The organism is Kitasatospora sp. NPDC057904 (genome assembly GCF_042887925.1).
In the GTDB taxonomy this organism is placed as follows: Bacteria; Actinomycetota; Actinomycetes; order Streptomycetales; family Streptomycetaceae; genus Kitasatospora.
The window spans coordinates 1-56,722 of record NZ_JBHVOL010000016.1; the positions used below are offsets into that span (position 1 = coordinate 1).

52 protein-coding genes and 3 pseudogenes (1 of these 55 cut by a window edge) are annotated in these 56,722 nt (G+C 71.4%); 37 read left to right on the plus strand and 18 right to left on the minus strand.

Annotated features, from left to right (window positions below; genetic code table 11):
- Positions 1-131: 131 nt before the first annotated feature.
- Positions 132-1,484, minus strand: coding sequence for a transcriptional regulator (locus ACFVSN_RS31855; RefSeq protein ID WP_387957070.1), 1,353 nt, complete (start codon positions 1,482-1,484; stop codon positions 132-134).
- Between the two features lie 174 nt (positions 1,485-1,658).
- On the opposite strand from ACFVSN_RS31855, the gene ACFVSN_RS31860 reads away from it, so the two are divergent.
- The 5 genes from ACFVSN_RS31860 (at position 1,659) to ACFVSN_RS31880 (ending at position 3,780) form a co-directional block, all read left to right on the plus strand.
- Positions 1,659-2,096: an ATP-binding protein gene (locus tag ACFVSN_RS31860; protein ID WP_387957071.1), complete on the plus strand. Its 438-nt coding sequence runs from the start codon at positions 1,659-1,661 to the stop codon at positions 2,094-2,096.
- 151 nt (positions 2,097-2,247) lie between these two features.
- Positions 2,248-2,715: a hypothetical protein gene (locus ACFVSN_RS31865; protein ID WP_387957072.1), complete on the plus strand. Its 468-nt coding sequence runs from the start codon at positions 2,248-2,250 to the stop codon at positions 2,713-2,715.
- Complete coding sequence (locus ACFVSN_RS31870; protein WP_387957073.1) at positions 2,712-3,026, plus strand: hypothetical protein; 315 nt, start codon at positions 2,712-2,714, stop codon at positions 3,024-3,026. Before ACFVSN_RS31865 ends, ACFVSN_RS31870 begins: the two co-directional genes overlap by 4 nt.
- Positions 3,023-3,316 (plus strand): hypothetical protein, encoded by a 294-nt coding sequence (locus ACFVSN_RS31875; protein ID WP_387957074.1) that lies wholly within the window; start codon positions 3,023-3,025, stop codon positions 3,314-3,316. Before ACFVSN_RS31870 ends, ACFVSN_RS31875 begins: the two co-directional genes overlap by 4 nt.
- A 170-nt stretch (positions 3,317-3,486) precedes the next feature.
- Positions 3,487-3,780, plus strand: coding sequence for a hypothetical protein (locus tag ACFVSN_RS31880; protein ID WP_387957075.1), 294 nt, complete (start codon positions 3,487-3,489; stop codon positions 3,778-3,780).
- A gap of 492 nt (positions 3,781-4,272) precedes the next feature.
- Here ACFVSN_RS31880 and ACFVSN_RS31885 read toward each other — a convergent pair whose 3' ends face one another.
- Complete coding sequence (locus tag ACFVSN_RS31885) at positions 4,273-4,776, minus strand: DUF4145 domain-containing protein (RefSeq protein WP_387957076.1); 504 nt, start codon at positions 4,774-4,776, stop codon at positions 4,273-4,275.
- A gap of 638 nt (positions 4,777-5,414) precedes the next feature.
- Positions 5,415-6,203, minus strand: a complete 789-nt coding sequence (locus tag ACFVSN_RS31890) for a GntR family transcriptional regulator (protein WP_387957077.1) — start codon at positions 6,201-6,203, stop codon at positions 5,415-5,417.
- A 250-nt stretch (positions 6,204-6,453) separates the two neighbouring features.
- Between ACFVSN_RS31890 and ACFVSN_RS31895 the strand changes: the two genes are divergently transcribed.
- The 5 genes from ACFVSN_RS31895 (at position 6,454) to ACFVSN_RS31915 (ending at position 10,108) form a co-directional block, all read left to right on the plus strand.
- Positions 6,454-6,801 carry a hypothetical protein gene (locus tag ACFVSN_RS31895; RefSeq protein WP_387957078.1) on the plus strand — a complete coding sequence of 116 codons (348 nt, stop codon included), beginning with the start codon at positions 6,454-6,456 and terminating at the stop codon, positions 6,799-6,801.
- A complete protein-coding gene (locus ACFVSN_RS31900; RefSeq protein ID WP_387957080.1) occupies positions 6,801-7,007 on the plus strand; it encodes a hypothetical protein in 207 nt (68 codons plus the stop codon). The genes ACFVSN_RS31895 and ACFVSN_RS31900 overlap by 1 nt, the downstream gene beginning before the upstream one ends.
- 20 nt (positions 7,008-7,027) lie before the next feature.
- A complete protein-coding gene (locus ACFVSN_RS31905; protein ID WP_387957081.1) occupies positions 7,028-8,308 on the plus strand; it encodes an FtsK/SpoIIIE domain-containing protein in 1,281 nt (426 codons plus the stop codon).
- Positions 8,308-8,508 carry a hypothetical protein gene (locus ACFVSN_RS31910; protein WP_387957082.1) on the plus strand — a complete coding sequence of 67 codons (201 nt, stop codon included), beginning with the start codon at positions 8,308-8,310 and terminating at the stop codon, positions 8,506-8,508. Before ACFVSN_RS31905 ends, ACFVSN_RS31910 begins: the two co-directional genes overlap by 1 nt.
- 157 nt (positions 8,509-8,665) lie before the next feature.
- Positions 8,666-10,108 (plus strand): replication initiator, encoded by a 1,443-nt coding sequence (locus ACFVSN_RS31915; protein WP_387957083.1) that lies wholly within the window; start codon positions 8,666-8,668, stop codon positions 10,106-10,108.
- A gap of 108 nt (positions 10,109-10,216) precedes the next feature.
- Here ACFVSN_RS31915 and ACFVSN_RS31920 read toward each other — a convergent pair whose 3' ends face one another.
- The gene (locus ACFVSN_RS31920; RefSeq protein ID WP_387957084.1) at positions 10,217-11,677 is read right to left on the minus strand and encodes a recombinase family protein; all 1,461 of its coding nucleotides are present in this window, start codon (positions 11,675-11,677) and stop codon (positions 10,217-10,219) included.
- A 52-nt stretch (positions 11,678-11,729) separates the two neighbouring features.
- Between ACFVSN_RS31920 and ACFVSN_RS31925 the strand changes: the two are divergent.
- A pseudogene (locus ACFVSN_RS31925) lies at positions 11,730-11,891 on the plus strand (dicarboxylate/amino acid:cation symporter); the annotation flags it as partial.
- 92 nt (positions 11,892-11,983) lie between these two features.
- Here the strand turns inward: ACFVSN_RS31925 and ACFVSN_RS31930 are convergent.
- Entirely contained in the window at positions 11,984-13,762 is a 1,779-nt protein-coding gene (locus ACFVSN_RS31930; protein ID WP_387957085.1) for a glycoside hydrolase domain-containing protein, read from the minus strand.
- Between the two features lie 465 nt (positions 13,763-14,227).
- Between ACFVSN_RS31930 and ACFVSN_RS31935 the strand changes: the two are divergent.
- Positions 14,228-14,386 (plus strand): annotated as a pseudogene (locus ACFVSN_RS31935) (dicarboxylate/amino acid:cation symporter); the annotation flags it as partial.
- A 202-nt stretch (positions 14,387-14,588) separates the two neighbouring features.
- Here ACFVSN_RS31935 and ACFVSN_RS31940 read toward each other — a convergent pair.
- Positions 14,589-14,792: a cold-shock protein gene (locus tag ACFVSN_RS31940; RefSeq protein WP_030060085.1), complete on the minus strand. Its 204-nt coding sequence runs from the start codon at positions 14,790-14,792 to the stop codon at positions 14,589-14,591.
- 321 nt (positions 14,793-15,113) lie between these two features.
- Between ACFVSN_RS31940 and ACFVSN_RS31945 the strand changes: the two genes are divergently transcribed.
- The 9 genes from ACFVSN_RS31945 to ACFVSN_RS31985 all read left to right on the plus strand — a co-directional run bounded on the left by ACFVSN_RS31945 (position 15,114) and on the right by ACFVSN_RS31985 (position 24,681).
- The gene (locus tag ACFVSN_RS31945) at positions 15,114-16,010 is read left to right on the plus strand and encodes a menaquinone biosynthetic enzyme MqnA/MqnD family protein (protein ID WP_380439979.1); all 897 of its coding nucleotides are present in this window, start codon (positions 15,114-15,116) and stop codon (positions 16,008-16,010) included.
- 125 nt (positions 16,011-16,135) lie between these two features.
- On the plus strand, positions 16,136-17,839 hold the full coding sequence (locus tag ACFVSN_RS31950; RefSeq protein WP_387957087.1) for a protein kinase: 1,704 nt from the start codon (positions 16,136-16,138) through the stop codon (positions 17,837-17,839).
- 185 nt (positions 17,840-18,024) lie between these two features.
- Positions 18,025-19,245, plus strand: a complete 1,221-nt coding sequence (gene mqnC / locus ACFVSN_RS31955; protein WP_387957088.1) for a cyclic dehypoxanthinyl futalosine synthase — start codon at positions 18,025-18,027, stop codon at positions 19,243-19,245.
- Positions 19,246-19,327: 82 nt separating this feature from the next.
- Positions 19,328-19,978: a hypothetical protein gene (locus ACFVSN_RS31960; protein ID WP_387957089.1), complete on the plus strand. Its 651-nt coding sequence runs from the start codon at positions 19,328-19,330 to the stop codon at positions 19,976-19,978.
- A 292-nt stretch (positions 19,979-20,270) separates the two neighbouring features.
- The gene (locus tag ACFVSN_RS31965; RefSeq protein WP_380498092.1) at positions 20,271-20,858 is read left to right on the plus strand and encodes a hypothetical protein; all 588 of its coding nucleotides are present in this window, start codon (positions 20,271-20,273) and stop codon (positions 20,856-20,858) included.
- Positions 20,859-21,009: 151 nt separating this feature from the next.
- Positions 21,010-21,711 carry a demethylmenaquinone methyltransferase gene (locus ACFVSN_RS31970; protein WP_380439990.1) on the plus strand — a complete coding sequence of 234 codons (702 nt, stop codon included), beginning with the start codon at positions 21,010-21,012 and terminating at the stop codon, positions 21,709-21,711.
- 137 nt (positions 21,712-21,848) lie between these two features.
- Positions 21,849-23,159 carry a geranylgeranyl reductase family protein gene (locus ACFVSN_RS31975; RefSeq protein WP_380439992.1) on the plus strand — a complete coding sequence of 437 codons (1,311 nt, stop codon included), beginning with the start codon at positions 21,849-21,851 and terminating at the stop codon, positions 23,157-23,159.
- A gap of 112 nt (positions 23,160-23,271) precedes the next feature.
- Positions 23,272-24,108 carry an LLM class flavin-dependent oxidoreductase gene (locus tag ACFVSN_RS31980; protein WP_387957090.1) on the plus strand — a complete coding sequence of 279 codons (837 nt, stop codon included), beginning with the start codon at positions 23,272-23,274 and terminating at the stop codon, positions 24,106-24,108.
- 27 nt (positions 24,109-24,135) lie between these two features.
- Complete coding sequence (locus ACFVSN_RS31985; RefSeq protein WP_380507544.1) at positions 24,136-24,681, plus strand: nucleoside deaminase; 546 nt, start codon at positions 24,136-24,138, stop codon at positions 24,679-24,681.
- Between the two features lie 145 nt (positions 24,682-24,826).
- Here ACFVSN_RS31985 and ACFVSN_RS31990 read toward each other — a convergent pair whose 3' ends face one another.
- The 11 genes and pseudogenes from ACFVSN_RS31990 to ACFVSN_RS32040 form a co-directional block, all read right to left on the minus strand.
- A complete protein-coding gene (locus ACFVSN_RS31990; RefSeq protein ID WP_380439999.1) occupies positions 24,827-25,282 on the minus strand; it encodes a cupin domain-containing protein in 456 nt (151 codons plus the stop codon).
- Positions 25,283-25,468: 186 nt separating this feature from the next.
- Complete coding sequence (locus tag ACFVSN_RS31995; RefSeq protein WP_380440001.1) at positions 25,469-26,740, minus strand: MFS transporter; 1,272 nt, start codon at positions 26,738-26,740, stop codon at positions 25,469-25,471.
- 8 nt (positions 26,741-26,748) lie between these two features.
- Positions 26,749-28,005 (minus strand): ATP-grasp domain-containing protein, encoded by a 1,257-nt coding sequence (locus tag ACFVSN_RS32000; protein WP_387957092.1) that lies wholly within the window; start codon positions 28,003-28,005, stop codon positions 26,749-26,751.
- A gap of 118 nt (positions 28,006-28,123) precedes the next feature.
- A complete protein-coding gene (locus ACFVSN_RS32005) occupies positions 28,124-29,392 on the minus strand; it encodes an ATP-grasp domain-containing protein (protein ID WP_387957093.1) in 1,269 nt (422 codons plus the stop codon).
- Positions 29,389-30,393, minus strand: a complete 1,005-nt coding sequence (locus ACFVSN_RS32010; RefSeq protein WP_387957217.1) for a PLP-dependent cysteine synthase family protein — start codon at positions 30,391-30,393, stop codon at positions 29,389-29,391. Before ACFVSN_RS32010 ends, ACFVSN_RS32005 begins: the two co-directional genes overlap by 4 nt.
- A 45-nt stretch (positions 30,394-30,438) precedes the next feature.
- Positions 30,439-31,692, minus strand: a pseudogene (locus tag ACFVSN_RS32015) (ATP-grasp domain-containing protein); the annotation flags it as partial.
- Between the two features lie 124 nt (positions 31,693-31,816).
- On the minus strand, positions 31,817-32,416 hold the full coding sequence (gene epsC / locus ACFVSN_RS32020) for a serine O-acetyltransferase EpsC (protein WP_380440007.1): 600 nt from the start codon (positions 32,414-32,416) through the stop codon (positions 31,817-31,819).
- A 192-nt stretch (positions 32,417-32,608) separates the two neighbouring features.
- Positions 32,609-36,664 (minus strand): amino acid adenylation domain-containing protein, encoded by a 4,056-nt coding sequence (locus ACFVSN_RS32025; protein WP_387957094.1) that lies wholly within the window; start codon positions 36,662-36,664, stop codon positions 32,609-32,611.
- 2,217 nt (positions 36,665-38,881) lie between these two features.
- Positions 38,882-39,220 carry a MazG-like family protein gene (locus ACFVSN_RS32030; RefSeq protein ID WP_387957095.1) on the minus strand — a complete coding sequence of 113 codons (339 nt, stop codon included), beginning with the start codon at positions 39,218-39,220 and terminating at the stop codon, positions 38,882-38,884.
- Between the two features lie 86 nt (positions 39,221-39,306).
- On the minus strand, positions 39,307-40,011 hold the full coding sequence (locus ACFVSN_RS32035; protein WP_380440013.1) for a peptidylprolyl isomerase: 705 nt from the start codon (positions 40,009-40,011) through the stop codon (positions 39,307-39,309).
- Between the two features lie 96 nt (positions 40,012-40,107).
- Positions 40,108-40,890, minus strand: a complete 783-nt coding sequence (locus ACFVSN_RS32040) for a TetR/AcrR family transcriptional regulator (protein ID WP_387957096.1) — start codon at positions 40,888-40,890, stop codon at positions 40,108-40,110.
- 94 nt (positions 40,891-40,984) lie between these two features.
- Between ACFVSN_RS32040 and ACFVSN_RS32045 the strand changes: the two genes are divergently transcribed.
- Together ACFVSN_RS32045 and ACFVSN_RS32050 are read left to right on the plus strand one after the other, a co-directional pair.
- On the plus strand, positions 40,985-41,650 hold the full coding sequence (locus ACFVSN_RS32045) for a CatB-related O-acetyltransferase (RefSeq protein WP_380501736.1): 666 nt from the start codon (positions 40,985-40,987) through the stop codon (positions 41,648-41,650).
- 66 nt (positions 41,651-41,716) lie between these two features.
- The gene (locus tag ACFVSN_RS32050; RefSeq protein WP_387957097.1) at positions 41,717-42,214 is read left to right on the plus strand and encodes an EamA family transporter; all 498 of its coding nucleotides are present in this window, start codon (positions 41,717-41,719) and stop codon (positions 42,212-42,214) included.
- Positions 42,215-42,227: 13 nt separating this feature from the next.
- Here the strand turns inward: ACFVSN_RS32050 and ACFVSN_RS32055 are convergent, their stop codons facing one another.
- Positions 42,228-42,803: a hypothetical protein gene (locus tag ACFVSN_RS32055; RefSeq protein ID WP_387957099.1), complete on the minus strand. Its 576-nt coding sequence runs from the start codon at positions 42,801-42,803 to the stop codon at positions 42,228-42,230.
- Positions 42,804-43,005: 202 nt separating this feature from the next.
- On the opposite strand from ACFVSN_RS32055, the gene ACFVSN_RS32060 reads away from it, so the two are divergent.
- From ACFVSN_RS32060 to nuoL, 14 genes are all read left to right on the plus strand, one after another.
- On the plus strand, positions 43,006-44,079 hold the full coding sequence (locus tag ACFVSN_RS32060) for a sensor histidine kinase (RefSeq protein ID WP_387957219.1): 1,074 nt from the start codon (positions 43,006-43,008) through the stop codon (positions 44,077-44,079).
- A 41-nt stretch (positions 44,080-44,120) separates the two neighbouring features.
- On the plus strand, positions 44,121-44,816 hold the full coding sequence (locus ACFVSN_RS32065) for a response regulator (protein WP_380440021.1): 696 nt from the start codon (positions 44,121-44,123) through the stop codon (positions 44,814-44,816).
- Positions 44,817-45,485: 669 nt separating this feature from the next.
- Positions 45,486-45,845 carry an NADH-quinone oxidoreductase subunit A gene (locus ACFVSN_RS32070; RefSeq protein WP_030060100.1) on the plus strand — a complete coding sequence of 120 codons (360 nt, stop codon included), beginning with the start codon at positions 45,486-45,488 and terminating at the stop codon, positions 45,843-45,845.
- Positions 45,846-45,999: 154 nt separating this feature from the next.
- On the plus strand, positions 46,000-46,554 hold the full coding sequence (locus tag ACFVSN_RS32075) for a NuoB/complex I 20 kDa subunit family protein (RefSeq protein WP_380440023.1): 555 nt from the start codon (positions 46,000-46,002) through the stop codon (positions 46,552-46,554).
- Positions 46,551-47,264, plus strand: a complete 714-nt coding sequence (locus ACFVSN_RS32080; protein ID WP_380498568.1) for an NADH-quinone oxidoreductase subunit C — start codon at positions 46,551-46,553, stop codon at positions 47,262-47,264. The genes ACFVSN_RS32075 and ACFVSN_RS32080 overlap by 4 nt, the downstream gene beginning before the upstream one ends.
- The gene (locus ACFVSN_RS32085) at positions 47,264-48,661 is read left to right on the plus strand and encodes an NADH-quinone oxidoreductase subunit D (protein WP_387957102.1); all 1,398 of its coding nucleotides are present in this window, start codon (positions 47,264-47,266) and stop codon (positions 48,659-48,661) included. The genes ACFVSN_RS32080 and ACFVSN_RS32085 overlap by 1 nt, the downstream gene beginning before the upstream one ends.
- On the plus strand, positions 48,658-49,548 hold the full coding sequence (nuoE, locus tag ACFVSN_RS32090) for an NADH-quinone oxidoreductase subunit NuoE (RefSeq protein ID WP_387957104.1): 891 nt from the start codon (positions 48,658-48,660) through the stop codon (positions 49,546-49,548). Before ACFVSN_RS32085 ends, nuoE begins: the two co-directional genes overlap by 4 nt.
- Positions 49,548-50,909: an NADH-quinone oxidoreductase subunit NuoF gene (gene nuoF, locus ACFVSN_RS32095; protein WP_387957105.1), complete on the plus strand. Its 1,362-nt coding sequence runs from the start codon at positions 49,548-49,550 to the stop codon at positions 50,907-50,909. The genes nuoE and nuoF overlap by 1 nt, the downstream gene beginning before the upstream one ends.
- Positions 50,906-53,398 carry an NADH-quinone oxidoreductase subunit G gene (locus tag ACFVSN_RS32100; protein ID WP_387957107.1) on the plus strand — a complete coding sequence of 831 codons (2,493 nt, stop codon included), beginning with the start codon at positions 50,906-50,908 and terminating at the stop codon, positions 53,396-53,398. The genes nuoF and ACFVSN_RS32100 overlap by 4 nt, the downstream gene beginning before the upstream one ends.
- Positions 53,395-54,726 carry an NADH-quinone oxidoreductase subunit NuoH gene (gene nuoH / locus ACFVSN_RS32105; RefSeq protein ID WP_380440033.1) on the plus strand — a complete coding sequence of 444 codons (1,332 nt, stop codon included), beginning with the start codon at positions 53,395-53,397 and terminating at the stop codon, positions 54,724-54,726. The genes ACFVSN_RS32100 and nuoH overlap by 4 nt, the downstream gene beginning before the upstream one ends.
- A 6-nt stretch (positions 54,727-54,732) precedes the next feature.
- Positions 54,733-55,335 (plus strand): NADH-quinone oxidoreductase subunit NuoI, encoded by a 603-nt coding sequence (gene nuoI, locus ACFVSN_RS32110; RefSeq protein WP_380440035.1) that lies wholly within the window; start codon positions 54,733-54,735, stop codon positions 55,333-55,335.
- Positions 55,332-56,216 carry an NADH-quinone oxidoreductase subunit J gene (locus ACFVSN_RS32115; RefSeq protein ID WP_380440037.1) on the plus strand — a complete coding sequence of 295 codons (885 nt, stop codon included), beginning with the start codon at positions 55,332-55,334 and terminating at the stop codon, positions 56,214-56,216. Before nuoI ends, ACFVSN_RS32115 begins: the two co-directional genes overlap by 4 nt.
- Positions 56,213-56,512: an NADH-quinone oxidoreductase subunit NuoK gene (gene nuoK, locus ACFVSN_RS32120; RefSeq protein WP_030060110.1), complete on the plus strand. Its 300-nt coding sequence runs from the start codon at positions 56,213-56,215 to the stop codon at positions 56,510-56,512. The genes ACFVSN_RS32115 and nuoK overlap by 4 nt, the downstream gene beginning before the upstream one ends.
- 13 nt (positions 56,513-56,525) lie before the next feature.
- Positions 56,526-56,722: the start of an NADH-quinone oxidoreductase subunit L gene (nuoL, locus tag ACFVSN_RS32125; RefSeq protein WP_387957109.1), read on the plus strand. 1,699 nt of this gene lie beyond the right edge of the window; only the first 197 of its 1,896 coding nucleotides appear in the window; the start codon lies at positions 56,526-56,528; its stop codon lies off the right edge, out of view.

The following is a 56,722-nucleotide window of genomic DNA, read 5'->3' on the forward strand; positions in this document are numbered from 1 at the left end:
CAACGCCTCGAAGAACCTCGCCTTCAAGCCCTCAAAATCCACGATCCCCGCAACTCCCTGAACTCAGGGTGTTGCGGGGATCGCTAGAGCCCGCCTGGCAGGGAGAGGGCCCGTTGTGTTTCGCGCGTTGATCAGGCTGCGAGCAGCTCTCGGGCTCGGTCGTTGAAGTCGGCCACAAGGGCGTGGCGGCCGAAGGGCACCATCTGCTGCTTGAGGTTCTGGACGGCTTCGACGGCGCGGGACGACTTCACCTGACTGGTGAGTGTGAGGGTCCGAAGGCCGGCGGCGTGTGCGGCTTCGAGGTCCCGACGCTGGAGGTGGGACACGGCGAGCGCTGCCTGAGACATCGCTCCGCGGCGGGCCCGCTTCTGGGCCCTGGCGTGGTCGATCGACAGACGGGCGTACCGCTCGGACTCGGCGGCGTCGCCGATGTCCTGGAACGTGTTGGCGTGCTCGCCGTTGAGGTAGGCCGGGTCGATGAACCGGGCCCACTCGGCCTCGTTGCCGAGTTGGACGTTCTCGTAGGCCCTCTCCGAGGCGACGACGGCGTGAGCCGCCGCGCGCTTCTCGCCGAGCTTGGCAAGCGCGCGGCCTTCGAGTGCCCAGAGGTCGGCGAGGCACGCGTCCGATTCGGGCGTCCGGGACAGCCCGGCGCGTCCGGCCTGGGCGAGCCGTCGGCCCTCGTCGGGGTGCCCGAGCAGTGTGGCTTGATCGGCCATGCCAGCGAGCACGTGGGCGCCTAGCGCCACGTTCCCGGATTCCTCTGCCAGGCGGAGAGACTGGATCAGGTAGCGCTGCGCCGGTCCGTGCTCCCCGTTGTCGTACGCCATCCACCCGAGCAGGTAGGTCTGCTCCGCGGCAGCTTCGCACAGCGCGCGGCGGACGTCTTCGGTGTAGGTCTGCCGCAGCAGCGGGAAGACGTGCTCGTTCATGTAGGCGGCGAGCGCCAGTCGGCCCGAGCCGCCGCCCTGGAAGATGTCCATCTGCTGGAACGCGCCGAACATGTTCTTCACAGCGGTCACGTCTTCCAGCTGGACTCGCCGGCCAGGCTTAGGCGTCTGGTCGAGTGTCTGGAGCAGCCAGTCACGCGACGGCCCGACCGCAGCCGCGACGGCGAATGTTGATCCGGTCAGGAACTTGCGTCGATCCACGTCGGCCCTCCCAAGGTCTGCAACCGCCTCCACCGTAGCGGGGTAGGACTGGTTGTAGACAAGAGCCCTGTCCGCAACGGACGCAGCCTCAAGCCCGAGATCGTAGGCCGTGACCCGGTAGCCGAAGTGCGCCGAGAACACGTCCGACAGGATGTCCGGCACCGGCCAGCGGGGCGTCTGGCCGGCCAGCCATCGCTTGACGCTGGACGGGTCCGAGGAAATCTGGGGGTGACCCCACTCGGCGGCCTTCGCGCGGACACGGCGGGCGAGTTCGCCAAGTGACCAGCCGGTGCGTCCGAACCAGTCGGCGAGTTGAGCGTTCGGTGCGTTCAAGATCGTTCCCCTGTCGGTGGTCTGACGACCATTCACAACGGTTCAACACCCTCTACGACATTACTCCGACCCGTGCCCTCGGTGTTGTCTGAAGTGCAAGGCCGGGATGGCTGCTTCGTGGACCGAGTGAAGTCGGCGAGGGATGGGGCGGATGCGGTGAACAGGACAGGTGCAGTGACGGGAGCTGCGGCGACGACGCCGACGCGAGAGGCGTTCTTCGAGCTCCCGCGCCACCGAGCGTCGGTTCGCTCGGCTCGGTCCCTGCTGCGGGACTTTCTCGACGGCATGCCGGAAGGCGGTGTGCTCGCCGACGCCGGCGCGCTCGTGCTCTCGGAGCTGGTGACCAACGCGGTGCTCCACGCCCGGGTGCCCAAGGGGCGACGGATCGCCGTGGGCTTCGAGGACGTGCACGGCTTCCTGCGGATCGAGGTGCACGACGCCAGCAGCGAGAAGCCGGCGATCCGGCGGTCGACCGGGCCGGATTGCAGCTCGGGGCGGGGGTTGTGCCTGGTGGAGGCCTTGTCCGTGGAGTGGGGCTGCTGCCCTCGGCCGGGAGGTATCGGGAAGTTCGTTTGGGCTCTGGTGGGCCCGGAAGGCGGTGGTGGGCGATGAGGTTCGGGAGGGCGTCCGGGGTTGCGGGGACGCGGTGCTTCTACTGCGGTGCGGGGCTGCGGAAGGCGCTGGCGCGGTTCATCGTCGTGAACGGTCAGGCGGTGGGTGTTCACCGGTGGCACCCGCGTCGGGCGGGGGAGGTGGCGGCGTGATGGCCCTTCCTGTGGCGCCTGGCGCTGGCCGGCCTCGGCCGGCTGATCGGTTTCCGCACCTGGCGTTCAGCCTGGGGCAGTGGCGGGTGGATGAGGCGTACTGGGCCCTGGAGGCGATCAAGGCCGGGGCGCCGCTGAAGGAGATGGGTCACGCAGAGCTGCTGTCCACTGCCCGGGGCTCGCTGCTGCACGTGGAGTCCCTGGTCAAGCTGCTGGAGGCGGTGGAGTGCGCGTTCCCCGTCGACCAGCCGGCGACGCTCGCTGAGGCGATCGAGCCGATCAGTGACTACCTGAGGTGGGCGCTGGACACGGATGCGCCGCTCAGGGGCGGTAAGGCGGCGTTCGTCGGTGAGGTGCGTCGGGTGCGCCAGCCCTCGGTGCGAGTCCGGGTGGAACTGGAAGTGATGGAGCGCAAGCTCACTGGGCTGGGGTTCAAGCGCCGCGCGCGGAGGAAGGGGAGGTCATGACCGGAACCGGGCGCACCGCCCAGTTGAATGCGCCGTACCCGTTCCCGGTGGCAGTGGAGGTCCGCGGGGTCACGGAGACGGCGCGCTTCTCCCGGCTGTCGGACGCGCTGACCGCGCTGCTCGGCTCGCTGCGGGCGCTGCCGCTGGACGCGGAGCAGTGGAGGTACTTCGACGACCTGTTCGGGCCGGACGCGGTGCCTTCGATCGGGCACCGGCTCGCGATGTACGGGCAGGTACGGGCGCTCGCGTTCGTCGGGATCACGCCCTACGTGGTCAAGCTCTACCCGGCCGACCCGGAGGTGCGCCCGTGATCCGGCACGATCCTCGGACCTGGTGGGGCAGGGCCGTGTGGTGGTGGTCGCTGCGCGGTCAGTTCTCCTGGCCGGTGCGGGCCGTCTCCCCGAGCCGGCGTGCGGTCCACCGTGAGGTGGCGGCCTGGTTCGCCGAACTTCGGTCTGCCGACATCTCTCAGGAGCGGCTGGCGCGGCGGATCTGGCAGGAACGCATGGGAGTTGATGATCCGCTGGCCGGACTGGACGAGGCGGAGCTGTTCCGCCGGATCTTCGGCCGCGAACCCGACGAGAACGAGCCTGCGCGGTAGGGCCCTGGCGTGAGCAGGGACAACTGAAGACGTGCCGGACCACCCCGTGACCTTGGCGGGAGATGGGGTGGTCCGGTGGGTCGGAACCCGGTGCCGATGGTATCGGGCTCCTCGGCATGTGTGCGCACGGTTGGCCGGTTCGGTTGTTAACCAGGGGAGTTGAGGGACTGTTGTACGGGGACGACGACTTCAGTGCGGAGTTGGCGGCCGGCCTCGACCCGGACTCGTGGGTGTGGCTGCCGGGGGTGGACTACGCGGCCGGGTGGAGAGTCGCACGGCGGACAGCAGACGAGCTGAACGAGCTGCTGGCTTTGTGCGGCGTGAAGCGTTCCGCCCTCCGGGCGATCGCCGACACCGACGCCCAAGGTGGGCCGGTGGTGCGGCTGGAGGGGATCGCCGAAGGGTGGCTGAGCCTCGAAGAGCTTCTGTGCCTGGCCGCGTACGCGCGGCAGGGGTCCGATTGACAGGTGACCGGTGGCGGAGAGTGAGCGCTCGCACATCTTTGCGACTTGATCGAGAGGATTTGCCCCGTGGTAAGGAAGAGGCCCCGTTGCCATCTATGGCCAACTTGGCGTGTCAGAAGCCGTGTTGGGCCATCAGGGCGATTGGGTGTAATGTGCAGAGCGCGCTACCACTCCCGCAAGGGGGCGGGCTTGGACACACCGCAAAGCGGATTCAACCGAGTTCGTCCCGACTGGCGGAGCGGTTCTACGCCCTTGCTGAAAGGTCGTGCCTCATGGCATCTCCAAACGGTAAGCGTGCGTGGTGCACAGAGGTTGGCCAACAGTTCCTTAAGTCCCTTGTGGGCCGGGTTCTTGTTGAGGCCGTAATCTGGGCAGCGCACCACTGCGGCCACTAGCCGTAGTGTGAGGGCCCCTCAGGGGGCCCTCATTATTTATGCGGTAAAGAAGTTGCGGCGGGGGCACTGGCGTGGCTGGAGCACCGCAATGCTAGCTTTATGCGTCACCAACCGGCTTGGAGTTCGCCGCTGGCGCTTTACCTGAAATTCCGCGTTGCAGGCGACGCTCCTGAAACTTCTCAAACTGTGCCGCGTATACGTAGAGATAGTCAAGTAGCGCATCGCAAAGTGCTAGTGCATCTGCGGCGTCCTCTGGGGAAACCATCTTCCCGGTGTAGTGCGCGCCTTCGTTGCCCAAGACGCGGAGGGCCTGGGCCCAGGCAAGAAGACGTTCGTCGATCTTCCCCAGTTCCTTTAGTTGCTCCAGGCCCTTTACGAGGCCACCGCGGGGGCTCATCACATTATGCTCGGCACATACGCCTTCAAGCGTGCGGCGAACCATCACTACAGCAGCGGTGTAGGCCTTGGATGAGAAGCAGCGACGAGCTTCGTCTTGTTCTTGCCACAGCGCTGGCGGTATCAAGTGGTTTGTAGAGCGCGTCCTGCCCGGCCACACTGCGATGGGCTCCCCATCCCATCCGTCGCCGTAGTCCTCCTCCACTGCCAGAATCCCCCGGCCGCAGCGAGAGCACTGAGCAAGCTGTAGAAGTGAAGGCGGTCCGTGGTCTGGGTTACGGTCAGCAACTACGCCATGCACTTTGGCTATTACGGGTTGATCGCAGTCTCCGCAAGTGACCACGATTGCGCGTCCAGGGCGCTCGCTATCGACCATGACCTCAGGATAGAGACAAACCAGATCCCAAGTCATGGGCTCGCAACAAGGCGCTGGCGGCGGAGCGGTTTTGGCCGGTGTCCTGCCTGGTCTGGGGTCGGGCATGATCGGGGGGCCGTAAGCTGCTGCGACTCGGTCAGGGCTTTTGGGCCTGACCGCAGTTTGGCCGAGTGGCCCCCCGGTCTTGCCCGACTCGGGTCCCGGACCGGGGAGGTGGGTAAAACCGTGGAGCCGCCCATCCCTGGCCATCGCGCGGCAGCGAACGGGCTTGCGCGCCTTCGCTGTTGGTGGCCGTGTCTTCGTGGGCGGGCCAGGCGCCCGGCCGGGACCGGCCGGCAGGCCGCAGCCCGGCCGAGGCGGCAGGCCCGCCCGGCGGCGCTCGGCGCCGCCGCTTGAGTAAGTGAAGGAAAGATGCGACAGCCCCCGCGCCCTGCTCGGACGTGGGGGCTGATCGGTGTGGGCGGCGGCTATCGGCCTGCCTTGGCCGTTCGGGCGGTGCGCTTGGGCTTCGCGGGCTCGATGTCGTAGGTGAGCGCGGTGGTTTCGGCCCCGAGCCTGGTCTCTTCGAGGAGCAGGGGCAGGTTCATGGCCTGGTCGTAGGTGATGCGGTGGGCGACCAGGAGGACGGCGGCCTCGGACAGGTGGAGGGCTTCGCGTTCGTCGGGCTGGGGGATGCGGGCGCTGACCCTCTCGCGCCAGGCGAGTTCGCGGCCGGCGGCGGCAAGCGTCGCGTACGCCTCGGCCGGGGTGGCGTCCGGCTGCTGGGTGAGGGGGGTGTCCTCGATGCGTTCCATCGGGAGTAGGAGGCGGTGGAGGGCGCGGCCGTCGCCGGTGGGGTTGGTGATCAGGCGGTCGACGCCGATCAGTAGCTCGTCGTGCTCCATCTCCAGCAGCGGGGCGGTGATGGCGTCGGTGCGGGTTCGGTAGACGGCCGGTTCCTCGCCGTGGCCGAACCAGGCGTCGGTGGGCGTCTCGTAGGTGCCGCCGCGGTGGGTGACCGTGCGTTCCATGGCGCCGGAGGGGCCGTTGACCGCGGTGCGGACGAAGGTGCCCCGGCCCTGCTTCACGTCCAGCAGGCCCTCGCTGCGGAGGGCGGCGACGGCGAGGCGGACGGTCGGGCGGGAGACGCCGTACTTCTCGGCGAGATCGGTCTCCGTCGGCATCTGGGTTCCGGGGGGCCACTCGCCGGCGGCGATGGACTGTCGCATCGCTGCGGCCACCTGCTTGTGCAGCGGCTCGTTCCGGATGATCGCCATGGTGTTGACCCCTTGGTGCGGGCGCCGGGGAGGGCCCGCTTCGTGTGTGGCGTGTGGTTTTCGAGGGTTCGTGTGTCGTCGTTTGCCCTGGTCGGGCGGCATCTGTAGGTCTGTCGTCAGTCGCTAGGCGTTAAACGTAAGCATGAATCGCTTGCGCCGGGGCGTCAAGGAGGGGCATCGTCGAAGCGCAAAGGTAAGTACGTTTGACGACCGACGTTAAGCGGCCTTTGCTCCATTGGAGCGTGCGCTCATGCAGTCCATTCCCGTGGACGGAACCCGGCTCGGCACGATGACCTGCATCGTCGCCCCGGAGGTGCGGATCGCGAACCGCGAGACCGGTGAGATCAGGAAGGACCGCGAGGGGCAGACCGTGTACACGGTTGGTGTCGCGGTGCGGCAGGACGGCCGGCGGGCCTCGATCATCGAGATCAGCGTGTCCGGCGAGCCGGTCGGCGTCGTGGAGGGCGTGCGGGTGCACGTCACCGGCCTGACCGCGTTTTCCTGGGCGATGGGGGACCGGCACGGCCTGTCCTTCCGCGCTGACGCCATCACCCCCGCCCCCGCGCAGACCACCGGGCGTAAGGGCGGTGAGGCCTGATGAGCACCGTGACCCGCGCCCGCCTGCGGCGTCTGCTCGGTGAGCTCGGAGACCTGGCCGACGAGGTCAACCCCTTCGCCGCCGACAGCAGCGGCGCCCAGCTCTTCGACCACATCGCCACCCTCGCCGCCAAGGCCGCCGGACAGGCCCGCGACCTGGAGACCGAGGCCCACAACACCGCGATGGAGAACGGGGGCCGGCCGTGATCCTCGCCCAACTTCTCTGGGTGGCACTGCTCGCCACGGTGCTCATCCTCCTCGCCACCGCCCCCGGGCTGCGGCGCAACTACCCCTACATCTGGTGGTGCCTGCTCGGCTACCCCGTCACCGTGATCCGGGTCCGGCTGACCTGGCGGCGGCTGACCACGAACCTCGGCCTCGCCGTGGCCAAGCGTCCCGGGCGGGCCCTGCTCGGCGACCTGGTCGTGAGGGGCGATCCCCTCAAGCCGGTCCCGCCCCGCCTGGGCATGCCGAAGCTACGGCGCGGCGGCCTGGACGTGGCGGTGCGGATGCACCCCGGGCAGGTGCCGGACCACTTCCTGTCCGCCGTGGAAGCGCTCACGCACGCCTGGCGAGTCCACGCGGTCCGGCTGTTCTCCGACGAGCGCGGGTTCGTCACCCTCTCCGCGCTGGCCTGGGACCCGCTCCGCGCTCCGATCGTGCCGTACCAGCTGAAACAGCGCGTGCTGCGGGCGGTCGTCGGGCTGCTGGAGGACGGCCGGGCCTGGGTGATCGACTTCCGGCGCGCGCCGCACTGGCTGATCGTCGGCGCCACCCGCTCCGGCAAGTCCACCCTGATCGCCTCCCTGGTGAAGGAACTCGCCCCGCAGCGCGTCGCACTGTTCGGCATCGACCTCAAGGGCGGCATGGAACTCTCGCTGTTCGAAGACAGGTTGTCGGCGCTGGCCTCGACGCGGGCGGAAGCAGCCCGGCTGCTCGGCGAGTTGGTGGCGGAGACGGAAGCGCGGATGCAGCTCTGCCGCTCGGTCGGGGCCCGGTCGATCTGGGACCTGCCCGCCAAGCTCCGGGTGTTGCCCGTCGTCCTGATCGTCGACGAGGTTGCCGAGCTGTACCTGATGGCGACGCGGGAGGACAAGGCGGAGGTCGGGGAGATCTCCACGAACCTCCTGCGGCTGTCCCAGCTCGGCGCGGCCCTCGGGATCCACCTGGTGATCGCCGGTCAGCGGGTCGGCTCCGACCTCGGCCCCGGCGTCACCGCGCTGCGGGCGCAGTTGGCCGGCCGGATCTGTCACCGGGTGAGCGACGCGGGCACGGCGGAGATGGCGTTGGGTGACCTCAACAAGGACGCCCTCGCCGCAGCCCAGCGGATCACGCTCGCGGAACAGGGCGTCGCCATCACCGCCGACACCGACGGCCAGTGGCTCCGGGCCCGCTCGATCCACGTCACCCCCGACCAGGCCCGCCGGGCCGCGAGGAAGTACGCCCGCCTCGCCCCCACCTGGCCCGGTCTGCACGTCGACGAGCCGGCCGAAGGGGTCTACCTCTGATGGGCAACGGCGCCGCTCTCGTCCTGATCGCCTTCCTGGCCCTGGCCACCTTCCTCCTGGTGCGCTCCGGCGAAATCAAAGCCTGGCACGTCGCCCTCGTCGGCGTCCTCGCCATCTACCTCGACCGCATCGGCTGGACCGACCCGATCGTCTACGCCGTGACCTGGATCATCCAGGGCCTTACCCACACCACCACCTGAAAGACGTGACCACCGTGCCAGCCAGCCCAGCCACCTCCGGCGGACCGACCCCGATCCGCCGGGCCCCCTCCACCCGCCCCCACGCCACCCCCGGCCGGACCACACACAGCTTGGCCCGGCCGGGGCCCGGCGAACCCTGGCCCTGGAGACACCCCCCATGACCCGCCCCAGCACCAACCCGTACACCGACCCCACCGCACGCCGCGCCTACCTCTCCCGGGAGGCGCGGCTACGCCAACTACCCTCCATCGAGAGGGACTTGATCCGCCTCGGACAGATGCCGGACCTGGACCGCTGGATCGAACAGATCCGCGCCACCGGCGGCTGCGCGGAACCGGTCTACCTCACCGGGCACACCACGACGTTGGACGGCACGACTGGTGAGGTCCTGCGGCACTACTCGACCGCCACCGAACCCGGCGGCCGGCTCGCCGTCCGCTGCCGCAACCGCCGGGCCACCCGGTGCCCGTCCTGCTCGCGCGAGCACAGCGGCGACACGTTCCACCTGGTCCGCTCCGGCCTCATCGGCGGCAAGGGAGTCCCCGAGGCGGTACGGACGCACCCTCGGCTGTTCGTCACCCTGACCGCTCCCTCCTTCGGCCCGGTCCACCGCGCGGGCGACTGCCACCGGGCCCGGCGCCGACGCTGCGAACACGGCCGCCAGCACGGCTGCGGCCGGACCCACTCCGATACGGACCCGCTCATCGGTCAGCCGCTCTGCGCCGACTGCTACGACTACCCCGGCCACGTCCTGTGGAACGCCATGGCCCCGGCGCTGTGGAAGGCCTTCCGTGACAACCTCTACCACCACGTCGCCACTCGGACCGGCCACGGCCGATCGCAGGTACGCACCCTGCTCCGGGTCTCGACCGCGAAGGTCGCCGAGTACCAGAAGCGCGGCGCTGTCCACTTCCACGCCGTCATCCGCTTCGACGGCCCCGACGGACCCACCTCTCCGCCCCCGCCCTGGGCCACGGCGGATCTCCTGATGGAGACCGTGCGTTCTGCGGCTGCCGCCGTGGCCCTGCCACGCCCCGAATCGGCGGCGTACGGCGACGGACGGCTCAGCTTCGGTACCCAACTCGACGCCCACCCTCTCACCGGCGGGGACGGCGCACGCCTCACCGACGACGCCGTAGCCGCCTACGTCGCCAAGTACACGAGCAAGAGCGCCGAAACCGCCGGCGCCGCCGACCGCCGCATCACGACCCTCGCCGAGATCCGAGCACTGCACGTCACGCCCCACATACGGGCTCTCATCACCACTGCATGGCGCCTCGGCGGCCTGCCCGAACTGGAGCACCTGCGCCTTCGCACGTGGGCCCACATGCTCGGCTACAGGGGCCACTGCCTCACCAAGACCCGCGCCTACTCCACCACCTACGGCCAACTCCGGGCCGCCCGCGCCGAACACGCCCGCACCCTCGCCGGCGCCCCCGCCCTCTACGCCGACTGGGACAACGAGACCACCACCGAATCCGCCTGGCGCTTCGTCGAAACCGGCCACACCCCCGCCGAAGCACTCATCGCAGCGGGAATCGCCGAAGACCTCGCCACGAATCGGGAAATCGCCAGGCAATCGGCGGGTGAGCGGTCATGACTGCTCCGGCGAGTGATCCGGTGGCGGACTGGATCGCGGAGATCCTCTCGCGATGGGTGCCCCCGGAGGACTACGACGCGCAGCTCTCCGGGGTCGTCGCCGGGTACGTCAGTGATCGTCGGCGGGCGCGTGCTCCTCAGTCGGGGGCCGCTGGCCAACCGGAATGACCCTGATCGAGTCGAGCTCCGGCGGCTTCCTCCGGCCGCGCCCGACGCTGTAGACCTCGACCTCCGAGATCACCGTTGCCACGATGGCCCGGCGGCGTTCGAGGTTCTGCATCGTGTCATCGCGCCAGACGGCAAGGGCGTCCACCTCAGTCTGCGACTGTGCGACGGCGGCGGCGGCCTCCTGGGCTCGCAAGGACTGCAACTCCGCGCGGAGGTGACCCAAGGCGTCGAAGTAGTCCTCGTCCTCCAACTTCTGGTCCTTCCAACGGAGGCGCAGCAGCCGGATTCGTTCCTCAAGCCGGGAGATGTCGCCGGTCAGGTCCACGCCGGACTCCGCAGGCGTGATCTTCGGCTGGCGGGCAATCAGCGCCGCTTCCACAACCTCGTTGAGCCGGTCCTCGATCCAGGTGTAGGCCCGGCTGACCTTGCCGCAGCCGGTCCGGCCCTCGGCTCCCGTCCGGCCGGTGTGGCATCGGGTCTGCCGGAAGGTCCGGGTCTTGTCGCTGGTCCACTGGATCGCCATCACGACACGGCAGTCGCCACACTTCAGGAAGCCCGAGTACAGGTGCTTCCGCTTGCCTGACCCTTGAGCCGCCGGGGTCGCTCGGCTGTCGAGGACGGCTTGGACGTTCTCCCACTCCTCCTTGGTGAGCGGGTGCGGGTAGACGCTGTCGCCGAGTACCTGCCCCTTGTAGGTGATGATCCCGCCGACGCGCTCGGACCGGTACACGCGCTTGACCTTGTGGGGCGTCCACATGGTTCCGCTGGCGGATGAACGCGACCCCTTCTCGTTCCACGTGCGGGCCACGTCGCCCGGGGTCTTGCGGTCCATGAGCATCTCGTAGCCGAGCCTGATCAGCTTGACCTCCTCCGGCACGATCCGCTGGAACCCGGAGTCGGCCTCGAAACCGAACACCCGGGGTCCGCCGGCGTGGGGCTTCCCCTTCTCCCGGCGCTGGAGAAGAGCCGAGTTGACCCGCTCCGCCATGCGTTCGGTTTCCTGCTGCGCTACCGCACCCTTGATGGTGAGGATCATGCGCCCGGAGGCGCTGGAGGTGTCCTCGCCCTCGGTGGTGGCGAAGGCGAACCCGTACTCCTTCTGTTCCTCCAGGAAGCTGGTCAGCTCGGTGATTCGCCGGGTGAGCCGGTCGATCGAGTAGACGACGATCGCGTCGATCACTCCGGAGCGGGCGTCTTTCATCATCTCGGTGTAGACCGGCCGGGGCTTCCGGCTGGTGGTGGACGCCGAGACGTCGTTCTCCGCGTAGAGCTTCAGGACCGTCCACCCGAGGCGGTCACACAGTTCCCGGCAGGCCTTCTCTTGGCGCTGGATGCCGAGTTCCTGTCCCTTGCGATCCTTGCTGATGCGGACGTAGATGCCGACCCGCGAAGCCTTGGGCATTGCCACCCCTTGAGCGCAGATGATCACCATGCGTAACGTAGGTGTTCACGGTACAGCGACGAACGTCGCCGGGCAGGCGCTGGTGCCGGTCATCGTGGCGGCGCGGGAGAAGACGCTCGACCTCGTCGCGTACAACAGCCCGGCCGGTGACCTGCTGAACGAGCCGGCCACCATCCCGGCGCAGGCCACAACGAAGGCTGCCGCTGCGGCCTGATGAGTCCAGCGAACGGGCCCTCTCCCGCCTCGGGGAGAGGGCCCGTTCGCTGGGCGTGCGCAGCGTGGCGAGCTGCGTGCGCTACTGGGCGATCAGAACCACCGGCCGGTGACCGGGGTGTCGGTGGTGGCCCCGAAGCGGAGGCTGTAGAGCACCGAGCCGGAGTCGTAGAGTGCGCCGTAGAAGCTCGCCGTGCTGGGCCGGAAGACGCCGACCTTGTCGATCCCGCTCCCGTTCCAGTCGCCCTTGATCGGGACGTCGCCCTGAGCGCCGAACAGGACGGTGTGGTTGATGGCGACCGAGGTGTTGGAGTTGCTCAGGTAGAACGCGCAGTCGCCCGGCCGGTAGATCCCGACGGTGTCCTTGCCCGTGCCGCTCCAGTTCCCGACCATCGGAACGTCCCCGGGGTTGCCCAGCTTGATGGCGAAAGCCACCGTCTGGTTGTCGTTGGTCAGGTAGAACGCGGAGTCGCTCGGCCGGTAGACGCCGATGGTGTCCCGGCCCTGGCCGGTCCAGTCCCCGACCAGGGGGATGTCGCCGGGGCTGCCGAACGGGGCCGCGACGGCGACGGTCGCGTTGTCGTTGGTCAGGTAGAACGCGGAGTCGCTCGGCCGGTAGACGCCGATGGTGTCCCGGCCCGGACCGCTCCAGTGGCCGGTGAGCGGAATGTCGTTCGGTGAGCCGAAGGTGACGGCTGCGGTGACGTTGCCGCTGCTGTCGGCCATCGCGAAGGTCTGGGCGCCCGGACGGTAGATACCCGCCAGGGTCGGCTTGCCGTTGGGCGTGGTGTTGACCTGGACGTCGAGGTAGTCGCGGTCGATGTTGATCGTGGCGCCGCCCCAGGTCTCGGTGACGTTGCCGTCGTACTGGTGGACGCGCTGGTGGTTGGCCCAGGCGGTGCTCGGGATCACCGGTTCGTTGACGTCCGCAGCGCCGTTCCACCGTGCGGTGAACAGCACGTCGGGCATGGTGTAACCCTTGCCGCTGCCACTGTTGTTGACCAGATCCGCGATGCCGGTGGAGGCACTGCTGTAGACACCGGAGTTGTAGCCCTGCGCGTGGAGTTCGGCGCTCCAGGCGGACAGGAACGGCTGAACCGTCGAGGAGTACGTCGCGACGTTGTAGGACTCCATGTCGTAGTACAGGACGCTCCCCGGGCCGAGACCGAGAGCCGCGGCGTTGGCCACGGCATCGTCGGCCGCGGCGGCACCCTGGCCGGCCGGCGCGGTGATCCTGGAGGCCTGGAGACCGACGTACACCGGCAGGAAGCGCCAACCGGCGGAGTACTGCTGCTGCATCCAGGACGCCGTCAGATTGGGCTGGCTGCAGGCTCGGCCGGCGCCCCCGATGTAGATGCCGAGGGCTTGGTAGGGCGAGTTGGCGCGCCAGGTGTTCATCGTGTTGGCGTCGGGTGCCGAACAGGCGTCGAAGCCCTTGCCCGTGTACTTGGTCGCATCGGCCGGCAGCGCGGGCGGGGTCGACGCAGTGGCGGCAGGAGACGATTGGACAGGTGCCGCCGCCGCGAACGACCGCTTGGTGGGCGGGGCGGCGATCGGCTCCTTCGTTGCGCCGGCGGGGAAGCCGGCCGAGGAGAGGACCGACCGGACGAGCGCCTGGTCATCGTCGTAGACTCCGGTGGCCGTGATCCCTGGAGCGGTGGCGTGGACCCTCCGCTCGATCTCCGACACGGTCGTGGCCGACGCGGCGTCATCGGCGCCGGGCTCGACGAGCAGTGCCTCGGTGGTGCCCACCACGTGTGCGGGGCAGTCCTGGCGGGCCCCGGGGGTGCCGAGATAGACGGCGTGCCGGTCGAAACGCACGCAGGCCGTCGGATTGGCCGCGAGATCGATCACCGGCCAGTCGGCGGGCACGTGAAACGAGTGGCCGAGGTAGGAAACATCCTTGGTGGGCGTCGCCGGCGCGCTCGGATCGGCCTGCGCGGATCCCAGGCTGACGACGGACAGCGCCGTCGTCAGCCCGAGTGCGGTGAGTATTCGACGACGGGGACTGGTCAGTGTGGTGATGGGGTTCTCCCGTGGGAAGCGTCCCGGGCGGTGCCCGGTTCGGCGGCCAGGTCCCGCGCCCAGGCCGTGCGGCCGAAAGCGCGTCAGCACAGCATAGAAATCCCGACTGACACGCCAGTAGCCGCTTACCCCTCGGGCGAACGTGGATCGCTGAGTGCCCATCACCCGAATCTCCGGACACTGGGTGACGCCCTGACGGACAGGGCTGTTGCGTGACCCGTCGAACCGGCTCCGGGCCGACGTCCCTCGGGTGCCACGGAGGGAGACGAAGCATGGCCGGCCCAGCGGCGATCCCGGCCCAGGCCCTTCGGGAACGTCGCCGGGCAGGCGCTGGTGCCGGTCATCGTGGCGGCGCGGGAGAAGACGCTCGACCTCGTGGCGTACAACAGCCCGGCCGGCGACCTGCTGGACGCCCGGGACTCCGCCGTGATCCCGGCCCAGGCCGGGGCGAAGGTCGCCGCCGCGGCCTGACGCAGCCGACGGGGCCCGGCCCCCGCGCCCGACCGGCACGGGCGCGGGCCTTCGCGCGTCCGTGGTGCGGGGGTGGGGAAAAGGCAGGGGGCCCGCCGTGTGGCGGGCCCCCTTGGGTGTTGCTCTTGTGCTCATCGTGGCGGCCGTCGGGAGCCGCCTGCGGACCCGTGGGGTCCCGAGCGATCAGATCATCAGAGGATGGTCAGATAGCGGTGACGTTCTCCGCCTGCGGGCCCTTCGGACCCTGGGTGACGTCAAAGCTGACCGCCTGGTTCTCCTCCAGCGAGCGGAAGCCGCTCGCGTTGATGGCGGAGTAGTGGACGAAGACGTCGGGGCCGCCGCCCTCCTGGGCGATGAAGCCGAAGCCCTTCTCAGCGTTGAACCACTTGACGGTTCCCGTGGCCATGCCGTTCTCCTTGCGAGGCGTGTCGGGGGCCACACCGTGTGGCTCCCGGTCCGCTGCGCTGATCGCCCTGCCTCCGGACGAGTCCGAAGTTTTTCGATATTGCTGAAAAACTACAAAAAGCCTGCGGTTACATGCTCCGCAGGCTTCAAGTACTGCAAGGGGAATCAAACTGCAACTGAGGGCAACGCTAGCATGCGGTTGCGGTGACGACCAGGGGTGAACTGCGGTGCGCACGGCGCGTGTCGGGAGGGCGGGTGCGAGCCGTTCACGACACCGGGCATACGCTGCGGGGAGGCGCACGAAGAGCAAGGGAGCGGCGCAGTGGAGCACACCCCGGAGGAACGCACCCCGGTCAGGCCGAGGGTCGGACACATTCAGTTCCTGAACTGCGTACCCCTCTACTGGGGACTCGCCAGGACCGGCAATCTGCTCGACCTCGACCTCACCAAGGACACCCCCGAGAAGCTCAGCGACCAGCTGGTCGACGGCACGCTCGACATCGGCCCGATCACCTGCGTCGAATACCTGCGGCACGCCGACGAACTGCTCGTCCTGCCCGACATCGCGGTCGGCAGCGACGGCCCGGTGATGTCCTGCGTGATCGTCAGCAAGGTGCCGCTCGGCGACCTCGACGGCCGCCGGGTCGCCCTCGGCTCCACCAGCCGCACCTCCGTCCGGCTCGCCCGCCTGCTCCTGGAGGAGCGCGAGGGCGTCCGCCCCGAGTACTTCAGCTGCCCGCCCGACCTCGCCCAGATGCTCGCCGAGGCCGACGCCGCCGTCCTCATCGGCGACCCGGCGCTGCGCGCCCACCTCGGCCAGGCGGCCGACCTCGGGCTCACCGTCCACGACCTCGGCGCGATGTGGAAGGAGTGGACCGGCCTGCCCTTCGTCTTCGCCGTCTGGGCGGTGCGCCGCGACTTCGCCGCGCGCCGGCCCGAACTGACCGCCGCCGTCCACCGGGCCTTCCTGGAGTCCCGCGACCTGTCGCTGGTCGAGGCGGCCAAGGTCGCCGAGCAGGCCGCCCGCTGGGAGGCCTTCGGCGCCGACGTGCTGGAGCGGTACTTCAGCGAGGCGCTCGACTTCTCGCTCGGCGAGCGGCAGCTGGCCGGCGTCGCCGAGTTCGCCCGCCGGGTCGCGCACGACAGCGGCTTCGCGCCGGACGTCGCCGTGCGGCTGCTGGAGCCGGTGGCGGGCCTGGAACCCGCGGTGGTCGGCTGAGATCCTGAGGCACCGACGTCCCGGGAAGCCGGGGCCGGTACGGTCTGCTCCCGGGCGCGCGCGGTGCGGGCGTCCGGGAGCGGCCCGGTGGAGGGCCGTCCGTCGGCGAGGGGAGCGTGCGGGGGATGCAGGCACTGGGGCCGGACGACCCGCGCCAGGTGGGCGCCTACCGGCTGTTGCGCCGGCTCGGCGCCGGCGGCATGGGCCGGGTCTACCTCGGCCGCACGGCCGGCGGGCGCACCGTCGCCGTCAAGCTCGTCCGCGGCGAACTCGCCGACGACGCCGAGTTCCGCGCCCGCTTCCGGCAGGAGGTCGCGGCCGCACGCCGGGTCGGCGGCAGCTGGACCGCGCCCGTCCTGGACGCCGACACCGAGGGCGAACAGCCCTGGGTCGCCACCGGCTACGTCGCCGGGCCCGCGCTCGGCACCGCCGTCCGCGACGGCGGGCCGCTGCCCGAGGCCGCCGTGCGCGCCCTCGGCGTCGGGCTCGCCGAGGCGCTCGCCCACGTCCACGGCCTCGGCCTGGTGCACCGCGACGTGAAGCCGTCCAACGTGCTGCTCACCCTGGACGGCCCGCGGCTGATCGACTTCGGCATCGCCCGCGCCCTGGACGCCGCCGGCGGATTCACCCAGTCGGGTTACGTCGTCGGCTCGCCCGGCTTCATGTCGCCCGAACAGGCGAACGGGCAGGGTGTCGGGCCGGCCGGTGACGTCTTCTCCCTCGGCGCGGTGCTCGCCTACGCGGCCACCGGCGTCCACCCCTTCGGCGAGGGCGTCAGCGCGGCCGTCCTCCTCTACCGCGTGCTGCACGAGCAGCCGGACGTCCCCGGGCTGAGCGGGCCGCTGCGCTCGATCGTCCTCGACTGCCTCGCCAAGGAGCCGTCCGACCGGCCCACTCCGCAGCAGCTCCGCGCCCGGCTCGACCCGGAGGGCACGGCGGCCCTGCGGCTGCGGCAGGGCGGCTGGCTGCCGCCGGCGCTCGCGGCGGGGGTGGGGCGCAGCGCGGTCGAACTGCTGGACCTGGAGGGGGAGTCGGGGAGCGCTCCGGCCGACGTGCCGCCGGCGGCCTGGGGGCCGGCCTCCGGGGCGGCTTCCGGGCCGGCCTCCGGGACGGGTGCCGGGGCGGGTGCCGGGGTGGAGCGGACGCCGACCTACGTGCCGCCGACGCCCGGGGGCGGCTCCCGGCCGCGCCGCGCGGTGCTGGTCGCGGCCCTGGCGGCGGCGCTGGTGGTGCTCGCGGGCGGCGGGTACGGGACGTACCGGTGGCTGGACCCGGCGGCTCCCGCGGTGACGGCCACGAGCAGCGGTTCGCCCACCGGCCCGTCCGGGAGCGGCAGCGCCGTGCCGGAGCCCGCGCCGACGCCGGACGGTCCGACCGCGGTAGCGAGCACCCCGAGCACCCCGGGCACTTCGAGCGGGCCGGGCACGCCGACCGGGCCGAACGCGGTGCCGGCCGCGTTCCTCGGCACCTGGACCGGCGACATGGCCACCGAAAAGGGCGTGCCCGCGGGCACCACCCGGCTCACCATCGGGCCGGCCGCGATCGGGCAGGAGAACACCACCAGCCAGAACGGCATGTCCGGCATCATCTCGATCAGCTGCGACGGCGTCTGGAAGCTGCGGGAGGCGGGCCCGAAGAAGCTCGTGTTCCAGTCCCGGCTGGTCCGCTCCAGCCTGCCCGGCGCGTGCTCCGGCGGCGCGTACACCGAGACGCTCACCCTGCAGGACGACGGGACGATCCGCTTCACCTCCGCCGACCCGGTGGCGGGCAACCCGGCCGGGACGATGCACCGCACGGGCGCGGCCCAGCCCGACGGCACCAGCCGGTGAACACGGGTGAACACGGGTGAACACCGGGGGACAGGAGGCGGGAAGGGGCCGGGCGGCGGGCTGGCGCAGGGGCCGGAATCGGCTGGCGTAGGCTGGTTCGGCCGTACCCGGAAACACCCGCGACCGGGGCCGACGCGCTGAGAACAGCAGTACCCGAGCAGTCCCGAGAGAGAGAAGGCCGCCAGGTGTCCGAGCTCGCAGCGACCACCCTCGATGCGCCCAGCACCGACCTGCAGGCCGTGCTCGACCGCGCCGCCGCCGGTGGCCGGATCACCCCCGAGGAAGCGCTGGAGCTCTACCGCTCCGCGCCCCTGCACGCCCTCGGCTCGGCGGCCGACGCGGTGCGCCGCTGCCGCTACGCCGGCACCGAGCACATCGCGACCTACATCATCGAGCGCAACATCAACTACACGAACGTCTGCGTGACGGCGTGCAAGTTCTGCGCCTTCTACGTGCCGCCCAAGAGCGACAAGGGCTGGTCCCGCGAGCTCGACGAGATCCTGCGCCGCTGCGCCGAGACGGTCGAGCTGGGCGGCACCCAGATCATGTTCCAGGGCGGCCACCACCCGGACTACGGCGTCGAGTACTACGAGCGCGCGTTCTCGGCGATCAAGGCGGACTTCCCGCAGCTGGTGATCCACTCGCTGGGCGCCTCCGAGGTCGAGCACATGTCGCGGATCTCGGGCGTCTCGATCGAGGAGGCCATCACCCGGATCCATCAGGCGGGCCTGGACTCGTTCGCGGGCGCCGGCGCCGAGCTGCTGCCGGAGCGCCCGCGCAAGGCGATCGCGCCGCTGAAGGAGTCCGGCGAGCGCTGGCTGGAGATCATGGAGGCCGCGCACGGCCTCGGCGTGGAGTCCACCTCCACGATGCTGATGGGCACCGGCGAGACCAACGCCGAGCGGATCGAGCACCTGCGGATGATCCGCGACGTGCAGGACCGCACGGGCGGCTTCCGCGCGTTCATCCCCTACACCTACCAGCCGCAGAACAACCATCTGAAGGGCTCGACGCAGGCGACCGTCTTCGAGTACCTGCGGATGATCGCGATCGCGCGCCTCTTCCTCGACAACGTCGCCCACATCCAGGGCTCCTGGCTCACCACCGGCAAGGAGGCGGGCCAGCTGTCGCTGCACTACGGCGCGGACGACCTCGGCTCCGTGATGCTGGAGGAGAACGTCGTCTCGGCGGCCGGGGCCAAGCACCGCTCCAACCTGACCGAGCTGATCCACCTCATCCGGGCCGCCGACCGCGTCCCGGCGCAGCGCTCGACCACCTACGAGCACCTGCGGGTGCTGGACGACCCGGCGAACGACCCGGTCGACCCGCGCGTCGCCTCGCACATCGCCTCCACGGCGATCGAGGGCGGCACCGCGCACCCCGAGCTGAAGATCCTGGACAACTGAGCGCCGCCGCCGTAGTCGCCACGCTCACGCCCACGCCCATGCCCACACCCGCCGCAGCCGTGCCGGGCGCCGTGGTGGCGCCGTGCTGACCCTGCACCGGGCGGGCTTCGTGCTGCCCGATCCGGCCGGGGCCGGCCCCGCGCCCGCCGACAGCGCCGTGCTCGTCGACGGCGCGGTGCTGGTGCGCGGCGAACTCGTCGAGGCGGTGGGCCCGTTCGGCGAGCTCGCGGCGGCGCACCCGGGCGCCCGGGTGCGGGACTGGGGCGCGGCCGTGCTCACACCCGGGCTGCGCAACCCGTACGGGCACGGGCTGTTGGAGCGCGCCTACCACCCGGACCCGCGCGAGGGGACCGGCGCCGAGCCGGTGCCGGGCGGGCTGGACGCGGAGGGCGACGACGTGCGGTGCGGGGCGAGCGCCCGGCGCGGGCTGCAGCGGATGCTGGGGTTCGGGGTGACGGCGGTGGCCGGGCCCTTCGAGCGGGCGTCGGTGCGGACGGCGGTCGCGCGGTCCGGGCTGGCCGCGCTCGCTCCCGGGGGCGGCACGGCTGCCGCCGATGGCCCGTTGGACCCGCTCGCCGTGCTGCCGCTCGCGCAGGCCGCGCACGGGCGGATCGCGGCCGGGGAACGGGCGGACTTCGCGGTGTTCGCGTGCGACGGGGACGTCCCGGCGCCGCTGCCGGGGGGCTGCCTGGCGACCGTGCTCGGCGGCCGGTTGGTGTACCGACGGCGCTGACGGCGCGGCCGGTGCGGGCCCCCGAACCGCTGTTGGCCCGCCGTCGGGCCGCCATCGGCCCGTCGTCGGCCGGCCTTCGGGCCGACTTCCCTGCGGCACAAGGGACTTCCTTCGTGTGCGGCCGAACTCCGGCTCGCGTGGCGCCGGGTGATTGCCCCTTCGCCGTGACCTGAGGGCCCGCCAGCGGATACGATCCCGGACAGCTCACTCCGTACCCCCACCACACCACCGCCCGTGCCCGCGGGAGGCGGGGCCGCGTCCCCGGCCCCGACGCAAGCCAGGACAAGGAACCATGCGATCCGCGACCGTCCCCCCGCCGCGCACCCCGCGGTTGGGCCGTGGCTGGTACCTCGCCGCCGTGCTCAGCGCCGTGCTCGCCGTGGGCATGTGCCTGCTCGGCTGGCGCCAGGCCGACCAGGCCGACCGGATCGAGGCCCACCCGGTGCGGGTCGAGGGCGTCGTCACCCAGCTCCCGACCGGGGGCGGTTCCTACAGCGCCGTCAGCTACCGGGTCGGCGGCCAACCGCACACGGCCGCCGCGCTGCCGCTCGCGGACGGCGCCAAGGTCGGTGACCAGGTCTGCCTGGAGCACGCCGCCGACGACGCGGGCGCGGTGCGGATCTGCGGCGACACCTACCCGCAGCCGGTCGGCGTCGGGCTGGCCCGGTACAGCGTGCCGGTGGCGGTCGCGCTCTTCCTGGTCTGCCTGTGGCGCATCCGCCGGCACCGGCGGGCGGTCGCCGTCCGCACCGGGCAGGGCCGGATCGCGACCACCGTCGCCTTCGCGACCGGGGCCCTGGCCGAGGGGATGCCGGCGATAACGGACGGCAAGCGCTCGCGCCGCAAGCGGCGTGCGGGCGGACGGCGCGCACTGCACTGACGGGGTGCGTCGGGAGGTGCGCCGACGGGCTCCCCGCGAGGTCCGTCGGGGGGCGTGCGGAGGGGCGCCTGTGAGCTCCGAGGGGCGCGGGCCGCGGGCGCTGCGCCGCCCCGTTGCTCCGGGCGCGGGCGCCAGGGTGAACAATGGGGGCGTGACCCGAGCCTCTCTGGACAAGCAGCCGCACGAAGTCGCCGCCATGTTCGACGACGTCGCGGCGAAGTACGACCGCACCAACGACGTGCTCTCCCTCGGCCAGGCCCGCGCCTGGCGCCGGGCGGTGGCCGAGGCGGTGGCCGCCGGACCCGGGGACCTCGTGCTCGACCTCGGAGCCGGCACCGGCACCTCCTCGCTGCCCTTCGCGGAGGCCGGCGCCAGGGTCGTCCCGTGCGACTTCTCCGTCGGCATGCTCGCCGAGGGCAAGCAGCGCCACCCCGAGCTGCCGCTCACCGCCGGCGACGCGACCCGGCTGCCGTTCGCGGACGACACCTTCGACTCGGTGACGATCTCCTTCGCGCTGCGCAACGTCCACGACACGGACGCGGCGCTGCGCGAGATGCACCGGGTCACCAAGCCCGGCGGCAAGCTCGTGCTGTGCGAGTTCTCCACGCCGACCTGGACGCCGTTCCGCACGGTCTACACCGAATACCTGATGCGCGCCCTGCCGCCGGTCGCCACCGCGGTCAGCAGCAACCCCGACGCCTACGTCTACCTCGCCGAGTCGATCCGGGCCTGGCCGGACCAGCCCGCGATGGCGGCCCGGCTGCAGGAGGCCGGCTGGTCGAAGGTGGCCTGGCGGAACCTGACCGGCGGGATCGTCGCGCTGCACCGGGCGTACAAGACCGCCGCCGCGTAGCCGTCGTCCCTCCCCGCCCCCGTGAGCGGACCCGGTAAGCGGACCTAGACTGCCCGAGGCGGCAGCCGTCGTTCCGACCCAGCCGTCGCCGTCGTTCCAGTCGTCGTTCCAGCCGTAGTTCCAGGAGAGTGCCCACCGTGTCCGAGACCGCAGCCGACCCGACGAAGCCGGACAGCACCGTCGAGAGCACGGCGGACGTCATCGTGGTCGGGGCGGGCCCGGCCGGTGCCACCACCGCGTACTACCTCGCGCAGGCCGGCCTGGACGTGCTGCTGCTGGAGAAGACCTCCTTCCCCCGCGAGAAGGTGTGCGGCGACGGCCTCACCCCGCGCGCCACCAAGCAGCTCGTGGACATGGGCATCGACGTCTCCACCGAGAACGGCTGGCTGCACAACAAGGGCCTGCGCATCGTCGGCGGCGGCGTGCGGCTGCAGCTCGACTGGCCCGAGCTGTCCTCCTTCCCCGACTACGGCCTGGTCCGCAAGCGCGCCGACTTCGACGAGCTGCTCGCCCGTCAGGCCGAGAAGGCCGGCGCCCGCCTGTACGAGCGCTGCAACGTCAGCGGCCCCGTGCTGGACGACCGCACCGGACGCATCGTCGGCGTCACCGCCAAGCTCGGCGAGGAGAAGCGGGAGGTGACCTTCCGCGCCCCGCTCGTCGTCGCCGCCGACGGCAACTCCACCCGGCTCTCCCTCGCCATGGGCCTGCACCGGCGCGAGGACCGGCCGATGGGCGTCGCCTACCGGACGTACTTCACCTCGCCGCGCCACGACGACGACTACCTGGAGTCCTGGCTGGAGCTGTGGGACACCCGCGGTGGCCAGCGCCGCCTGCTGCCCGGCTACGGCTGGATCTTCGGCATGGGCGACGGCACCTCCAACGTCGGCCTCGGCATCCTCAACTCCTCGCCCGCGTTCGGCGAGCTGGACTGGCGCGAGGTCCTCAAGGCCTGGTGCGCCGGCATGCCCGAGGAGTGGGGCTACACCCCCGAGAACATGACCGACCCGATCCGCGGCGCCGCACTGCCGATGGCCTTCAACCGGCAGCCGCACTACACCCGCGGGCTGCTGCTCGTCGGCGACGCCGGAGGCATGGTCAACCCGTTCAACGGCGAGGGCATCGCCTACGCGATGGAATCCGGCAAGATCGCCGCCGGCGTCATCGTCCAGGCCAACGCCCGCGTCACCGACGGCGGACGCGAGCGCGCGCTGCAGGCCTACCCGCGCATCCTCAAGGACGTCTACGGCGGCTACTACACGCTCGGCCGCGCCTTCGTGAAGCTCATCGGCAACCCGCAGGTCATGCAGATCGCCACCCAGCGCGGGCTCACCCACCCGATGCTGATGCGCTTCGTCCTCAAGCTCCTCGCCAACCTCACCGACCCCCAGGGCGGCGACGCCATGGACCGCGTCATCAACGGCCTCGCCAGGGTCGCGCCCAACGCCTGACGGACGGCCCCCGCGGGCGGACGGCACACCACCGTCCGCCCGCACCAACAAATTTGATCAAGCATCGCCAAGAACCGCCCGCGAGCGAAGGCCAATTGCTAGCCTGACAGCCATGCGGATAGGCGTGAACGTCCCCAACTTCGGTCCCGGAACGCACCCGGAACACCTCGCCCAATGGGCCAAGACCGTCGAGGGCCTGGGCTTCGACCTCCTGATGGTCTCCGACCACGTCGCGGTCACCCCGGACGTCGCCAAACAGTATCCGGCGCCGTTCTTCGAGCCCTTCACCACGCTCTCCTGGCTCGCCGGCATCACCACCCGGGTCCAGCTGGGCACCACCGTCCTCATCGTGCCCTACCGCCACCCCCTGCTGATGGCCCGGATGGCCGCCAACCTGCAGCAACTCAGCGGCGGACGGCTGATCCTGGGCGTCGGCGTGGGCTGGGCCAAGGAGGAGTTCGCGGCGCTCGGCGTGCCCTTCGAACGCCGCGGCAAGCTGACCGACGAGTACCTGCGCACCATGCGGGCCGCCTGGGACGACGAGGCCGACTACGGCAGCGGGCAGATCCCGGTCTGGGTCGGCGGCAACAGCGACGCCGCGCTGCGCCGGGCCGTGCGCTTCGGCGCGCCCTGGCACCCGCTGCGGTTCACCATGCCGTGGTTCACGGAGGCGGTCGGCCGGCTGAAGACCATCGCCGACGAAGCGGGGCAGCTGGTGCCGGAGCTGGCGCCGCGCATCCTCCTGAAGCTGACCGACCGGCCCGTCGACGGGCCCGACCGCAAGGCCGGCGAGGGCACCATCGAGCAGATCCTCGGCGACATCGAGCAGCTGCGCCTGACCGGCGCCGGCACCGTGCTGCTCGACCCCTACCTCGGCGACCCGGACGAGACGCTGCGGCCCGAGGTGGCGTGGCAGGCCCTGGCCACCGTCGCCGCGCACAGGTCCTGATCACCACCCCCTAGAGACGGAGTACCCGTGGCCAGCAACGCCCACGACCTGCACGAGAGCGACGTCGCCGGCGCCGCCGCCGTCACCGAGTCCGACCTGCCCTACCTGCGCCGCTGCGTGGAGCTGGCGACCGAGGCGGTGGAGGCCGGCGACTACCCGTTCGGCTCCGTGCTCGTCTCGGCGGACGGCAAGATCCTCGCGGAGGACCGCAACCGCGAGTCCAGCACCGGGGACCCGACCCGCCACCCGGAGTTCGAGCTGGCCCGCTGGGGCGCGGTCAACCTGAGCCCCGAGGAGCGGGCGGGGGCGACCGTCTACACCTCCGGCGAGCACTGCCCGATGTGCGCGGCCGCGCACGGCTGGGCGGGCCTCGGCCGGATCGTCTACGTGAGCTCGACGCGGCAGTACCGCGGCTGGCTGGGCGAGTGGGGCGTGAAGATCACCTCGCCGCTGAACCCGCTGTCGGTGCGGGACGTCGTCCCCGGGCTGGAGGTGGCCGGCCCGTCGCTCGAACTGGCCGGTGAGGTCCGCGAGTTGCAGCGCCGCTTCCGCGGCATCGACGCGGCGCTCTGAGCTTTCGCCGTTCTTCTCCGCCGCCACCGGATCCCGGTGGCGGCGGAGGTCTGTTCGGAGCCCGCGGCGGCGGGGCGAAACGGAGCCGGGCCCGACAGCGGATCGCTGTCGGGCCCGGCTCCGTCATCCGGCCGGCTGCCGGGGATCAGACCATCCGCTGGTCGTACTTCGCCATGTGCTCCTGCAGCTCCTCAAGGCTGGGGTTGCGGCCGTTGGCCGTGAGGCGCTCCAGGCCGCGGAAGTAGTCCTCCCGGCTGAAGATCGGGTAGAACATGATCAGCAGGGTGGCGTCCTCCTTGCCCCGGTTGGTGAAGCCGTGCGGCGCACCCTTGGGGACGTAGGCGAAGGCACCGGGCTCGCCGACGACCTTCTCGTCGCCGATGGTGAACTCGATCTCACCCTTGACGACGTAGAACATCTCGGTGGACTGGTCGTGGATGTGCGGCGCGGCGCCGTTGGCCTCCGGGGCCATGTGGTGCTCGAAGAAGCCGAACTCCCCGTTGGACTGCTCGGTGGTCAGCTTGAAGTAGGTCTTCTTGCGGCCGTCGCGGATGCTCGCGAACTCGCCGCCACCGGCCGGAACATACAGGGGGATGGACATGTCTCTCCTCAGTGTGTTTCACAAGGGCCGGCCCGTCGGAAGGGCCGGGTCTTTCGGTGGTCGGTTGCTTCGGTGGTCAGGTGCCGCGGTGGTCAGGTGCCGCGGTGGTCGCGGTGCCGCGGTGGTCGCGGTGGTCGGTGGCCGCGGTGGGTCGGTCGGGTGCCGCGGTGGTCGGTCGCCGCGGGGCTAGCCGGCCTCGGCCAGGGCGGCCTCTTCTTCCTTCGGGGCCCGGGCGTCCGCCTGAGCCTGCGCCCACCGGCCGATCGCCGGCGCGGCGAGGCCGCAGGCGGCGAACAGGGCGGCGAGCACGACCCACCCGACGGCCCCGGTCGTGACGACCAGGCTGACCAGGACCGGTGCGGCGATCTGCTGAACGGCCAGGCCGAGCCAGAAGACCGAGAGGTAGACGCCCTCCTGGCCGGGCACCGCCAGCAGGTAGGAGGCGCCCCAGCCGCCGGCGGACTGCCACAGCTCGCCGCCGGTCAGGGCGACCATGGCCAGGAGCAGCACGCCGATCGCCAGGATGGCCGGGAGTTCGGGCGCCGCGGTCAGCAGCAGGCAGCAGATGGCGAGTGAGAACCCGGCACGGACCAGGGCCTTGGCCGCGCCGCCGATGGTGTCGGTCCCGCGGCTGGCCCGCACCTGGAGGGCGACCGCGAGGACGGTGTTGACCGCCACCAGCGGGGAGATCAGCGCGGACGACACGCCGGTGTGGCCGGTGATCCACATCGGGATGCCGATGCTCAGCAGGGTCATGTGCATCGTCAGCACCGCGTTGATCCCGGTGAACGACAGGAACGACCCGTCCCGCAGCACGCTCATCGAGAACCGCCGCCGCAGGCTCGACGCCGGCGCGTTCAGCACCGGGAGCCGGGAGGCCAGCAGGGCGAGCACCGCGAGCGTCGTGGCGTTCAGCAGCAGGATCCCAGTATACCCCGCCCGGGTATCGATCAACAGTCCGATCCCACCCGCGAGGGCGCCGACGGTGAAGCCGACGTTGCGGATCGACCGCAGGATCGCGATCATCTTGATCCGCTCGTCGCTCGACACCACCTGCCCCACCAGGGCCTGCTCCATCGGCGCGGCGGCCTTGTCCACCAGCCCCAGGACGCAGACCACGGCCAGGAATTCCCAGAGGTTCTGCACGAACGGGTACACCACGAAGCAGGCGCTGCGCCACAGGCTGACCCCGACCAGCACCTTCTTGGGGCCGATCCGGTCGGCGAGGATGCCGATCGGGATCGCCGTGCCGAGGGCGATGGTCGCGGACAGGGTCAGGCCGAGGCCGAGGTCGCCCTCGGACAGGCCCACCGACCTGGTGATGAAGGGCACCGACACGGACAGGAAGGCGCCCGTGCCGACCGCGTTGATCGTCGCCATGACGGCGAGGCGCCAGCCGACCGAGCCGCCCGGCATGGACCCGCGCAGACCGCGGATGCGCTGCCACAGAACAGACATGTCGTTCCTCAGTCGGTTGCGATGCGAATGGCGGCGTCCGCGTCCAGCACGCGCCGGAGCGTGCCGTCCGCGTCCGGCCCGGTCACGATGACGTGCCCGGCGCGGTCCCAGGACGACGCCCACGGGCGGACCTCCTGGCCGACCACGACGTCCACCTCGGCGTCGTGCACGCCGGGCAGCGCCCTGGCCGTCTCCAGACCGGAGATCTCCGTGACGGTGCCCGGCTCGGCCGCCAGGAACCTGATCGCCGACGTCCGCCGGGACGTGTCGGGCAGGCTGACCGGCCGGCCGGCGAGCAGGTCGATCAGGGTCAGCCGGATCTTCGTGTCGTAGGCCAGGTCGACCAGGTCGATCAGGTAGTCGCCCGGGCAGCGGCCCGCGCACTCGACCAGCGTCGGGCCGTCCTCGGTGAGGATCCACTCGGCGTGCAGGATCCCGGTCCGGAAGCCCGTGGACGCGACGAGCTGACGGATCGCCGTGGCGAACGCGGCCTGCGTGTCGTCGTCGAGCGGGGCGGGCAGCAGGTGGCCGAGCTCGACCGGGTGCGGCCCCTCGATCACCGACTTGGCGGTGACGTTCTCGAAGATGACCTCGCCGTCGCGCACCAGCGCCTCGATGCTGAACTCCGGCCCCTCCAGGCGCTCTTCGGCGAGGAAGCGCCAGCGCAGCTCGCGGTCGGGCACCTGCTCGTACTCCGAGGCGGACGAGGTCCGCTCCCAAGCCACCGCCGCACTGGCGGCGTCCACCGAGTCCAGCAGCTGCACGCCGACGCTCGCCTGCCGGTTCGCCGGCTTGACGACCACCGGGCCGTCCCCGGCGAAGTCGAGGATGTCCTCGGGCCCGAACACCTCCCGCCAGCGCGGGTTGCGCACGCCGCCGGCGCCGGACACCTCGCGCAGCCGGGCCTTGTCGCGCAGCGCCTGCGCGGCCTCCTCGGTGGCGCCGGGCAGCCCGAGCTTCTCGGCCAGGGCGGCCGTCGCCGGGACGGCGTACTCCAGGCCGGGCACGACGGCGGCGACCGGACGCTCGGCGGCCAGCTCGACCGCCAGGTCCAGGGCCTCGGTCGACTGCTGGTAGCCGGCCGCGACGATGCGGTCCAGGCAGTCGAAGCGCGAGGCCGCGTCCTGCAGCTCCCGCTTGCGGATGATGTCGGGTTCCTCGATCACCACGACGGACCCGCTCGGGACCTTCCCGTCGATGGCGCGCAGGTACGCCGCGTTGTAGCCGACGAACACCACCTGTGCGTTCGGGTCGGGGGCGGTCATGCCAACCTCCTGGTTGCTGGAGCGGTTGCTGGGTGGGTTGCCGGGATGGTCGGCGGCTCGGCTGCCGGGGCGGAGCACCGACCGGGCACTGCGCGGCGATCCGCGCCGGGGCCGCGGCTCACGCGGGGGCCCCGACCGCGCCGGTGTGGCCGGCCGCGCGCGACGGCACGCCGTCCACGACGACCTCGACGGTGGCGAGCACCTCGGCGAGCCGGGCCCGCGCCTCCTCGGGGGAGGCGCCGGACACCACCACGTGCCCGTGCCGGCTCTTGGAGTCGCGGACCTCGGGAGCGGTGTCCCCGGGCCGCAGGCGGACGTTCAGCTCGTCGACGAAACCGAGCCGCTTCGCCTCCTCCACGCCGCGGACCTCGTCGACCCGGCCGGACGGGAAGGTGAAGAAGTGGACCAGGGCCGTCGCTGTCGGGGCGGGCACCTTGGTCGGCGTGCCCGCCATGCTCGCGAAGACCGCCCGCTCGACGTCCAGGCCGGTGGCCAGCTGGACGAGCCGCGGGATGCGGTCGCCGCCCAGGCGGGCCTGCGACTCCACGATGCGCGGGCCGCGCGCGGTCAGGATCACCTCGGTGTGCGCCGGGCCGAACCGGTAGCCGCAGGCCGTGAGGAAGTCCGTGGTCAGCCGCTCGATCGCCGCGCGGTCGCCGTCGGACAGCGGCGCCGGATGGACGTGCCCGGCCTCCACGAACAGCGGCGGCGGGCCGAGCAGCTTCTCGGTGATGCCGACCACCTGGTGGCGGCCGTCCTCACTCAGCGTCTCGACGCTGAACTCGGGGCCGCGCAGGTACTCCTCGACCAGGAACGGGCCGTCGTAGCCGTACTCGTCGACCAGCGCGGTCCACGCCGCCAGGTCCTCCGGGCCCTGCCACAGGAACACGCCGCGGCTGCCGGCGAGCGCGGAGGGCTTGACCACCACCGGGTGGCCGATCCGCTCGACCGCGCCCGGCACCTCCCGGCGGGTCGGGGCGGCCTCGAAGGCCACGGGGGAGAGGCCGCGCCCGGCCAGCAGGTCGCGCATCGCGTGCTTGTCGGCCAGGTAGCGCACCGCCGACGCCGGGTTGAGCTCCGCCCCCAGCTCCTCGGCCACCTCGTACGCGGTGACCATCGTCTCCTCGCGGCCGATGTGGTACACCACCGAGGCGCCCTGCTCCTTCGCCACCTCGCGGATGGTGCGGCCGAGTTGCTCGTGGTCCTCGAAGTCGGCGAGGACGAAGAAGTCCGCGAGCCCGCGCACGTCGTCCAGGTACCCGGGGGACTCCAGGCGGGCGTCCCAGATCGCACCGACCCAGTAGCCCTCGGCCTGCGCCTTCTGGACGAACTGGCGGTACGGCATCACCATCAGCAGGCGCGGCCTGCCGTCGGTCCCGCTGCTCAACGGGCACCGTCCCCGGCAGCGGTGGCAGCGGTGGCAGCGGTGGCAGCGGTGGCAGCGGTGGCGGCGGGCGCGGCGGGCGTCGACGCGGCCTCGCGGTTGAGCAGGCTCAGGTAGCGCTCGCCGGTGTCGGGCAGCAGGGTGACGATCCGCTTGCCCCGGAACTCCGGACGGCTCGCGACGACGCTGCTCGCGTGCACGACCGCACCGGCCGAGACACCGACCATGAGACCGGCCCGCAGGGCGAGTTCACGGGTGGTGCGCAGCGCGTCCGCGTCCGCGACCGGGATCACCTCGTCGATGAGCTCGCGGTCCGTCGTCGGCGCGATGAACCCGCCGTTGAAGCCGGGGATGCAGTGCGTGCCCGGCTCGCCGCCCGACAGCAGCGGCGAACCCGCCGGCTCCACCGCCACGATCCGCACCGCGGGGTTCTTCTCCCGCAGGTACTTGCCGGTCCCGCTCAGCGTGCCGCCGGTGCCTACGCCGCACACGAACACGTCGACCCGGCCCTCGGTGTCGGCCCAGATCTCCGGACCGGTCGACTCGTAGTGCGCCCGGACGTTGTCCGCGTTGTCGTGCTGGCAGCAGAACCACGAGCCCGGCGTCTGCTCGTGCAGCTCCTGGGCCTTGTCCACCGCCGCCTGGTAGCCGCCGGTGTGCGGGGTGCGCACCACCTCGGCGCCCAGCGACCGCAGCATCGTCACCCGCTCCTGGGTGGCGTTGTCCGGCAGCACGATGACGCAGCGGTAGCCGCGGGCCGCCGCCAGCGCCGCCAGCGAGATGCCGGTGTTGCCCGACGTCGCCTCGATCACGGTGCCGTCGCCCGGGGTCAGCTCCCCGCGCTCCTCGGCGGCCTTGAGCATCGACAGCGCGGCGCGGTCCTTGCTGCTGGACCACGGGTTGAACAGCTCCAGCTTCGCGAGCACCGCCGCCCCGGCCGGGGCGCCGTCCACGATCCGGTCCAGCGGCAGCTCCAGCAGCGGCGTGCCGCCGATCAGGTCCACCAGCGACCGCGCGACCGGGCGCGCCGCGACCGGCTCGGTGCGGATGATGATCTCGCGGGCGGCGGCCTCGGCGGTGCGCGCCGCGAGCTGCGCGCTCTCGGCGATCACCAGGACGTGACCGGCGCGGTCGCCGTTGCGGCGCACCTCGTGCAGGACGTCGCCGGGCTTCGGCTTGACGACGACCTCCTCCACGCCGGGCTGCGCGGCGGCGCGGTCCTGGCCGCCGACGGACACGACCCGGCCGGCCGGGGCGGTCAGGTAGCGGATCGCGGCGCCGCCGACCGGCTTCGCCGGCACGACCTCGGCCGGCAGCGGCTCGCCCAGGTACTGGCGCGACACCAGCTCCAGCGAACGGATGCCGAGGGCGCGGTCGACCAGGTAGGTGATCTTCCCGCCGGCGGGCCGCGGGTTGATCTCCACGAGCTTCGGCCCGGACGGGGTCACCTTGATCTCGACGTGCGCCATGCCGAGGTCGAAGCCGACCGCGCGCAGGGACTCCACCGCGAGGTCGCCGATCGCGGCGACCGTCGCCTCCGGCAGGCTCGACGGGAAGCTGTGGCCCAGCTCGACGAAGTAGCCCTGGCCGGTCACCGACTTGTCGGTCACGCCGAGCACCACGAAGCGGTCGCCCTCGGCCAGCACCTCGACGCTGACCTCGGGGCCGGTGATGAACTCCTCGACCATCAGCTCGTGGTAGCGGCTCTGACCGCGGGTGTTCTCGACCCGTGACCGGATCAGCGCCACGTGCTCGGCCGCCTGCTCCGCCGTCTCCACCAGCCTCACGTCGGCGCTGCTGGTCTCGTCGGCCGGCTTCACCACGCACGGCAGGCCGATCTCGGCGGCGGCCGCGGCGGCCTCCTCCGGGGTCCGCACGGTGCGGAACGCGGGCATCGCCACGCCGAGTTCGGCACAGCGGCGGCGCATCAGCGCCTTGTTGCGGGCCGTCGCGACGCCGTCCACGCTCACCGTCGGCAGCCCGAGCAGGATCGCGACCTCGGCGGCCACGACCACGTCGTACTCGGCCAGCGTCAGGAACGCGTTGAACGGGTACTGCGCCGAGGCCGCGCGCACGTGGGGCATCAGCTCGTCGAGGACGTTCGTCTCGCAGTGCACGATCTCGTCGACGTACTTGTCGAAGTAGGCCGGGCCGCCCGGCACTTCGAGGTACCGGTCCAGGTCGCGGGTGAAGAAGGTCACGCGGCAGTCGAGTTCCTTGAGGATCTGCAGACCCTCGAAGCCGGAACCGGAGAGGTTGCTCTCCAGGACACCTACATGGATCACGTATGCCTCCGTTGGCATGCCGACCTGCGGTCCGGGGACCGGCGGTCGGGCTGACTTGCGGTCGGGCTGACTTGCGATGAATGGGGGGAGGGGAGGGGAGGGCCGGGCGGCCGATGGGGAGCGGGCCGGGCGCTCGGGCGGGCTACCAGTACCCGGACGTCGCCAGGGTGCGCAGCAGCTGGGAGGTCTCCTCGGTGGGCGGCCGCTGCGAGACCTTCGCCGCCGGGGCCATCACCCGCGCACCGGCCGGCACGTCGGCCAGCACGAGGGCGCCGGCACCGATCAGCGCGTCGTCCCCGACCGTGACCGGGCCGAGCACGATCGCGTTCGTGCCGATCACCACCCGGTCGCCGACCACCGGGTGGCGGCGGGCACCGGGCTTGCGCCAGGAGTCCCGCCAGAACCCGACCGCGCCGAGCGTCACCTGGTGGAAGATCGTCACGTCGTCGCCGATCACGGCGGTCTCACCGATCACGACCGCCGCACCGTGGTCGATGAACACCCGCCGGCCCAGCCGGGCCCCCGGGTGGATCTCGATGCCGCCGGTCACGGCGCGCGCCACGTACGCCAGCACGCGCGCCGTCTGCCGGTGCCCCCCGGTGTGGAGGACGTGCGCCGCCCGGTGGGCCCACAGCGCCGGCAGGGCCGGGTGCAGGAGCGCCTCCTTCCGGGTGCGGATCGAAGGGTCCCGCTCGACGATCACGGCGAGGTCCTCCTTCGCCCTGGCGATCGTCCTACGCATGCCGTCCTCCGTCTGTCATGGCCTGCTCCCCGCTGCTCCGTCGGATGTGGTGGCCCGGCCCGGTGTCCGGTGTGACGCCCGGTGTGGTGGACGGGCTCGGTGTCCGAGGTGGTGTCCGGTGTGGTGGCCGGGCCCGGTGTCCGGTGTGACCGGTGTGGTGTCCGGGCCCGGCGTCCGGTGTGGTCGACGGGCTCAGTAGTTCGGGACCTTGACCAGCGTTCCGGTGCCCTCGACGATCTCCGGCAGGTAGACCCGCTCGTTCCAGGCCTCCTGCTCGACCGGCTCCAGGGCGATCGACACGGCGCCCTCGTCGACCGAGAACGCGGTCTTCACGGCGCTGGTGATCGCCTCGACCAGGTCGGAGATCTGCTGCGGGTCGAGATCGTTCGGGAAGTGCTTGATGTTGACGTGGGGCACGCCGGTGACCTTCCTCATGAGCCGTGCGGACTTGATCGCGGAGGTGAGTTCGTCGATTCCGCCGGAGCGGATCAGGCCGTAGTGGTCGGCCTTCAGCTGGGTGATCGTGGGGGCCTGCGCGGTCAGCGCGTAGCCCGAGTCGATGAACGAGGGCTGGTCCGCGTCCGCCCGGAACACCGTGACCGGCGCCGAGACGGTGCGCTCGGCCAGCTCCTCGGGGGCGTACTCGAACAGGAAGGTCCGCCACACCACGTCGGTGATCCGGCGCACCAGGTCGCGCTCCAGGTGCTCGAAGCGGCCGCAGACGAAGTCGACGAAGCTCGCCCCGTCGCGCGTCGCCGCGATGCACTCCTCCACCGCCGACTGCTCCAGGTTCCCGGAGAAGACGGAGTAGAGGATCGCGACGAACGTCGGGTCGGTGAAGCTGGCCGCCGCGTCGGCGGGCGCCTCCAGGTGCGCCTCCACCGGGGGCTTGCCCGGCGCCAGGAGGATCACCTCGTCGACCTGCTCGCCGGCGCGCTCCAGCTGGTAGGCCACCTCGAAGGCGACCCGGGCACCGAAGGAGTAGCCCCACAGCGTGTACGGGCCCTGTGGCTGGACCTCGCGGATCAGCTCGATGTCCCGGGCGACCATCTCGTCGAACGTCGGGTAGGCGGTCTCGCCGGCGTTGATGCCGTGGGCCTGCACACCGAGGAACGGCGACGTCAGGCCGAGCCGGCTCGCCAGCAGGCGCAGGCTCATCGGGTAGCCGCCGAGCCCGGGCCAGCAGAACACCGGCCGGCGGCCCTCCTCCCCGGCGCGCAGCCGCACCAGGCGCGACGACGCCGTCGACGGCTCGCGGTCCACCCGCCGGGCCAGCTCGGCGATGGTCGGCGCCTCGAACAGCACCTGCAGCGGCAGCCCCGCGCCGAGCTCCTTGTTGATCCGGCTGATCAGGTTGACCGCGGTCAGCGAGTGCCCGCCGGAGCCGAAGAAGTCGTCGCGGATCGAGACCCGCTCGTGCTTCAGCACCGTCCGCCACAGCGCCGCGATCGCCTCCTCGGTGGGCGTGCGCGGCAGCACCACCGGCGCATCGGTGTCGTCCACCGCCGCCTTGTCCAGCTCGCGCAGCGCCTGGTGGTCGACCTTGCCGTTCGGGGTGAGCGGGAAGGCGTTCAGCACGGTGACCCGGTTCGGCACCATGTACGGCGGCATCGCGTCGGCGAGGTTGTCCTTGACGATCTCGGCCGGCCCGCGCATGTGGACCGAGTCCTCCTTCATGCCCTCGCCGAGCCGCTGCTCCTCGCTGATGCGGCCGCCGACGGCGAAGTAGGAGGCGGTCTCCGCGCCGAGCCCGACGATCTCCGCGATGCGGCGGGCGGCCGACAGCGGGTTGCCGGTCTCCGAGCTGTAGCCGGAGGACATGAGGCCGAGGCCGACGTCGTTCATCTGCAGGCGCTGCAGCTCGCGGCCGAGGTCGGTGTAGCGCTGCCAGGGCTCGTCCGCGCGGCCGAGGATGCTGACCCCGAAGGCGGCGCGCTGGTACACCTCCTGGTTGATCGCGATGACGTGCTGCTTGCGCACCAGCTCGTCGGACACCTTGACCAGCTCGCCGTCCGCGTAGCGGTACTGGCCCGCGGGCAGGTCGGCGATCCGGCCGGGGTGGGCCTGCACGTAGAGCTCGACCGGGTCGGCGACGGCCGGGGCCGCGGCGCTCTCCACCTCGTAGGTGGCCAGGTAGTAGTCCTCGCCGGGGCAGCCCAGGAGGTCCTTGACGGCGGGCTCGCCGGCCCGGGCGGTGATCCGCAGGCCGTAGCCGGGCAGCACGTGGTCGAACAGGCCGACCATGTGACCGGCCTCGAACTGCAGGACCTCCTGGACGTTGTTGAGGTAGACCGCCTCGATGGCCGACCGGCTCCCGACGAAGTGGGCCTTCAGCCGCGGCTGCCCGGCGGGGGCCGGGGCGATGAGCACGAGGCTGTGGTCGACCGGGTGGAAGTAGTAGTAGCCCGGTTCGAGGCCCGCGACGCCCGACAGCTCCAGGTAGAGCTGGGTGGCGTACAGCGAACCCGGGGAGGCGTAGCCGTACTTGGGCAGCAGCCGCTCGGCGCTGGTGAACCGGCCGAAGTTGCGCAGCAGCGCGCCGAGTTCGGCCGGCGTGAGGGTGTCCGGCGTGCGGGGCGCGGACGCCGTCGCGCCGACCGGGCGGGCGAGCAGGTCCAGGACGTCGTCCCTGGTGACCTCGCCGCCCTCGTAGAAGCGGTACGTCTTGCGGGCGAACGCGGTGCGTCGCTGCTCGGGCGTCTCCTGGCGACCCTCCAGCGCCACGGCCGGCAGGCCGGGCTCCTCGCGCACGCCGAGGCCGGCGAGCTGCGCCTTGAGCTGCACCTTGCTCTTCTTCGACTGGTGGTGGGCGCCGTGGTTGCCCTGGTCCATCAGCGAGGCCTGGTTGGGGTCGAGTTCGATGAACGCGATGAGGTTGGCGCCGGTGCGCTGGTCGTTGCGGACCAGGACGGCGGCCCGCTTCACCCAGTCGTGGGACTCGATGGACACCTTGATCTCGTCCAGCTCGACCCGGAACCCGCGCAGCTTGACCTGGCTGTCGGTGCGGCCGAGGAACTGCACGGTGCCGTCGTCGTTCCAGCGGGTGAGGTCGCCGGTGCGGTACAGGCGGTCGTGGGCGGGGTCGTCGGAGAACGGGTTCGGGAGGAACCGTTCGGCCGTCAGGTCGTCGCGGTTCAGGTAGCCGCGGGCCACCTGGACGCCGGATATGTACAGCTCGCCCGACTCGCCGGGCGCCACCGGCTTCCGGTCGTGGTCGAGGATGTGGAAGTCGAGGCCCCGCACCGGGTGCCCGATCGAGATGTGGTCCGGACCCTGGCGTACCGCGTCCCGGTCGACCGTGAGCGCCGAGGAGTTGATGGTGCACTCGCTCGGGCCGTACAGGTTGATCAGGTCGCAGTCCGGCAGCGCGTCGAAGACCTCGACCGCGAGGCTCTTGGTGAGTGCCTCGCCGCCGCTGAAGATCTGCGTCAGGGACGTGCAGCCCGGCAACCGGCCACTGTCCACCAGGGCCTGAATGAGCGTCGGGACGCCCTGAATGGTCGTCACCTCGTGGGCGGTGATCAGGTCGAGCAGGCCGTTGGGGTCCGCGTAGACCCCGCGCTCGCTCATCAGCACGCTCGCGCCGCAGGCGGGCGCGAGGATCTCCCACTGGGCCGCGTCGAAGCTCAGCGGCGTCTTCTGCAGCACCGTCCGGGTCCGGCCGAGGCCCTGCTCGTCGGCCATCCAGCGCATCTGGGCGACGATGCTGTGCTGCTCGACGCCGATGCCCTTCGGGTTGCCCGTGCTCCCGGAGGTGTAGATGACGTACGCGAGGTCGTCGCCCCGGGTGGGGCGGCGGGCTTCTGCGGCGGGGATGGCCGTGTCCGTGCCGGTCTCGTCCGTGCCGGTCTTGTCCGGGCTGCCGAAAGCGCCGGCGGCCGCCTCGGCGAGGGTGATGATCCTCGTTTCCGGCGGTGCCATCGCGGCCAGTCTGGATGTCAGCGCAGCGTCGGCCAGGATGACCTTCGTGCGCGAGTCCACCACCATGTACCGAACGCGTTCGTCCGGATACTCGGGTGACAACGGCAGATATGCGGCGCCGGCGTGCAGCACGCCCCACACACTGGCCATCAGATCGACCGACGGTTCCATGTAGATGCCGACCGGCTCGTCCGGCCGTACGCCGAGTTGCCGCAGGTGGTCGGCGATGTGCTCGCTACGGTCGCTGAGCTGCTGGAAGGTCAGTCGATCGGTGCCGCAGGAAACGGCGGTCCGGTCGGGCTGGACGAGCGCGGCCGCGCGCAGCATGTTCGAAAGAGTCAATTCCTCGGACCCCGTGAATATCGCCATCATTCCTCGAATTCGTCATTCTTCGAGCACATAGCCGACAAGGGTGCATGCCAAATAAGGCCGACGTCATAAAATGCGGGCGCGGCCGACCGCCTGTTGTCGCGACGCACGGACCCGGCGAAGAGGGCATGCGAAAGCGCGCCAACAGGATGCCAAAAAAAGAATTACGTGGGCATGACACTAGCTCGAACAGTCGCGGTCTCTAAGGCAGTTCCCGTGACCGCGCGGCGTCCAGCTGCTGCTCAGGCTGAAACGGATCGCGTACAACAGAGGTTCGGACGCTCCCCCGCGCCCACTTCAAGACACAACACTACGCCTCCCCCTCGACAGTTGATGGCCGGCAAGTGAATAGTCGGATCCGTGGTGGTTGCATCCGCTATCCGGGCCGGTCAAACGTCCCCCGTCGGCCGTGACTATAAAACCGGAAGACTCGTGTTGTAAATCCCCGGAGACGCTCCGTGGTCGGCCTTGGCGGATCGCCCGCGTGCAGCTCAAGCCCGGCGAGCTGCGCGGATGCCGCGCCCGGGACGCCCCTGCGGTGGGTGTCCGCAGTGTGACCGTCCGGAGCCGTTTGCCATGGTCATGGGGGATGGCCGTCGGCCGCCGGGGATGGTTGGGAGCCCCTCCGGGGTGGTCGCGACACGCCTTCCGTGCTGCGGAATCCTCTTACGCGCAGTCGTGATTCGATGACTTTCCGTCAGGATTTCACCGGCTCAAAAGCCCATGTGTGATCGTCGCCACATTCGTTGAATGGTGGCCGATCCATCCGGGTGGCCCCGCATTGCCTTGGCGGTTTCTTGATGGCCGTGATGATTGCGCCATGCTGATTGCCGTGGAGGCAAGTGCCGGCGGGGTGTCGGCGGGCTATCCGGTGGGCCGGATTGACTGCCGGTCAGATGTTGAGCATGTACATGCTTGATCCTGCCCTGGAGGGGAGGGATTCACCCAATGTTGGTCTGGCGCAACAGTTTTGAAACGCAGTCGGGTGGAGGGTGCTGGGGTGGCGGCGATGGCGGGGGCGGGGGTGATGGCGGGGGCGGGGGTGATGGCGGGGGCGGGGGTGATGGCGGTGATGGTGGCGGCGATGGCGCGGGAGGGGGCGGTGCTGGGGTGGCGGGTGGTGCCGCGGTGGCGGGTGGCGCCGGGGAGGGTGCGGCCCTCTGCTCGCTGGCCTGCCCTGCCGCCGCTCGCGAACGGGGAGTGTTCGCCGTGGCGCGCGGGAGTGGGCGAGAGGTCGCGAGGCTCCGGGGCGGTGGCGGTGGCGGCTGCGGGGGCGGTGGCCGTGAGGGCTGCTGGGTGAAGGGGGTGGGTGTCGGCGCGTGTCGGCTCGAACGCCGGAGGTCGCTGAGACCCGATCACCGCCATCCCTCCTCGCCCTTGTGGCACTGTCGCTATTGCAAGTTACTCGCAATAGCGAGTTGGGTGCAATCGTTGACCCCTCGATGGAGGGTGTCGATGCGGGGTGTGCTCGCTCCTGCCGTGCTCGGTGTGCGCGACGGTGCTGTGGTGCCGCGGTGCTGTGGTGCCGTAATGGTGTGCGGCGGTGCCGTGCGGGACGGAGTGCGATGGACGTGGGACGCGCTGGCGCGAGGTGGCGGCCCGCCGGGTGCGGCGGCGCTTGGCGCGGATGCGGCCCGTGTCGGCGGCGAGCGCGTCGAGGTGTCTGGCGATGTGCGGCGGTCGGAGATGTGGGGCGCGGCGCTGCGACGGTGCGGTGCCGTGGTGTGCGGTGGTGCGTGAACGTGAACGCGGCCCCTACGAGGTCGACGGGCGGCGGGTGCAGCGGCGGTGCGGCGTGCGGCGTGCGGTGGCGCGGCGTACAGCGTGCGGTGCGGCCTTCAGTGGCGCTCGGCGCGGGTGTGGTCCGCGTGGGGCCGGCGTACGACGGCCGGTGCGGTGGTCCGGGTCGGCTCGTGCGTACGTTTTCGCCTGCGGGATGGCAGGGCGCGGCGGCGCTTGGCGCGGTGAGCGCCGGAAGGGCCGCGGGCGGTACGGGTCGAACGGTGTGGAACCGGCGCCTCCGCCGACGGCGCAGGTTAGGCGCACTCTCGGCGGACGGGGCCGCGACCGCTCGCCGGTGAGGCGATGGGGCCGGGCCGTTGGCTCAGGTTAGGGACCGGTGGTCCGGTCGTCAACGGGGTTGACGGAAACGCGGCAGAAAAATATGACGTGGCATCAACTTGCCTCAGGGGTTGCGCGACTGGCGGCCGAGCGCTGCTCGACGTAGGCGAGCCGGTCGGCGAACACCCGGGCCGCGTCCGGGGTGAGCGTCCGCAGGGCGACGAGCGCGGCGAACACGACGTCGCAGAGCTCGTGCTGGACGTCCTCCCAGTCGTGGGTGACCCCCTTGCGCGGGTTCTGGCCGGTGGCGCCGATCACCGCGGCCCCGACCTCGCCGACCTCCTCGGAGACCTTGAGGATCCGCAGCAGGCGCTCCTCCTGGGGCGACTGCGTGCCGTTCGCGTCGAGCCAGGCGACCAGGTGGTCGACGCTCTCCCAGATCCTGCTGTCCATGCGGCGCTGCTCCCGTCGCTCCCGTGCGGTGTCGTTGGTGCTGCCACCGTACGGGAGCGGCGGAGCGCCACCCGGGCTGCTGGCCGTCAGCGGTCGCTGATCTTCACGTGGCGGATGTCCACCGGCAGGGTGGGGTAGCCGTCGCCGGGCCCGTTCTGGTCGTCCTCGCCGCCCGCGGCGATCTTCTGCAGGACGTCCAGGCCCGCGGTGACCCGGCCGAACGGGGTGTAGGCGGGGGAGAGCTTGGTGTCCTTCCAGACGAAGAAGAACTGGCTGCCGTTGGTGTTCGGCCCGGCGTTGGCCATGGCCACGGTGCCGGCCGGGTAGGTGGCGCCGGTCAGGTTCTCGTCGGGGAAGGAGTAGCCGGGGCCGCCGCTGCCCGTTCCGGTCGGGTCGCCGCACTGGAGGACGTAGATCCGCTGGGTGGTGAGACGGTGGCAATGGGTGCCGTCGAAGTAGTCGTTCTCGGCCAGGAACCGGAACGAGAACGTGGTGCAGGGGGCCTTGTCGGTCAGCGCCTCGAAGGTGATCCGGCCCTGGTTGGTCCGCAGGGTCGCACTGTAGGGCTCGGCGGCCTCCTCGGGGTCGAAGGCCGGGATGCCCTTGAAGTTGTCGGCCGGAACGGCCGGGGTGTAGGTGCAGGCGGCGCTCGGGGCCGGCGAGGGGGTGTCCGCCACGGCGGTGCCGGTGCTCGCGACGAGCGGGAGGACGGTGGCGGCGGCGACCAGCGCCCACTGCTTGCTCTTCACGTGACGGGCCTTCCGGGGGGTGGTGGACGGCAGGATTGTCATGGAGGCATCATCCACGGGCCGGTGGGGTTCCGGTAGGGGGTGGTGTGGCTCCGGTTTCGATGGCGGCTGCTGTGCCGGCGTGGTGCTGGCGCAGCGTCAGTTTCCATTCGGGGTTTGATGGTTGGTCGCTGGCAGATCGATGGTCGGGGGCGCGGTGGTGTGGGGCGTCGCGGTTCGGGTTGCGGTGGTGCGGGGCGTTGCGGTTCGGCTCGCGGGGGCGGGGGCGGGGGCGGCCGCGAACAAGCCGGCGCGGGCCGCCAGGGCGGCGGCGTCTGCGGCCCGCTCGGCGGTGAGGGCGTCGAGCGGCTCGCCGGTGACGAACAGGCGGTAGTAGAGCGGGGCGGTCGCGGCCCGGACCACCTCGGCACCGTCCGTGCCGGCGGGCAACTCGCCCCTGGTGACGGCTCGTTCGGCCACCTCGGCGGCCTGTTCGTGGTGGGCCGCGAAGAAGGCGCGGAGGGCGGCTGCCCCGGTGTCGGAGCGCTGGGCGGCCGCGATCAGCGCCGTGGGGGTCTGGCCGAGCTCGGGGTCGGTGAAGACGGCGAACACCTCATGGGTGATCCGGCGGAGGTCCTCGCCGAGGTCCCCGGTGTCCGGCAGAGGCCAGGGCTGGTCGGCGGAGGCGGTCAGGGCGTCCGCGACCAGTCCGTCCACTCCGCTCCAGCGCCGGTAGAGGGTCGCCTTGTGGACGCCGGAGCGGGCTGCGACCGCCTCGACGGTGAGGCCGTCGTACCCCTTCTCGGTGACCTCGGCCAGCGTGGCCGCGACCACGTCGGCCCGCACCCGGGCGCTCCGGCCGCCGGGGCGGGCGGCCGGCGTGCGCAGGGTCGCAGTGTCCGGGGCCGGGGTTGAGGTTGGGGTCTCGGGAATCTCGCTCAAAGTCGACTCCAGTCGCGTTAATGCTTGCCGGGCTGGTGTGGCCGTGCCATGCTCATCGTAATGCGACGGGAGTCGCATTACGAGAGGAGCTCACATGCCCGCCGTGACCACCCCCGACCCGACCGCCCTCCACCCCCTCCCCGGCCACGACCGCGTCGTCCTGCTGCGCCCCCTCGTCAAGGACCCCAGGATCGAGGTCGGCGAGTACACCTACTTCGACGACCCCGACGGAGCCACCCGCTTCGAGGAACGCAACGTCCTCTACTCCCACGGACCCGAACGCCTGGTGATCGGCAAGTACTGCGCCCTCGCCACCGGCACCCGCTTCCTCATGGCTGGCGCCGCCCACCCGGCCATCGGCGTCTCCACCTTCCCGTTCACGATGTTCGGCGGCAGCTGGACCGAGCAGACCCTCGACATCGTCACCGCCCTCCCCAGCCGGGGTGACACCCACGTCGGCAACGACGTCTGGTTCGGCTACGGCGCCACCGTCCTGCCCGGCGTGCGCATCGGCGACGGAGCGATCATCGCCGCCGGAGCCCTCGTCACCTCCGACGTCGACCCCTACACCGTCGTCGGCGGCAACCCCGCCCGCCTGATCCGCCGCCGCTTCCCCGACGCCGACATCGAGCTCCTCCTGCGCGCGGCCTGGTGGGACTGGCCCGTCGACCTCGTCACCGCACACGTGCGCACCATCATGTCCGGCACCCCGGCCGACATCGCCGCGATCGCCGAGGACCGCGGCCTGCTCGCAGCCTGACCCGCGGCCCGGCTCCCCCTGCTCACCGGCGGCGGACTCCGCCCACCCGCCCTCAGTGGCGTTCCGGTGCTCGGCGCAGCCGCCGTCGGCTCCGCATACGTTCCGGCGATGGTCCGCTCCCGGGCCGTCCGGAACACCGACGCGCTGGCCGTGACCTGGGGGCAACCCGCCACCGCCACCGGGGTGTTCGCAGTGGCCGCGCTGTCCGTCGGCCCCGCGCCGTGGACCGCCGCCGCCTCGTACGGGCCGGCCCGGTGGGCCTGGCTGCTGCTTCTGTCCTTGTTCTGCACGCTGTTCTCCTTCTTCCTCCAGATGTGGGCCGAGCGGGCCACACCGCCGTCCTGGGGGAGCCTGCTGCTTGGCACCCAACTGCTCCGGGCCGCCGTCTTCGGCATCACCATTGCCGGGAACCGGATGGGCCCGCTCGCACCCTTCGGCGGAGTCCTGGCGCTCGTCGTGACCGAGTGGGGCCGGCGCACCGCCCTCGTGCCGCGCCCGGCCGCGGGGGAGAGGGAGGGAGCGCCCGACGCGGCGGCGCCGAGCCCGGAACCGGCCCGGGGCTGACCCGCTGCCCGCGTCATCGGTGCCACCGCACCGTCCGGCGGGCGTAGTCGATGGCGACCGCGCCGAGCAACGGGCCCCACGCGACCAGGGGCAGATAGGCGAGCGTCATCACGACGGCGGCGACGCCGTGCGGCGAATCCGCCTCGGCCAGGTTCCGCGCCCACCCGCCGAACAGCGCCGTTGCCCCCAGGTCGGTGAGTATCGCCGAACCGAGCAGGGCCGGCACGACGGCGGCGAGCGGCCGGACCCGGCGGCCGCCCAGCAGCGGAACCCACCTGGGCGCCACCAACCCCCAGGGCCGGACCAGGCCCAGGGTCAGGAAGGCCAGTGCCTCGGCCAGGAGGCTCAGCACCACGCAGTAGACCGTGCCCCAACCCGGCTGGTGCGCGTCGAACGCCGCGGCCGTCGCACCGCTGAAGCCGACCGGGGCGCCGAAACCGAAGGCGATCCGCCACAACCCCGAGGGGACGGTGGAGAGGACGGCGGCCTTGGCGGCGAACCGGGCCCAGCGCGGGGCGGGCGGGACGTCCGGGGCGGCGACCGGAGCCCGGTGGGCGGTGCCGCGGGCGTTGATCACGAGCTTCGACACGAGGGTGCCTCCCTTCGGCACCGACCCCCGTGGCCGGTGCGACGACTCAAGACTGGAGGCCCGCCAGGGGTCCGCAACAGCTGCCGATCGGCAGGTTCTCCCTGCTCAACCGGCCTGCGAAATATGCCGATCGGCACAGGCGCACCGCCTCGGCGGCGTCGTAATGTGACGGCAGTCGAAGAGCCGAGGAGAGGTGGTGACGATGACTCAGATCCTGTCCGGGGTCGTCCTGGTCCTGGCACTGCCGGCCTGGGCGGCGCGGGGGCGGTACGGGGCCGCGGCCGTGACCATGGCACTCGGAGCGGCGTCGCTCGTGGTCACGTTCGCCGTCTGGCTCCTCGGCCGGTGGGCGGAGGGCGATCGCTGGGCCGGGCTGGCCGGCCTGGTCGAACTGGCTGTCCTGCTCCTGGCGGTGGTCCTCGGCCTGCGCACCGAGGACGGGCCGCGCTGCGCGGTCGCGGCCTGGACGGCCTGCGGAGCCGTCGCCCTCTGGCTGACCCGTTTCGCGTTCCTCGAAGGCCCGGGGGACGTGCTCACGATCTTCGGCTTCGGCTCGATGCTCTCGCTGCCGGCCGTCCTGATCGGGCTCTACCTGCGGGGCCTGGACGAGGGACGCGCCAATGCGGTGGTCGAGGCCAGGCGCGCCCAGCGGCTCGAACTGGCCCATGACCTCCACGACTTCGTGGCGCACGACGTCAGCGGCATGGTCGCCCAGGCCCAGGCCGGGGCGTACCTGGCCGGGATCGATCCGGCCCGGGCGGCCGAGATGTTCCAGCGAATAGAGCAGGCCGGGCAGCGGGCCCTGGCCTCGCTGGATCGGACGGTGCAGCTGCTGCGCAGCGAGGAGGGCGGCGGCCGGGCCCCGCAGCCCGGACTCCTCGAACTCGCAGAGGTGGCCGAGCGGTTCACCGCGACGGGCGGCGCCGAGGTCACGCTGGAGCTGCCGGAGGAGCCGGTGCCGCGCGAGGTGGAGGGCACCGTCCACCGGATCGTGGTCGAGTCCCTGACCAATGTCCGGCGACATGCTCCGGCCGCGCGGGCGGTCGAGGTGCGGGCCCGGCGTACCGGTGGACGGCTGGAGCTGACGGTGACCAACGACGGTCGGAACCCGGGCCAGGCCGGGCGGCCGCGCCACGGCGGCGGCAGCGGACTGCCGGGGCTGGTGGCCCGGGTCGAGGCCCTCGGCGGCTCGCTGGAAGCGGGCCCGCACGAGACGGAGACCTGGCGGGTGACGGCGGTGCTGCCGTTGGAGGAAGCCGGCACGGGGCCGGCGTGATCGTGGAGACCGACGCGGGTCGGCAACGGGGAGGTACGGGAATGGGCAGTAGCGCAGGGCCGGTCCGGATCCTGATCGCGGACGACCAGGCGGATGTCCGGAGCGCGTTCCGGATGATCCTGGACGTCCAGCCGGACATGGTGGTGGTGGCGGAGGCCGCGGACGGCGCCGCAGCGGTGGCGGAGGCACGGAGGCTGCGACCGGACGTGGTGCTCGCGGACATCCGGATGCCGAAGCTCGACGGGCTGGAGGTGACCCGGCAGCTGGCCGACGAGTGCAAGGTGATCGTGGTGACCACCTTCGACCTGGACGACTACGTGCACACGGCACTGCGGTACGGGGCGGCCGGGTTCCTGCTGAAGCGCTCGGGGCCGGTGCTGCTGATCGAGGCGGTGCGGGCCGCGATGGCCGGGGACGCGTTGATCAGCCCACAGATCACCGTCCGGCTCCTGAAGCACATGGCGCTTCCGGGCGCGGAGCCGAAGCCGGGCCCGGGCGCCGCGGCCGCTGCGGCGGCACTGACGACGGTCGGCCCGGCCGAGGAACTGACCACGAGGGAAAGGGAGATCGCGGAACTGGTGGCGGACGGCGCGACGAATGCCGAGATCGGAGCAGGACTGTTCATTTCACCGGGCACGGTGAAGAACCACCTCGCCAACATCCAGCGCAAGCTCGATGCCCGTAACCGGGTGGGCATCGCGGCGTGGGTCTGGGAACAGGCAGCCGGCATCCGGTAGCCGGGGCCAGAGGCAGAGGCAGAGGCAGAGGCAGAGGCGAGGGCGCAAGGGCGCAAGGGCGAGCGGGGCACGGGAGCGCGGGACGCGGGCCCGGGGCAGAGGGAGCGCGCGGAGGTCGGGGTGCCGCGCGCTGGGCCAGGCATGGCCCAGCGCGAAACGGGCGAGGGTTGGGCGGGCGGCGGGCGGCGGGCGGCGGGCGGCGGGCGGGGTGGGGGGAGGGGGAGGCCCCAAGAAGGCATTCGCGCGCTTGTGAACGAAGGGTCAAGCGAGCGTTCACCCCCCGGCCACCCCTGCGAGTGAGCCGCTATAACACGTCAACATGGCGCCCGGAAATTTGCCTCTGCCGGAGCATAGTTGATATAGGAGCGAGGCTCTGACCTGCCGCTTCACAAGTAAATGCGACTGGTTGTGACCATTTGACTGCTTTGCGTTGACAAAACTGGGCATGTTCGCATTCACCCTCATTCCAGGGGTGTCGTAGATCACAAAGATCCCGGCGAACTGCGTGTCGCAGATCACAAGCCGACAGGCATAGGATGCGCTCGTTCCAGGCTTTGTGAACTGCCTCACATGAGGTGGATCTCGGGAACTGGAGCGCGGGTTCACCTCAGCGTGACCCGCCGGTTCCGATCTGCAGTCAAGGACGACTGGACGGAGGGAGCGGGGGCTATGAATGCCTACGCGCCGATCCTCGTACTCGGTGCCATCGCGGCGGCGTTCGCGGTCGGCTCCGTCGTGATGGCCTCACTCACCGGCCCCAAGCGCTACAACCGGGCCAAGTTGGAGGCGTACGAGTGCGGCATCGAGCCGACCCCGCAGCCCGTGGGCGGCGGTCGGTTCCCGATCAAGTACTACCTGACGGCGATGCTCTTCATCGTCTTCGACATCGAGATCGTCTTCCTCTACCCGTGGGCGGTGACGTTCGACGCCCTCGGGATCTTCGGACTGGTCGAGATGCTCCTGTTCATCGCCACCGTCTTCGTCGCCTACGCCTACGTGTGGCGGCGCGGCGGCCTGGAGTGGGACTGAGCGCGGGCCCGCCCACCCGTCGGCGGTCCGCCGGGCGTCCTCGCGACCCCTTGTGAACGAGCGGACAAGCTCCGTCGGACGAACGACCTCCGCCGAGCGGACGAGCCAGAACCGGCCGATGAACCACCGGACTTGAGGCATTGAGAGGGATCTGATGGGAATCGAGGAGAAGCTGCCGAGCGGCTTTCTGCTCACGACCGTGGAGGCGGCCGCGGGCTGGGTGCGCAAGGCGTCACTGTTCCCGGCCACCTTCGGCCTGGCCTGCTGCGCGATCGAGATGATGACCACCGGCGCCGGCCGTTACGACCTGGCCCGGTTCGGCATGGAGGTCTTCCGCGGCTCCCCGCGGCAGGCCGATCTGATGATCGTCGCGGGCCGGGTGAGCCAGAAGATGGCCCCGGTACTGCGCCAGGTGTACGACCAGATGCCCAACCCGAAGTGGGTCATCTCGATGGGCGTCTGCGCCTCCTCCGGCGGGATGTTCAACAACTACGCGATCGTGCAGGGCGTCGACCACATCGTCCCGGTGGACATCTACCTGCCCGGTTGTCCGCCGCGCCCGGAGATGCTGCTGGACGCGATCCTGAAGCTCCACGACAAGATCCAGCACGAGCCGCTGGGCGTGAACCGCCGCCGGGCCGAGGAACTCGGCGAGGCGCTCGCCCTGCAGGCCACCCCCGTCAGCGAGATGGGAGGGCAGCTGCGATGAACGACCAGGTACCCGAGACACGCCGCGAGCAGCCGGTGCGCGAGATCCCGGTCGAGGTGGTCGGCCGCCGCCAGGGCATGTTCGGCGCCCAGGGCAGCGGCGACACGTCCGGTTTCGGCGGCCTCGCCGCTCCGGTGGTGCTGCCCGGTCCGAGCGAACGCCCGTACGGGGGCTGGTTCGACGAGGTCGCCGACGAGCTGGAGGGCGCCCTGGAGGAGCAGGGCCTGGACCCGGTGGACGTGATCGAGAAGACGGTCGTCGACCGGGGTGAGCTGACCTTCCACGTCGAGCGCGAGCACCTCCTGCGCACGGTCCGGGTCCTGCGCGACGACCCGGCGCTGCGCTTCGAGCTGTGCCTCGGCGTGAGCGGCGTGCACTACCCCGGCGACAAGGGCCGCGAGCTGCACGCGGTCTACCACCTGCGCTCGATCACCCACGGCCGGCTGATCCGGCTGGAGGTCACCGCGCCGGACGCCGACCCGCGCGTCCCGTCGGTGGTGAGCGTCTACCCGACGAACGACTGGCACGAGCGCGAGGCCTACGACTTCTTCGGCCTGGTCTTCGACGGCCACCCGGCGCTGACCCGGATCATGATGCCCGACGACTGGCTGGGCCACCCGCAGCGCAAGGACTACCCGCTCGGCGGCATCCCCGTCGAGTACAAGGGTGCCCAGATCCCGGCGCCCGACCAGCGGAGGTCGTACAGCTGATGAGCACTCAGCACCACGAAGAGGCCCGCGAAGAAGCCCGCAAGGAAGCCCGCGGAGAAGCCGGCGAAGAAGCCCGAGAGGCAGCCCACGCCGGGGCCCGCGAGACCACCGAGGGCCGCGTCTTCACCGTCACCGGCGGCGACTGGGGCGAGGTCGTCGAGGCGGTCGGCCGGGCCGACGACGAACGCATCATCGTCAACATGGGCCCCCAGCACCCGTCCACGCACGGTGTGCTGCGGCTGATCCTGGAGATCGACGGCGAGACGGTGAAGGAGGCCCGCTGCGGCATCGGCTACCTCCACACCGGCATCGAGAAGAACATGGAGTTCCGCAGCTGGGTCCAGGGCACCACCTTCGTGACCCGGATGGACTACCTGACGCCGCTGTTCAACGAGACCGCCTACTGCCTCGCGGTGGAGAAGCTGCTCGGCATCACCGCGGACGTCCCGGACCGGGCGAGCGTCATCCGCGTGATGATGATGGAGCTGAACCGGATCGCCTCGCACCTGGTCTGCCTCGCCACCGGTGGCATGGAGATCGGCTCCACCACCCTGATGATCTACGGCTTCCGCGACCGCGAGCTGATCCTGGACGTCTTCGAGCTGGTCACCGGCCTGCGCATGAACCACGCGTACGTGCGCCCCGGCGGCCTCGCCCAGGACCTGCCGCCCGGCGCCGTCGACCAGATCCGCGAGGCGGTCAAGCTGCTGCGCTCCCGGATGCACGAGTACGACAAACTGGCGACCGGCAACCCGGTGTTCAAGGCGCGCCTGGTGGACGTCGGCTTCCTGGACCTGCCCGGCTGCCTGGCCCTCGGCGCCACCGGCCCGATCCTGCGCGCCACGGGCCTGCCGCACGACCTGCGCAAGACCGACCCGTACTGCGGCTACGAGGACTACGACTTCGAGGTGGCGGTCGCGGACACCGCCGACTCCTACGGCCGCTTCCTGATCCGCCTGGAGGAGATGCGCCAGTCGCTGCGGATCGTCGACCAGTGCCTGGAGCGGCTGCGCCCGGGCCCGGTCATGGTGGCCGACAAGAAGATCGCCTGGCCGGCCCAACTGGCGGTCGGCCCGGACGGGATGGGCAACTCGCTCGACCACATCCGCAAGATCATGGGCACCTCGATGGAGGCCCTGATCCACCACTTCAAGCTGGTCACCGAGGGCTTCAGGGTCCCGGTCGGCCAGGCGTACGCGGCGGTCGAGTCGCCGAAGGGCGAGCTGGGCGTGCACGTGGTCAGCGACGGCGGGACGCGTCCGTACCGGGTCCACTTCAGGGATCCGTCGTTCACCAATCTGCAGTCGATGGCGGCGATGTGCGAGGGCGGCCAGGTCGCCGACGTGATCGTCGCGGTGGCCGGGATCGACCCGGTGATGGGAGGCGTGGACCGGTGACCAATGTCGAGCTCGGACTGCCGGCGCTGCCGGCGAAGCCGTACCCCGAGGAGGTGCGCGCCCGGCTGGCCGCGGACGCCGCGGAGCTGATCGGCCGCTACCCGGTGGCCCGTTCGGCGCTGCTGCCGCTGTTGCACCTGGTGCAGGCCGAGGAGGGCTTCGTCAGCCCGACCGGCATCCGGTTCTGCGCCGAGCAGCTGGACCTGACGACCGCCGAGGTCACCGCGGTCGCCACGTTCTACACGATGTACCGGCGGCGCCCGGCCGGGAAGTACCACGTCGGGGTGTGCACCAACACGCTGTGCGCGGTGCTTGGCGGCGACCAGATCTTCGACGAGCTCCAGGAGCACCTGGGCATCCGCAACAACGAGACGACCGCGGACGGCGAGGTCTCGATCGAGCACATCGAGTGCAACGCGGCCTGCGACTACGCGCCCGTGGTGATGGTCAACTGGGAGTTCTTCGACGACCAGACCCCGGAGAGCGCCCGGCGGCTGGTGGACGACCTGCGCGCGGGCCGCGAGGTCAGGCCCACCCGCGGCGCCCGGCTGTGCGGTTTCAAGGAGACGGCCCGCATCCTGGCGGGCTTCCCCGACGAGCGCCTGGGCGCCAATGACGAGTCCGGTGCCGGCGGGGCGCCGTCGCTGGTGGGTCTGCGCCTGGCGAGGGGCGAGGCCCTGCCCGGCAACGGCGGCACCAGGGTCGTCTCCCCGCGCCACGAGGAGCCCGAGCGCAACGACCCCGACCACCCGGAGGCCGGCCACGGCGACCCCGGCCACGGCGACCCCGACCGCGGCGACCCGGGCCGCGGCGACCCCGACCGCGGCGACCCGGGCCACGGCGACCCCGACCGCAACCACCCCGGCCAGGAAGGGACCGAAGCGTGATGACCTCCGCCGAGCCGGCCGAGAAGCTGCTCACCCCCGTCCTGTCGGCCTCCTGGGACGACAGCCGCCCGTGGACGCTCGCCACCTACCGCCGCCACCACGGCTACGAGGGCCTGAAGGCCGCCCTCGCGATGCCGCCGGACGACGTGATCGCCCTGGTCAAGGACTCCGGCCTGCGCGGCCGCGGCGGCGCCGGCTTCCCGACCGGCATGAAGTGGCAGTTCATCCCGCAGAACGACGGCAAGCCGCACTACCTGGTGGTGAACGCGGACGAGTCGGAGCCGGGCACATGCAAGGACATCCCGCTGCTGTTCGCGAACCCGCACTCGCTCATCGAGGGCATGATCATCGCGTCCTACGCGATCCGCTGCGACCACGCGTTCGTCTACCTGCGCGGCGAGGTCGTGCCGGTGCTGCGGCGCCTGCACGCGGCGGTGGCCGAGGCGTACGGGGCGGGTCTGCTGGGCCGCGACATCATGGGCTCGGGCGTGAACCTCGACATCACCGTGCACGCGGGCGCCGGCGCCTACATCTGCGGCGAGGAGACGGCCCTGCTGGACTCGCTGGAGGGCCGCCGCGGCCAGCCGCGCCTGCGCCCGCCGTTCCCGGCGATCGCGGGCCTGTACGCGTGCCCGACGGTGGTCAACAACGTGGAGTCGATCGCCTCGGTGCCGCCGATCCTGGCCCGGGGCAAGGAGTGGTTCAAGGGCCTGGGCACCGAGAAGTCCCCGGGCTTCACGCTCTACTCGCTGTCCGGCCACGTGACCAACCCGGGCCAGTACGAGGCGCCGCTGGGCGTCACGCTGCGCCAGCTGCTGGACCTGAGCGGGGGGATCCGCGCGGGGCACCGGCTGAAGTTCTGGACGCCGGGCGGCTCGTCGACCCCGATGTTCACCGACGAGCACCTGGACGTCCCGCTGGACTACGAGGGCGTCGGAGCGGCCGGGTCGATGCTCGGCACGAAGGCGCTGCAGGTGTTCGACGAGACGACCTGCGTGGTGCGGGCCGTCACCCGCTGGACCGAGTTCTACGCGCACGAGTCGTGCGGCAAGTGCACGCCGTGCCGCGAAGGCACCTACTGGCTCGTCCAGTTGCTCAAGCGGATCGAGGCCGGCGAGGGCGTCGAGGGGGACCTGGAGAAGCTCCTCGACATCGCCGACAACATCAACGGCAAGTCGTTCTGCGCCCTGGGCGACGGCGCGGCGAGCCCGATCGTGTCCTCGCTCCAGCACTTCCGGGCCGAGTACGAGCGGCACCTGGCCGAGCGCCGCTGCCCGTTCGACCCGGCCGCGTCCACCGTCTGGGCCGACGGCCCCCGCCCCGGCCACCAGTCCGCCACCGAGAGGGAGGTGCACGCGTGACGATCACGGAGCCGACCGCCTCCGACACGGCGGTCGAACTGGTCACGCTCACCATCGACGGCGTCGAAGTGCAGGTCCCCAAGGGGACGTTGGTGATCCGGGCGGCCGAGACGATCGGCACCCAGATCCCGCGCTTCTGCGACCATCCGCTGCTGGATCCGGCCGGCGCGTGCCGGCAGTGCATCGTGGAGATCGAGGGCCAGCGCAAGCCGGTGGCCTCCTGCACGATCCCGGTGGCCGAGGGCATGGTGGTGCGCACGCAGCTGAGTTCGCCGGTGGCGGAGAAGGCGCAGCGCGGCGTGATGGAGCTGTTGCTGATCAACCATCCGCTGGACTGCCCGGTGTGTGACAAGGGTGGCGAGTGCCCCTTGCAGAACCAGGCGATGAGCAGCGGCGCGGCGGACTCCCGTTTCGAGGGGATGAAGCGGACGTACGCGAAGCCGCTGCCGATCAGCAGCCAGGTGCTGCTGGACCGGGAGCGCTGCGTCCTGTGCGCCCGCTGCACGCGTTTCTCGCAGCAGATCGCGGGTGATCCGTTCATCGATCTGGTGGAGCGTGGTGCGCTGCAGCAGGTGGGGACGGGCCAGGGGGACGACTTCGAGTCGTACTTCTCGGGGAACACGATCCAGATCTGTCCGGTGGGGGCGCTGACGTCGGCGGCTTATCGTTTCCGCTCGCGTCCGTTCGACCTGGTGTCGTCGCCGAGTGTGTGCGAGCACTGTTCGGCGGGGTGCGCGCAGCGCACCGATCACCGTCGGGGCAAGGTGTTGCGCCGGCTGGCGGGTGAGGACCCGGCGGTGAACGAGGAGTGGAACTGCGACAAGGGCCGGTTCGCGTTCCGGTACGCGCAGCTGCGGGACCGGTTGTCGACGCCGCTGGTGCGGGTGGACGGCGAGTTGGTGGCGGCGTCGTGGCCGGAGGCGCTGGCGCGGGCGGCCGAGGGTCTGCGCGGTGCGCGGGCGGGTGTGCTGGCCGGTGGCCGGGTGACGGTCGAGGACGCGTACGGCTACGCGAAGTTCGCGCGCGTGGTGCTGGGTACGAACGACGTGGACTTCCGGGTGCGTCCGCACAGTGGTGAGGAGGCGGATTTCCTGGCCGCGGCCGTCGCCGGGCGTGGTGTGGACGTGGACGGCGGGGGCGTCACGTACGAGCAGTTGGAGCAGGCGCCGGTGGTGCTGCTGGCGGGTCTGGAGCCGGAGGAGGAGTCGCCGATCGTCTTCCTGCGGTTGCGGAAGGCGAGTCGCGCCAAGGGCTTGAAGGTGTACTCGGTGGCGGCGTTCGCGTCGCGGGGGCTGGCGAAGCTGCGTGGTGTGCTGCTGCCGGCGGCGCCGGGGACGGAGCCGGAGTGGTTCGGGGCGCTGGCGGCGGACGAGCCGTTGAGCGACGAGGCGGGGCAGGCGCCGGAGTTGTTGCGCCGGCCGGGTGCGGTGGTGCTGGTGGGTGAGCGGTTGGCCGCGATCCCGGGGGCGCTGACGTCGGTGCTGCGGCTGTCGCACGCGACGGGGGCGCGGATCGCCTGGGTGCCGCGCCGGGCCGGTGAGCGGGGTGCGGTGGAGGCGGGCGCGCTGCCGGGGTTGTTGCCCGGTGGGCGTCCGGTGGCCGCTCCGGCGGCGCGGGCGCAGGCGGCGGCGTTGTGGGGCGTGGCGGAGCTGCCCTCGCGGGTGGGCCGGGACACGGACCAGATTCTGGCGGCGGCGGCGCGCGGCGAGCTGGACGCGCTGCTGGTCGGCGGGGTGGATCCGGACGACCTGGCGGATCCGGCGCTGGCGGACGAGGCGTTGGCGGCGGTGCCGTTCGTGGTGTCGCTGGAGCTGCGCCCGTCGGCGGTGACGGCGCGTGCGGACGTGGTGCTGCCGGTGGCGGCGGTGGCGGAGAAGGCCGGGACGTTCCTGGACTGGGAGGGCCGGGTGCGGATGTTCGAGCCGGCGCTCAAGGCCGATCAGTTGACGGGCCGCCACCTTCACTCGGACGTGCGGGTGCTGACCATGCTGGCGGATGCGCTGGGGCACCGGCTGGGCCTGCCGGACGTGCGGGCCGCGCGCCTGGAGCTGGACGGGTTCGCGCCGTGGGCCGGGGACCGGGCGGCCGATCCGGCCGCGCACCCGGGCCTGCTGCCGCGTCCGGCGACGGGGCAGGCGGTGCTGGCGGGTTGGCGCCAGCTGCTGGACAACGGGACGCTGCAGGAGGGTGATCCGCACCTGGCGGGCACCCGGCACCGGGCGGTGGCCCGGGTGTCGCCGGTGACGGCGCGGGAGGTCGGCGCGCGGCAGGGCGGCGCGCTGCGGCTGACGGGCCCGGCGGGTTCGCTGACGCTGCCGCTGGAGGTCACCGAGTCGCTGCCGGACCGCACGGTGTGGATCCCGCTCAACTCGACTCCGGGCGGTGCGCACCGCACGCTCGGGACCGCCGTCGGCCATCTGGTCACGATCGCCGCCGCCGACGCCGTTCCCGCCGCGGCGGGCTCGGACGCCGAAGGGGAGGACCGATGAACAATCCGCAGCCGTACGAGATGCTCCGGTTCTTCGGCCACGACCCGTGGTGGCTGGTGCTGCTGAAGGCGGTGTTCTGCTTCGCGTTCCTGGTGCTCACGGTGCTGATCGCCATCGTGTGGGAGCGCAAGGTGGTGGCCTGGATGCAGTTGCGCATCGGGCCGAACCGGCACGGGCCGTGGGGTCTGCTGCAGTCGCTGGCGGACGGCGTGAAGCTGGCGCTGAAGGAAGACCTGGTGGTCAAGGGCTCGGACAAGGTGGTCTACGTCCTTGCTCCGATCGTGTGCGCGATCCCGGCGTTCATGGCGTTCGCGGTGATCCCGTTCGGGCCGGCCGACAACGAGGTGTCGATCTTCGGGACCCGGACGGCGATGCAGCTGACGGACTTCCCGGTGGCGCTGCTGTACATCCTGGCGACGGCCTCGGTGGGCATCTACGGGATCGTGCTGGCGGGCTGGTCCTCCGGTTCGACGTACCCGCTGCTGGGCGGGCTGCGCTCGTCGGCGCAGATGATCAGCTACGAGATCGCGATGGGCCTGTCGTTCGCGGCGGTGTTCATCTACTCGGGGTCGATGTCGACGTCGGAGATCGTGGCGCAGCAGCACTCGACGTGGTTCGCGGCGCTGCTGCCGGTGTCGTTCATCGTGTACATCGTTGCGATGGTGGGTGAGACGAACCGGGCGCCGTTCGACCTGCCGGAGGCCGAGGGCGAGCTGGTGGGCGGGTTCAACACCGAGTACTCGTCGCTGAAGTTCGCGATGTTCATGCTGGCCGAGTACGTGAACATGGTGACGGTGTCGGCGGTGGCGTCGACGCTGTTCCTGGGCGGCTGGCGGGCGCCGTGGCCGGTGTCGGTGTTCTGGGCGGGCGCGAACCACGGCTGGTGGCCGATGCTGTGGATCACGCTGAAGATCCAGTTGCTGCTGTTCTTCTTCATCTGGCTGCGCGGCACGCTGCCGCGGTTGCGCTACGACCAGTTCATGAAGCTGGGCTGGAAGGTGCTGATCCCGGTCTCGCTGGTGTGGCTGGTGCTGATCGCGAGCGTGCGGGCGCTGCGCAACGAGGGGTACGGCTTCGGCGAGGTGGTGCTGTACGTGGGCGCGCCGGTGGGCGTGGTCCTGCTGCTGGCGCTGCTGCGGGACTTCGTGCGCAAGCAGCCGGAGCCCGAGGTTCCCGAGCAGTCCGGCGAGTTCGACCCGATGGCGGGCGGGTACCCGGTGCCGCCTTTGCCGGGCCAGGTGCTGCCGCCCGTTCCGCGCCGGCGCAGCCGGGCGCCGAAGCAACTCCAGGACGCCTTGAACGGGTCCGACCATTCCGAGGGGAGCTGATCCGCGATGTCGTCCGACCACACGGACCGTCCGGAGAGGACCGACCGGCCGTCGGTCCTGGGCCCGGCCGCCGGTTTCGGCGTGACGTTCCGGGCCATGTTCAAGAAGCGGCTGACGGAGCAGTATCCGGAGGAGAAGAAGCCGACGGCGCCGCGCTTCCACGGCCGTCACCAGTTGAACCGTCATCCGGACGGGCTGGAGAAGTGCGTGGGCTGCGAGTTGTGCGCGTGGGCGTGCCCGGCCGACGCGATCTACGTCGAGGGCGCGGACAACCGGGACGACGAGCGGTACTCGCCCGGTGAGCGCTACGGCGTGGTGTACCAGATCAACTACGCGCGCTGCATCCTGTGCGGGCTGTGCATCGAGGCGTGTCCGACGCGGGCGCTGACGATGACGAACGAGTACGAGCTGGCGGACTCCTCGCGCAAGGACCTGATCTTCACCAAGGAGCAGCTGCTGGTGGGGCTGTCCGAGGGCATGGTCGATTCGCCGCACGCGATCTTCCCGGGCGCCGACGAGGGCGCGTACTACCGGGGCGAGATCACGGCGGCGGCGCCGGGGACGGTCCAGCAGGAGCGCACCGACCGGGAGAAGGAGGTGCGGCCGTGACGACGGTTCTGGCGGATGCGGCCGGGACGACCTCGACGGGTGAGGCCGTCCAGTTCTGGGTGCTGGCGGTGGTGGCGGTCGGTGGCGCGCTCGGCATGCTGCTGATGCGCAAGGCGGTGCACAGCGCGCTGTGCCTGGCGGCCACGATGCTGGCGCTGGCGGTCTGTTACATGGCGCAGGGCGCGGTGTTCCTGGGTGTGGTGCAGATCGTCGTCTACACCGGCGCGATCATGATGCTGTTCCTGTTCGTGGTGATGCTGGTCGGCGTCACGAGCGAGGATTCGCTGAAGGAGCAGTTGAAGGGCCAGCGGTTCGCGGCGGTGGTGTGCGGGCTGGGCTTCGGGGTGCTGCTGGTCGCGGGCATCGCGAACGCGAAGCTGGACCACTTCACGGGCCTGCAGGGCGCGAACGCGGAGGGCAACGTGCCGGGTCTGGCGCGGCTGATCTTCACGAAGTACGTGTGGGCGTTCGAGGTCACCGGCGCGCTGCTGATCACGGCGGCGATCGGTGCGATGGTGCTGACGCACCGCGAGCACGTGAAGGCGCCGAAGACGCAGCGCGAGCTGGCGGCGCAGCGGGTGCGGGACAACATCCAGGTGCCGCCGCTGCCGGCGCCGGGCGTGTACGCGCGGCACAACGCGGTGGACGTTCCGGCGCTGCTGCCGGACGGCTCGGTGGCCGAGGACTCGGTGATGGCGACGCTGCGCGAGCGCGGCCAGGTGCGGGACGTGAGCCAGGACATGCTGCGCCGGATGGCGGAGCTGGAGAACACGACCGCGGACTGGCTGGGCCGTCCGTCGTCGGAGCGGCCGGCGGTGGCCGGTCCGCGCAAGTCCCTGGAGCCGGTGCCGAACCACGAGGCCGAGGAGGGCGCGGAGTGAATCCGGTCAACTACCTGTATCTGGCGGCGCTGTTGTTCACCATCGGCGCGGCCGGGGTGCTGATCCGGCGCAACGCGATCGTGCTGTTCATGTGCGTGGAGCTGATGCTGAACGCCTCGAACCTGGCGCTGGTGACGTTCTCGCGGCTGCACGGCACGCTGGACGGCCAGATCATCGCGTTCTTCACGATGGTGGTCGCGGCGGCCGAGGTCGTGGTGGGCCTCGCGATCATCGTCTCGATCTTCCGGACCAGGCACTCCGCTTCGGTCGACGACAGCAATCTGATGAAGCTGTAGGCGGAGGGCCTCGGTGAACTCTCTCATTCCGCTGCTGGTGGCAGCCCCGCTGGCCGGCGCCGCCCTGCTGCTGCTCGGCGGGCGGGCGCTGGACCGGTTCGGCCACTGGCTGGCCACGGCGCTCGCCGCGCTCTCGTTCGGCTTCGGCCTGGCGCTGTTCTCGGACATGCTCGGCCGTGACGCCGAGCACCGGGCGGTGACGACGCACCT

Coding starts and splice junctions, on each gene's coding strand:
- ACFVSN_RS31865 (WP_387957072.1), top strand. CDS start 2,248: ATGGCCCTTCCTGTGGCGCCTGGCGCTGGCCGGCCTCGGCCGGCTGAT.
- ACFVSN_RS31870 (WP_387957073.1), top strand. CDS start 2,712: ATGACCGGAACCGGGCGCACCGCCCAGTTGAATGCGCCGTACCCGTTC.
- ACFVSN_RS31890 (WP_387957077.1), bottom strand. CDS start 6,203: ATGGCGATCATCCGGAACGAGCCGCTGCACAAGCAGGTGGCCGCAGCG.
- ACFVSN_RS31895 (WP_387957078.1), top strand. CDS start 6,454: ATGCAGTCCATTCCCGTGGACGGAACCCGGCTCGGCACGATGACCTGC.
- ACFVSN_RS31900 (WP_387957080.1), top strand. CDS start 6,801: ATGAGCACCGTGACCCGCGCCCGCCTGCGGCGTCTGCTCGGTGAGCTC.
- ACFVSN_RS31910 (WP_387957082.1), top strand. CDS start 8,308: ATGGGCAACGGCGCCGCTCTCGTCCTGATCGCCTTCCTGGCCCTGGCC.
- ACFVSN_RS31915 (WP_387957083.1), top strand. CDS start 8,666: ATGACCCGCCCCAGCACCAACCCGTACACCGACCCCACCGCACGCCGC.
- ACFVSN_RS31920 (WP_387957084.1), bottom strand. CDS start 11,677: ATGCCCAAGGCTTCGCGGGTCGGCATCTACGTCCGCATCAGCAAGGAT.
- ACFVSN_RS31940 (WP_030060085.1), bottom strand. CDS start 14,792: ATGGCCACGGGAACCGTCAAGTGGTTCAACGCTGAGAAGGGCTTCGGC.
- ACFVSN_RS31950 (WP_387957087.1), top strand. CDS start 16,136: ATGCAGGCACTGGGGCCGGACGACCCGCGCCAGGTGGGCGCCTACCGG.
- ACFVSN_RS31965 (WP_380498092.1), top strand. CDS start 20,271: ATGCGATCCGCGACCGTCCCCCCGCCGCGCACCCCGCGGTTGGGCCGT.
- ACFVSN_RS31980 (WP_387957090.1), top strand. CDS start 23,272: ATGCGGATAGGCGTGAACGTCCCCAACTTCGGTCCCGGAACGCACCCG.
- ACFVSN_RS31990 (WP_380439999.1), bottom strand. CDS start 25,282: ATGTCCATCCCCCTGTATGTTCCGGCCGGTGGCGGCGAGTTCGCGAGC.
- ACFVSN_RS31995 (WP_380440001.1), bottom strand. CDS start 26,740: ATGTCTGTTCTGTGGCAGCGCATCCGCGGTCTGCGCGGGTCCATGCCG.
- ACFVSN_RS32000 (WP_387957092.1), bottom strand. CDS start 28,005: ATGACCGCCCCCGACCCGAACGCACAGGTGGTGTTCGTCGGCTACAAC.
- epsC (WP_380440007.1), bottom strand. CDS start 32,416: ATGCGTAGGACGATCGCCAGGGCGAAGGAGGACCTCGCCGTGATCGTC.
- ACFVSN_RS32025 (WP_387957094.1), bottom strand. CDS start 36,664: ATGCTGCGCGCGGCCGCGCTCGTCCAGCCCGACCGGACCGCCGTTTCC.
- ACFVSN_RS32030 (WP_387957095.1), bottom strand. CDS start 39,220: ATGGACAGCAGGATCTGGGAGAGCGTCGACCACCTGGTCGCCTGGCTC.
- ACFVSN_RS32035 (WP_380440013.1), bottom strand. CDS start 40,011: ATGACAATCCTGCCGTCCACCACCCCCCGGAAGGCCCGTCACGTGAAG.
- ACFVSN_RS32045 (WP_380501736.1), top strand. CDS start 40,985: ATGCCCGCCGTGACCACCCCCGACCCGACCGCCCTCCACCCCCTCCCC.
- ACFVSN_RS32060 (WP_387957219.1), top strand. CDS start 43,006: ATGACTCAGATCCTGTCCGGGGTCGTCCTGGTCCTGGCACTGCCGGCC.
- ACFVSN_RS32065 (WP_380440021.1), top strand. CDS start 44,121: ATGGGCAGTAGCGCAGGGCCGGTCCGGATCCTGATCGCGGACGACCAG.
- ACFVSN_RS32070 (WP_030060100.1), top strand. CDS start 45,486: ATGAATGCCTACGCGCCGATCCTCGTACTCGGTGCCATCGCGGCGGCG.
- ACFVSN_RS32075 (WP_380440023.1), top strand. CDS start 46,000: ATGGGAATCGAGGAGAAGCTGCCGAGCGGCTTTCTGCTCACGACCGTG.
- ACFVSN_RS32080 (WP_380498568.1), top strand. CDS start 46,551: ATGAACGACCAGGTACCCGAGACACGCCGCGAGCAGCCGGTGCGCGAG.
- ACFVSN_RS32085 (WP_387957102.1), top strand. CDS start 47,264: ATGAGCACTCAGCACCACGAAGAGGCCCGCGAAGAAGCCCGCAAGGAA.
- nuoF (WP_387957105.1), top strand. CDS start 49,548: ATGACCTCCGCCGAGCCGGCCGAGAAGCTGCTCACCCCCGTCCTGTCG.
- nuoH (WP_380440033.1), top strand. CDS start 53,395: ATGAACAATCCGCAGCCGTACGAGATGCTCCGGTTCTTCGGCCACGAC.
- nuoI (WP_380440035.1), top strand. CDS start 54,733: ATGTCGTCCGACCACACGGACCGTCCGGAGAGGACCGACCGGCCGTCG.